The sequence below is a fragment of the Streptomyces speibonae genome (assembly GCF_984686075.1).
On sequence record NZ_OZ480260.1, the window covers coordinates 1468796 to 1526466 of the forward strand.

Genomic DNA, 57671 nt, shown 5'->3' on the forward strand with positions numbered 1-57671 from the left:
TGGCCTGGGACGCCCCCGCCGACGCCGTACGCCACCACGAGCTGCACCGGGTGCTGCCCGACGGTACCCGGCGCTTCCTCGGCGGCACCTGCCAGCGCGCGTTCTTCGTGAGCGGCCAGCGGCCCGAGCAGGGCGAGCGCACCGCACGGTTCGAACTGCGCGCCGTGGGGGAGCTGTACTCCTCGTCGGCACCCGCCATCGCCGGCCACCCCTGGTAATCACCCGGGTCATCCCTGGTAACCACCCGCGACAACGACGGAGAGTCCTTCCGATGCATGACGACCGCAGCCTGGTCGAGGGCCGCCTCAAGCGCGTCCTCGACGAGCGCATCCGCCCGGCCGTGTACCCCGAGTCCGTGCCCCTGGACGTCGCGGTGTGGCACGCCCCCGGCGAGCCCGTCCCGGTCGCGGAGGGGCTCTCCGCCGAGCCGGAGCCGATCCGGGTGGGCGCCCGCTGGGGCGCCCCCTGGGGCACCAGCTGGTTCCGCGTCACCGGCACCGTCCCCGAGGAGTGGGCGGGCCGCACCGTCGAGGCGCTCCTCGACCTCGGCTTCGACGAGAACATGCCCGGCTTCCAGTGCGAGGGTCTGGTGTACCGCCCCGACGGCACCCCCGTGAAGGGCCTCAACCCGCGCAACCAGTGGGTCCGGATCGCCGCGCCCGCCGCCGGCGGCGAGGAGGTCCGGCTGCACGTCGAGGCCGCCTCCAACCCGGTCATCCTCGACTACCACCCCTTCCTGCCGACCCGGCTCGGCGACAAGGAGACCGCGGGCAGCGAACCCCAGTACACCCTCACCCGCATGGACCTCGCCGTCTTCGACGAGACCGTGTGGCAGCTCGTGCTGGACCTGGAGGTGCTGGGCGAGCTGATGGCGGAGCTGCCGGCGGACTCCGCCCGCCGCTACGACATCCTGCGGGCCGTGGAGCGGGCCCTGGACGCCGTCGACCTCCAGGACGTGGGCGGCACCGCGGCGGCGGCCCGCGCCTGTCTGACGGACGTCCTCGCCGCGCCCGCCGTGCCCTCCGCGCACCGGATCAGCGCGGTCGGGCACGCGCACATCGACTCGGCGTGGCTGTGGCCGCTGCGCGAGACGGTCCGCAAGGTCGCCCGCACCACCTCCAACATGACGGCCCTGCTGGAGGACGAGCCCGACTTCGTGTTCGCCATGTCCCAGGCCCAGCAGTGGGCGTGGGTCCGCGACCACCGGCCCGAGGTGTGGGCTCGGGTGAAGAAGGCGGTGGCCGACGGACGGTTCGTGCCCACCGGCGGCATGTGGGTGGAGTCGGACACCAACATGCCGGGCTCGGAGGCGATGGCCCGGCAGTTCGTGCACGGCAAGCGGTTCTTCCTCGACGAGTTCGGTATCGAGAACGACGAGGCGTGGCTGCCCGACACCTTCGGCTTCGCCGCGGGGCTGCCCCAGATCATCCGCGCGGCCGGCTCGACCCGGCTGCTGACGCAGAAGATCTCCTGGTCGCAGACGAACAAGTTCCCCCACCACACGTTCCGCTGGGAGGGCATCGACGGCACCCGCATCTTCACCCACTTCCCGCCCGTCGACACCTACAACTGCTCCATGCGCGGCAGCGAGATCGCGCACGCGGCACGCAACTTCAAGGACAAGGGGGTCGCCCGGCACTCCCTGGCCCCCACCGGCTGGGGCGACGGGGGCGGCGGCACGACCCGCGAGATGGTCGCCAAGGCGGCCCGGATGCGCGACCTCGAGGGCTCCGCCAGGGTCACCTGGGAGACCCCGAGCGCGTTCTTCGACAAGGCCGAGGCGGAGTACCCCGAGCCGCCGGTCTGGGTGGGCGAGCTGTACCTGGAACTCCACCGGGCCACGCTCACCAGCCAGGCGAAGACCAAGCAGGGCAACCGCCGCAGCGAACACCTTCTGCGGGAGGCGGAGTTGTGGGCGGCCACCGCCGCGGTGCGCGCCGGGTTCCCCTACCCGTACGAGGACCTGGACCGCATCTGGAAGACGGTGCTGCTGCACCAGTTCCACGACATCCTGCCCGGCTCGTCCATCGCCTGGGTGCACCGTGAGGCCCGCGCCACCTACGACCGTGTCGCCGCCGAACTGACCGCCGTCATCGACGCCGCCCAGCGGGCCCTCGCGGGCGAGGGCACCACGCCGCTGCTGTTCAACACCGCGCCCCACGCCCGCCACGGGGTGCCGGCGGGCGGCGCCGGCACCCCGGCCGTGGACGGGAGCACCCGTATCACCCCGCGCGACGGGGGCGGGCACGTCCTCGACAACGGGGTGCTCCGCGTGGAGATCGACGACCGCGGTCTCGTGGTGTCCGCGTACGACATCGCCGCCGACCGGGAGTCGATCGCCCCGGACCGCGACGCCAACCTGCTCCAGATCCACCCCGACTTCCCCAACATGTGGGACGCCTGGGACGTCGACGAGTTCTACCGCAACACGGTCACCGACCTCGTCGGCCTCGACGAGCTCGCCCCGGGCGAGGACGGGCAGTCGGTGCGGCTCGTACGGTCCTTCGGCGACTCGCGCGTCACCCAGGTGCTGTCCCTGCCGCCGGGGGAACGGACCCTCCTCGTGGACACCGAGGTGGACTGGCACGAGACGGAAAAGTTCCTCAAGCTCGCCTTCCCGCTCGACGTGCACGCCGAACGGTACGCGTCCGAGACGCAGTTCGGGCACTTCTTCCGGCCCACGCACACCAACACCAGTTGGGAGGCGGCCAAGTTCGAGGCCTGCAACCACCGGTTCGTGCACGTCGGCGAGCCGGGCTGGGGCGTGGCCGTCGTCAACGACTCGACGTACGGGCACGATGTGACCCGGGCGGTGCGCACCGACGGCGACCGGGGCACCACCACCACGGTCCGGGTGTCGCTGCTGCGGGCACCGCGTTTCCCCGACCCCGAGACGGACCAGGGAGTCCACCGCTTCCGGCACGCCCTCGTCCCGGGCGCCGGGATCGGCGACGCCGTGCGCGAGGGCTGGCGGATCAACGTGCCGGAGCGGACGCTGACCGGGGGCGGCGAGGTGGCCCCGCTGGTCACGGTGGACCGCGAGGAGGTCGTCCTCACCGCGCTGAAGCTCGCCGACGACGGCAGCGGCGACGTCGTGGTCCGCTTCCACGAGGCGCACGGCGGGCGCACCCGGGTGACGCTGACGGCGGGCTTCGAGGTGGCGGACGCCGTGGCGACGGACCTGCTGGAACGCCCGCTGGCGGACGCCGCCCCGCCCGAGCGGGACGGAGCGTCGGTGTCCCTGCGCCTGCGCCCCTTCGAGCTGGTGACACTGCGTCTGCGCCGGTCCTGACGGTTGCGGCGCACGAGGGGTGCGGACCGTGCGGTCCGCACCCCTCGTGCCGGTCAGGAGCGCCCTGCGCTCATGCCCTCATGCCCTCATGCCCTCATGCCCTCATGCGCTCATGCCCTCACGTGCCGGACCCCGCGTTCATGGCGTCCACCAGGCTCTTGGGGCGCATGTCCGTCCAGGTCCGCTCGATGAAATCGAGGCACGCCGCCCGCGCGGCCTCCCCGAAGACCGTCTCCCATCCGTCGGGCACGTCCACGAAGGTCGGCCAGAGCGAGAACTGGCCTTCCGCGTTCCTCAGCACGAGGTAGAGGGCATTCTCGTCCTCGAAGGGGTTCGTCATCCTTCACTCCTGTCGGTCGTCGTTCGGTGATGTCCGGGAGAGCCAGTCGGCGAAGGCGTCCCAGAGCAGGGCGAGCATGGGGGGATCGGCCATGTCGTCGTGGGAGCAGGGCAGCCGGGCCTCGGTGATGGCGCCGGAGGTGTAGGGCTGCCACATGGCGCGTCCCCACCCGTCCTCGAGCTCGTCCGAGGAGAGGAAGAGGACGTCACCGTGGAAGGTGCGGGGCTGGTGGCCCACGTAGATCCGGGTGTTGTTGGCGATGATCCGCGCCCGCGTCTCGGCCTCCGCTTCCGAGATCTCACTGCGGAAGTGGTGCGGCAGTCCGGCGAGGTCACTCAGGGACGGCGCCTCGTCGAGTGCGTCCGAGGCGATCAGGTCGCCCTCGCCGCCGCGGCCCGCGCGTTCCAGCATCGCCCGGCGGAGGGCCTCGGCGGCCTCCCGGCCGGAGCCGTCCGGATCGAGGCTCTCCGTCGGTGCGGGTGCGTAGCCGCCCATGATGACGAGCGCCACCTGATGGCCGCTCTCCTGGAGCTGCACGGCCATCTCGTGCGCCACCCGGCCTCCCATCGACCACCCCAGCAGGTGGTACGGGCCCGTAGGCCGCACGGTGCGCAGTTCCGCGACGTACTCGGCCGCCATCTCCCGGATGGACGCGGGCAGCGTCCCCGCCGCGTCGACGTCCCGCGCCTGTAGGCCGTACAGGGGGGTGTCGGCGTCGGCCAGCGCGGCGAGCGGGGCGAAGCACCAGCTCAGTCCGGAGCGCGGGTGGACGCAGAAGAGAGGCGGCCGGCTGCCTTGGGGCCTGATGGGCAGCAGCGTGCGGAGGGACTCGCTCGTCGCGGGGAGGCCGATCCGACGGGCGAGTCCCGCGACGCTGGGCGCCTCCATCAGGGTTTGGAGGGACACCTCGACCCCCATGACGGTACGGATGCGGCGCACCAGCCTGACCGCGAGGAGGGAGTGGCCGCCGTGTTCGAAGAAGTTGTCGTCGACACCGATGGTCGGCACGTTCAGCTCTTCGGCGAAGATCCGGCACAGGACCTCCTCCTGGACCGAGGCAGGTTCCCTGCCCGGCGCGGAGGCGGTCAGGTCGGGTGCGGGGAGCCTGCGTCGGTCCAGTTTTCCGCTGGCCGTCTGCGGCAGGTCCGCCAGGAAGACGAGGGCGGACGGCACCATGTGCTCCGGCACCATGGCACTGAGGTGGGTGCGCAGGGCCGTGGTGTCGGCACCGCCCATGTGGCCGGCGGCGGGGACGACGTAGCCGACCAGGCGCCGGTCGCCGGGGCGGTCCTCCCGCACGGTCACCGCCGCATGGGCCACGGACGGATGAGCCGTCAGCGCGGCCTCGATCTCGCCCAGCTCGATCCGGAACCCGCGCACCTTCACCTGGTCGTCCGTACGGCCCAGGTACTCCAGCTGTCCTGTCGTGGTCCAGCGGGCCAGGTCGCCGGTGCGGTACATCCGCTCCCCCGGCGTGAACGGGTCGGCGACGAACCGCTGTGCGGTCAGTGCGGGCCGGGCGTGGTAGCCGCGGGCCAGCTGGGCGCCGGACACGTACAGCTCACCCGCGACACCCACCGGCACCGGCCGCAGGGCCGCGTCCAGGACATAGGCGCGGGTGTTCCCCACCGGGCGGCCGATGGGGGCACCGCCCATGGGCCACGCCTCCTGGTCCGCCGGCAGGGTGTATGCGGTGACCACATGTGTCTCGGACGGGCCGTAGTGGTTGTGCAGCACCGTCCCGGACGCCCGGCACAGGTCACGCACCCGGTGGCCGAGCACGAGCGCCTCGCCCGCCTGCGCGACATGGCGCAGCTCCGGCAGGTCCGTACCCTGCTCCGCCAGGGCCTCGCCGAGGGCGTCCAGCATCATGGTGGGCGCGTACAGCTCCGTGATCCGCTGGTGCTTCAGCCAGGTCACGAACGCTTCCGGGTCCCGCCGGGTCTTGTCGTCCGGCACCACAAGTGTCTTGCCGTCCAGGAGGGCGGAGAGGATCTCCTGGGCCGAGACGTCGAAGCTGACCGCCGTGAACTGGGCGACCCGTGAGCCGGCTTCGGCGGGGACGGCGGAAGCGTGCCAGGACACCAGGTTGACCAGCGCGCCGCAGGACATCACCACCCCCTTGGGCCGGCCGGTCGAACCCGAGGTGTAGATCAGGTACGCGGGGTGCTGCGGCAGGAGCGGGGCGGTGCGCTCCGCGTCGTCGGGGGCGTCGTCCGGCAGAGCGTCGAGTTCGGCGGCCACCGCGGGGTCGTCCAGCAGCAGCACGGGCCCGGTGTCCATGAGCCCGGCGGCCTCCCGGGTGGTCAGCGTCAGCGAGGGGCGCGCGTCGGCGAGCATGAAGGCGATCCGCTCGGCCGGGTACTCCGGGTCGACGGGCAGGTAGCCGGCGCCCGCCTTGAGTACCGCGAGCAGGCCGACGACCAGGTCCGCCGAGCGGGACAGGGCCAGCGCGACGATGGTCTCGGGACCGGCGCCGCGGCGGATCAGGGCCCGGGCCAGGCGGTTCGCCCGCGCGTCGAGCTCCGCGTAGGTCAGCTCGACATCACCGAAGACGACCGCGACCGCATCGGGCGTCCAGGTGGCCTGTGCCTGGAACAGCTCCGGCAGGGTGGCCCTGGGCACCTCACGGGCGGTGTCGTTCCACTCGGCCAGGACCCGGTGGCGTTCCGCCGCAGACAGCACCTCCACGGCGCTGATCCGCTGGTGCGGCTGCCTGGTCACGCTGTCCAGAACGCGGACGAACCGGTCGGCCAGGGCCTGCACGGTCGCGTGGTCGAAGAGGTCGAGCGCGTAGTCGACGCCTCCGTGCAGGCCCGCGGCGCGGTGACCGGTCGAGGTGCCGGTGCCGGTGCCGGTGTCGAAGGTCTCGCTCAGGCTGAAGAACAGGTCGAACTTCGCGGGCGGTTCGCCGGTGGGGAAGGGTTCGGCGTGGATGCCGGGCAGGTCGAGGCCTGCCGGGGCGGTGTTCGCCAGGGCGAGCATGACCTGGAAGAGGGGGTGGCGGGCAAGCGACCGGGTCGGTGCGAGGTCCTCCACCAGCCGCTCGAAGGGGACGTCCTGGTGCGCGAACGCCTGCAGTCCGTTCTCCCGCACCTGCGCCAGCACCGCAGTGAAGGTCGGATCGCCCGACAGGTCCGTGCGCATCACCAGCGTGTTGACGAAGAACCCCACCAAGTCGTCCAGCGCCTCATCGGTACGCCCGGCCACCGGCGTCCCCACCGGAACATCGGTCCCCGCACCCACCCGGGACAACAGCACCGCCAACGCGGCCTGCAACACCATGTACACCGTCACACCCTCGGCACGCGCCAACTCCACCACCCGCGCATGCACCACCGCCGGCACCCGGATCTCCACCCGGCCACCCCGATACGACGCCACCGCCGGACGCGGCCGGTCGAACGGCAACACCAACTCCTCCGGAACCCCCGCCAACACCCCCCGCCAATACACCAACTGCTCACTCAGCACACTGCCCGCATCACCCTCGTCACCCAGCACCGCACGCTGCCACACCGCGTAATCCGCGTACTGCACCCCCAACGGCACCCACTCCGGCACCCGCCCCACCACACGCGCCCGATACGCCACCGACACATCCCGCGCCAACGGACCCATCGACCACCCGTCACCCGCGATGTGATGCACCACCAGAACCAGCACATGCTGGTCGGGAGCAGTCCGGAGCAACCACGCCCGTACGGGTGTCTCCTCCGCCAAGTCGAAGGGGAGCGACGCCAGTTCGGCCACGCTGTGTGCCACGTCGTCGCACTCCACGTCGACGACCGGCAGATCGAAGGAGGCGGGCGGAGGGAGCACCCGCTGGTACGGAGTGCCCTCGTCGGCGGTGAACACCGTCCGCAGCACCTCGTGCCGGCCCACCAGATCGCCCAGCGCCGACCGCAGCGCCTCGACGTCCAGGTCACCGGTCAGCCGCAGCGCCACCGGGATGTTGTAGGTCGCCGAAGGGCCCTCCAACTCCGCGAGGAACCAGAGCCGTTGCTGGGCGAACGAGACCGGGAGCGCCTCGGGTCGTGCCATCGGTACCAGCGCCGGGCGCGTCGCACCGGAGTCCGTGAGGCGCTGGGCGAGTTCTGCGACGGTCGGTGCCTCGAAGAGCGTCCGCACCGCTACTTCCGCACCCAGAGCGGACCGGATCCTGTTGGTCAGCCGTACCGCGAGCAGGGAGTGGCCGCCCAGCTCGAAGAAGTTGTCGTGCACGCCGACCGTGGGCAGGTCCAGCACCTCGGCGAACACGGAGCAGAGGATCTCCTCCTGCGCCGTCACCGGTGCGCGGCCCTCACCGGTCCGCCCGTAGTCCGGAGCGGGGAGGGCCTTGCGGTCCAGCTTGCCGTTCACCGTCAACGGCAACGCGTCCAGCACCACCAGCGCCGACGGCACCATGTAGTCCGGCAACACACCCTGCACCTGCGCACGCACGGCAGTGAGGTCGACGTCGTCGAGACCGTCCGCCGGGACCACATAACCGACCAGGCGCCGGTCCCCTGGACGGTCCTCCCGCACCACCACGGCAGCGTGGGCGACGGACGGATGCGCCCCCAGCACCGCCTCCACCTCGCCCGGCTCGATCCGGAAGCCCCGGACCTTCACCTGGTCGTCCGTACGGCCCAGGAAGTCCAGGACGCCGTCCGGTCGCCACCGCGCGAGGTCGCCCGTGCGGTACATCCGCTCGCCCGGGGCGAAGGGGCAGGCGACGAAGCGTTCGGCCGTCAGCCCCGGCCGGCCGAGGTAGCCGCGCGCCAGACCCGCACCGGCGAGGTACAACTCCCCTGCCACACCCGGCGGGACCGGCCGCAGCGCCGCGTCCAGCACGTACACCCGGGTGTTGGTGACGGGGGTGCCGATGGGCGGGGTGTCGTGGCCATCCGCGGGCAGGGGCGCGCTGACGGTCGCGCAGACCGTGGACTCCGTCGGGCCGTAGGCGTTGACGAGACGACGGCCGTTCGACCACTCGGCGGCCAGGCTGCGGTTGAGGGCCTCCCCGGCGGTGACGAGAGTCGTGATCGTCGGCAGGCTCTCCGGTGCGAGCAGCGCCAGCGCGGCGGGGGGCAAGGTGGCGTGCGTGACCGCGCGGTCCGCGACCAGGCGGACCAGCGCGGGGCCCGGGAGGAGGTCGTACGACGGGGCCGAGACGAGACAGGCCCCGCTGCACAGCGCCATCACCGTTTCCCAGACCGCCGCGTCGAAACTCGCCGAGGCGAACTGCAGCACCCGGCTGCCGGTGCCGAGGGTGAGGTGCTCCGCCTGCGCCGCGGCCAGGCTCGGCAGACCCTGGTGGGTGACGGCCACGCCCTTCGGCCGTCCCGTGGAGCCGGAGGTGTGGATGACGTAGGCGGTGTGGGCGGGCGACAACGGGACTCGGCGCTCGGTGTCGGTGAGGTCGGTGTCCTCGGCGTCTGCGAGTGCGGCGAGGGTCCGTGGGTCGTCGACCACCAGGTGCGGCGCCTCTTTCCCGGTGGGACGGGAGGACAGTTCCGTGCTGGTGAGCGCCAGAACGGGCCGGGCGTCGGTGAGGACGTAGGCGATCCGCTCGGCCGGGTAGTCCGGATCGACGGGCAGGTAGGCCCCGCCCGCCTTCGTCACCGCGAGGAGGGCGACGACGAGGTCGACGGAGCGGTCCAGCATGACCGCGACGACCGATTCGGGACCCACACCCCGGCCGACCAGCAAACGGCCGAGGCGGTTGGCACGGGAGTTCAGCTCCGCGTAGGTGAGCTCCACGTCCCCGAAAACGACCGCGGTCGCCTCAGGTGTCCGGGCGACCTGCGCCTGGAACAGCTCCGGCAGGGTGACCGCGGGCACCTCGCGGGCGGTGTCGTTCCACTCGGCCAGGACCCGGTGCCGTACCGCGACGTCGAGGACGTCCACCGTGCTGATCCGCTGGTGCGGTGCCGCCTCCAGCGCGGTGACGACACCCTCCGTGGCGGTGTGGACCATGGAGCACAGGAAGGCGCCCGGGACGGGTTCGGCGACCTGCACGGTGAACGCGAATCCATCGCCGGTGTCGTCGACGCTCAGAGCGATCGGGTAGTTGGTGCGCTCCCGCTCGTCCAGCACCTCGACGCCGTCGAGGCCGCCGTCCGTGCCCGCCGCACCGGCACTCCTGGAGTGCCGGTAGTTGAACAGGGAGGTGAACAGCGGGGCGTCCGACGCGATGCCGCTCGCCTGTCGGGCGAGTTTCAGGGGGGCGTGCTCGTGGAGCAGCAGGTCCGCCAGCTGATCCTGTACCGAGCGGACCGTGTCCAGCACCCGCGCACCCTGGGTCCTGACCCGCACCGGCAGGGAGTTAATGAACAGACCCAGCACCCGGTCGGCCCCGCTGCCCGCGCCCATGCGGCCGAAGAGGACCGTGCCGAAGACGACGTCGTCCCGGCCCGAGGTGGCGGCCAGCACCCGCGCCCAGACGACGTGCAGGAGCGTGGCGGGGCTGACGCCCAGCCGTCGTGACTGGTCCCGCAGCCGCCGTGCGAGGCCCGTGTCCATCACGCGTCGGGACTCCGTGACTCCGGTGCCGTCACCGCGGACGTCGAGCAGGCCGAACGGCGCGGTCGGCTCGGTGACGTCGCCCAGCAGGGTGGCGAAGTACCGCTCGTGTTCCTCCTGCGCCACGCGCAGACGGGCCTGGGCGACGAAGTTCCGGAACGGCAGGGGCGCGGGCAGGGTGTCCTCGCGTCCGGCGGTGAACGCGCGCACCTCCTCCAGCAGCACGTCCAGGGTGGTGTGGTCGGCGATCAGGTGATGGGCCTGCACGAGTACGAGCCACCGGCCGTCGACCGGGGTGGCCGTCGTGTACACGCGGACCAGGGGTGCCCGGCCGATGTCCATCGACCCGGGGCACGCGGCGGACATCCGGGCGGCCGCCTCGTCGTCGGGGCCGTCGGGCAGGTCGACGCTCTCCACCGGGATGGCGGCGCGGCGCACCACCACCTGGACGGGTTCGCGCAGCCCTTCCCACAGGACGGCGGTGCGCAGGATGTCGTGCCGGTCGACGACCTTCTGCAGTGCGGCCATGAACCCGTCCCGCCGCTGCGGGGAGTCGAACGCCAGCAGCACCGGCAGCACGTACACATCGGTGCCGTCGGCCGGGTCACCCATCAGGTGGTGGAAGAGGATGCCTTCCTGCAACGGGGCCAGCGGGTAGACGTCCGCCACGTTGGCCGCCCCGCCGGGGACGCGGGCCACCATGCGGTCGATCTCGCCGGGGGTCAGGTCGACCAGGGGCAGCATGTCGGGAGAGAGGGCCGGGGCTCCCTCCGGGATGCGGTTCTCCGGTACCACCACCTCGGCCCGGCCGCCCGAGGCCGCCAGTGCGGCGACGGTGGGCGCCGCGAACAGGGACCGTACGTCGATCGACATTCCCCGGGCGCGCAGCAGTTCGACCACCCGCACCGCGAGCAGGGAGTGGCCGCCCAGTTCGAAGAAGTTGTCGTCCACGCCGACCGTGGGGAGGTCCAGCACGTCGGCGAAGACGGAGCACAGGAGTTCCTCCTGCACCGTCGCCGGCGGACGGTGCCCTTCGGCCGTGCGGTGCTCGGGAGCGGGCAGCGCCTTGCGGTCCAGCTTGCCGTTCGTCGTCAGCGGCAGCGCGTCCAGCACCACCAGCGCGGACGGCACCATGTACTCCGGGAGCAGCGTGCCGACGTGGGCGCGCAGGGCCGTGGTGTCGACTGCGTGCCTGGGACCGGTGCCAAGAACGACATAGCCGACCAGGCGCTGGTCACCGGGCCGGTCCTCGCGCACCACCGCGGCGGCGTGCGCCACGGACGGATGCGCGGCCAACGCGGCCTCGACCTCGCCGAGTTCGATGCGGAAGCCCCGGACCTTCACCTGGTCGTCCGTACGGCCCAGGTACTCGACCTGCCCGGCGGTGTTCCACCGCGCGAGGTCGCCGGTGCGGTACATCCGCTCGCCCGGGGTGAAGGGGCAGGCGACGAAGCGTTCGGCCGTCAGCCCCGGCCGGCCGAGATAGCCACGGGCCAGGCCCGCACCGGCGAGGTACAACTCCCCCGCCACACCCGGCGGGACCGGCCGCAGCGCCGCGTCCAGCACGTACACCCGGGTGTTGGGGACGGGCGTGCCGATGGGCGGGGTGGTGGCCGCGTCCGCGGAGAGGGGTCCTGCGGTGGTGGCGCAGACCGTGGACTCCGTGGGGCCGTAGGCGTTGACGAGACGACGGCCGTCGGACCAGTCGGCGACGAGGTGCCGGCTGAGGGCCTCACCGCCGCTGACGAGCGTCGTGATCGACGGCAGGCTGCCGGGACCGAGCGACGCCAGCGCGGCAGGCGGCAGGAGGGCATGCGTGACCGCACGCTCCGCGACCAGGCGGACCAGCGCCGGGCCCGGGAGGAGGTCGTGCGAGGGTGCCGAGACGAGACAGGCCCCGTTGCACAGGGCCATCACCGTCTCCCAGACCGACGCGTCGAAACTCGCCGAGGCGAACTGCAGCACCCGGCTGCCGGTCGTGATGCCCAGGTCGGCCGCCTGCGCGACCGTCAGACTCGGCAGGCCCTGGTGGGTGACGGCCACACCCTTCGGCCGTCCCGTGGAACCGGAGGTGTGGATGACGTAGGCGGTGTGGGCGGGCAGCAGGGCGGTACGGCGGTCGCCGTCCGTGAGGTCGGTGGCGGCGAGCGGCGCGAGCGCGGCTCCGGTCAGGGGGTCGTCGACGGCCAGGTGGGGCGGGTGGTCGTCGGGGAGGCGGGACGTCAAGTCTGTGCTGGTGAGCACCAGGGCGGGCCGGGCATCGGTGAGGACGTAGGCGATCCGCTCGGCCGGGTAGTCCGGATCGACGGGCAGATGGGCCCCGCCCGCCTTCGCCACCGCGAGGAACGCGACGACCCGTTCGACGGAGCGGTCCAGCATGACCGCGACCACCGACTCGGGCCCCACACCCCGGTCGACCAGCAAGCGGGCCAGGCGATTGGCACGGGAGTTCAGCTCCGCGTAACTCAGCTCCACGTCCCCGAACACAACCGCGGTCGCATCCGGCGTACGGGCGGCCTGCGCCTGGAAAAGCTCCGGCAGGGTGGCCCCGGGCACCTCACGCGCGGAGTCGTTCCACTCGACCAGGATGCGCTTCCGCTCCGCCGGGTCCAGAACGTCGATGGCGTGGACGCGTTGGCGGGGGTGGGCGGTCACGCTGTCCAGGACGCGCACGAACCGGTCGGCCAGGGCCTGCACCGTCGCGTGGTCGAACAGCTCGACGGCGAAGTCGACAGCGCCCTTCAGCCCTGCGGGCCGGCCACCGACGTCATCGGCGTCGGTGTCGAAGGTCTCGGCCAGGACGAAGGAGAGGTCGAACTTCGCCACCGGCTCGCCGACCATGAGTGGTTCGGCATCGATGCCGGGCAGATCGAGCCTCGCCGGGGCCGTGTTCTCCAAGGCGAGCATGACCTGGAACAGCGGGTGACGCGCCATCGACCGGGTCGGTGCGAGATCCTCCACCAGCCGCTCGAAGGGGACGTCCTGGTGCGCGAACGCCTGCAGTCCGTTCTCCCGCACCTGCGCCAGCACCGCAGTGAAGGTCGGATCGCCCGACAGGTCCGTGCGCATCACCAGCGTGTTGACGAAGAACCCCACCAAGTCGTCCAGCGCCTCATCGGTACGCCCGGCCACCGGCGTCCCCACCGGAACATCGGTCCCCGCACCCACCCGGGACAACAGCACCGCCAACGCGGCCTGCAACACCATGTACACCGTCACACCCTCGGCACGCGCCAACTCCACCACCCGCGCATGCACCACCGCCGGCACCCGGATCTCCACCCGGCCACCCCGATACGACGCCACCGCCGGACGCGGCCGGTCGAACGGCAACACCAACTCCTCCGGAACCCCCGCCAACACCCCCCGCCAATACACCAACTGCTCACTCAGCACACTGCCCGCATCACCCTCGTCACCCAGCACCGCACGCTGCCACACCGCGTAATCCGCGTACTGCACCCCCAACGGCACCCACTCCGGCACCCGCCCCACCACACGCGCCCGATACGCCACCGACACATCCCGCGCCAACGGACCCATCGACCACCCGTCACCCGCGATGTGATGCACCACCAGAACCAGCACATGCTGGCTGGGAGCAGTCCGGAACAACCGCGCCCGCACCGGGATGTCGGCGGCGAGGTCGAAGCAGTGACCGGCAGTCTCCGCGATCGCGGAGCCGAGGTCGGCCACCTGCTCGACCTCCAGGGGCAGCGACACCTCGTCACTGGGCAGGACGCGCTGGTACGGCTGCCCGTCCACCGTGGCGAACACCGTCCGCAGCACCTCGTGCCGGCCCACCAGATCGTCCAGCGCCGACCGCAGCGCCTCGACGTCCAGGTCACCGGTCAGCCGCAGCGCCACCGGGATGTTGTAGGTCGCCGAGGGACCCTCCAACTCGGCAAGGAACCAGAGCCGTTGCTGGGCGAACGACAGCGGCACCCGGTCCGCCCGTTCGGCCGGCGCCAGTGGCCTGCGCCTCGCGGCGGAGGCGGACAGCCGGCCCGCGAGGGCGGCCGGAGTGGGTGCCTCGAACAGCGCCCGGATCGGCACCTCCGCTCCGAGCACCGACCGGATACGGCTCACCAGACGCGTCGCGAGCAGCGAGTGACCGCCCAGCTCGAAGAAGTTGTCCTCCACACCCACCGAGGGCGCGCCCAGCACCTCGGCGAACACCGAGCACAGCAGCTCCTCCTGCGCCGTGGCCGGCCCCCGGCCGCCCTCACCGGTCCGCTCGTACTCCGGGGCGGGGAGGGCCTTGCGGTCCAGCTTGCCGTTCACCGTCAGCGGCAGCGCGTCCAGCACCACCAGCGCCGACGGCACCATGTAGTCCGGCAGCACCCCCTGCGCCTGCGCACGCACCGCAGCGAGGTCCATGTCGACGGAACCACCCGCCGGAACCACGTAACCCACCAGGCGCTTGTCGCCCGGACGGTCCTCCCGCACCACCACCGCGCACCCGGCAACGGACGGATGCGCCCCCAGCACCGCCTCCACCTCGCCCGGCTCGATCCGGAAGCCCCGGACCTTCACCTGGTCGTCCGTACGGCCCAGGTACTCCAGCCGCCCGTCGGCGTTCCAGCGGGCCAGGTCGCCGGTGCGGTACATCCGCTCGCCGGGCCCGCCGTAGGGGTTGGCGACGAACCGCTCCGCCGTCAGCCCCGGCCGGCCGAGGTACCCGCGGGCCAGTTGGGCTCCGGCGAGGTACAACTCCCCTGCCACGCCGGGCGGGACCGGCCGCAGCACCGCGTCCAGCACGAAGAGGCGTGTGTGGGGTGCGGGGCGGCCGATGGGGACGCTTCCCGGTGCGTGGGGGTCGCCGGGGCGGACGGTGAACGTGACGCATCCGACGGCCGCCTCGGTGGGGCCGTACTCGTTGGTGACCCGGACGTCGTCGTGTGCGGAGCGCCACCGGGCGAGCTGGTCGCCGGTGAGGTTCTCGCCTCCGACGACGAGGTCTCCCCCTCGTCCGAAGGAGCCGGTGGGCCCTTCGGAGAGGAGGTCCAGGTGGCTCGGTGTCACCTTCAGGAAGGTCGGCGCCGGTCCGTCGGCGCGGAGTGCTTCCCGGACGTCGGCGAGGTGCAGGGTGCCGCCCGAGAGGAGCGTGCCGTACAGCGGCGTCACGGTCAGGTCGAACGCGACCGACGAGTGCAGCACGGTCCGGCCGCCGAGGCCGGGGTAGGCGTCGATGGCCCAGTCGAGGTAGTGGACGACCGCCGCGTGGCTCACCTCGACGCCCTTGGGGCGTCCCGTGGAGCCGGAGGTGTAGATCACGTAGGCGGGGTGGTCGGGCAGGAGTGCCGCGCCGCGCTCGTGGGGTGCGAGGTCGTCCCCGGCCTGGGTGGACAGGGCCGCCTCGGTCTCCGGGGCGTGCATGTCGACGTGCGGGACACCGGCCGTCCCCGCGTCCGGTGTGGCCCGGTGGGTGACCAGCAGGGTGACCCGGGCGTCGGCGAGCATGTGGGCGATGCGGTCGGCCGGGTGGGCGGGGTCGACGGGGACGTACGCGGCTCCGGTCTTGAGTACCGCGAGGAGGGCGACGACGAGGTCGTTGGAGCGGTCCGCCGTTACCGCGACGCGGCGTTCGGGCCGGGCGCCCCGGTCCACGAGGACGCGGGCCAGCCGGTTGGCCCGCGCGTTCACCTCCGCGTAGGTCACCTGGGTGCCGTCGCACACCACGGCTGTGGCGTCGGGGGTGCGCGCGGCCTGTTCCTCGAACCGGGCGACGAGGGTGGTCCGTCGTACCTCCCGGGCGGGGCCGTTCCCGTCGGACAGGATCCGCTCGCGCTCCGCGGCGTCCAGGACGTCGATGCGGCCGACCGGCACCGCGGGGTCGGCGGTCACTGCTTCCAGGACCGTGCGGAAGCGCCGGGCGAGTGCCTCGGCGCTCGCGGGGTCGAACAGGTCGGTGGAGTGGACGAGCAGCCCGGTCAGTCCGGCCGGGGCGCCGTCGTCGGTGGTCCGCTCGGTGAGCTGGAGGTCCAGGTCGAACTTGGCGGGCAGGGCGCCGGCGGGGCGTGCCTCGACGTCCAGTCCGGGCAGGTCGAAGGTGAGGGGCGTGGTGTTCTGCAGGGTGAGCATGACCTGGAACAGCGGGTGCCGGGCCATGGACCGGGCCGGTGCCAGGTCCTCCACCAGCCGTTCGAACGGCACGTCCTGATGGGCGTAGGCGGCGAGGTCCGACTCCCGTGTGCGGTCGAGCAGTTGGCGGAAGGTCGGGTCGCCGGAGAGGTCCGAGCGCAGCACGAGGGTGTTGACGAAGAAGCCCACCAGGTCGTCCAGTGCCTCGTCGGTGCGGCCCGCGACCGGGGTGCCGACGGGGATGTCGTCCCCGGCGCCGAGCCGGTGCAGCAGCACGGCCAGCGCCGCCTGCACGACCATGAACAGGGTCACGCCCTGCGCCCGGGCCAGCTCGGCCAGGGCCTGGTGGAGTTCGGTGTCGATGGTCAGCTCGACCTGTCCGCCCCGGTGCGAGGAGACCGCCGGGCGTGGCCGGTCGAACGGCAGCGGCAGTTCGTCCGGCAGGCCGGCGAGTGCGCCGCGCCAGTGGGCGAGTTGCCGGGAGAGCACGCTGTCCGGGTCGTCCTCCTCGCCCAGCAGCCGGCGCTGCCACACGCTGTAGTCGGCATACTGCACTGACAACGTTGCCCATGAGGGCGTACGGCCGGTGGAACGTGCCGTGTAAGCGGCCGACAGATCGCGTGCCAGCGGGACGAGGGACCATCCGTCACCGGCGATGTGATGCACCACCAGGACCAGGACGTGCTGGTCGGGAGCGGTCCGGAACAGCCGGGCGCGCAGCGGGATGTCGGCGGCGAGGTCGAAGCGGTGACCGGCAGTCTCCGCGATCGCGGAGCCGAGGTCGGCCACCTGCTCGGCCTCCAGGGGCAGCGACACCTCGTCGCTCGGCAGGACGCGCTGGTACGGCTGCCCGTCCACCGTGGCGAACACCGTCCGCAGCACCTCGTGCCGGCCCACGACGTCGTGCAGGGCCGCTGCGAGGGCGGCGACATTCAGGGTTCCCGTCAGCCGGAGTTCGACGGGGATGTTGTAGGTCGCCGAGGGGCCTTCCAACTCGCCAAGGAACCAGAGCCGTTGCTGGGCGAACGACAGCGGGACGCGGTCCGCCCGCGCTTCCCTCACCAGCGGCAGGCGCCGCTCACCGGACGTGGACAGCAGGCCCGCGAGGGCGGCCGGTGCGGGCGCGTCGAACAGCGCCCGGATCGGCACCTCCGCCCCGAACACCGACCGGATACGGCTCACCAGACGCGTCGCGAGCAGCGAATGACCGCCCAGCTCGAAGAAGTTGTCCTCCACGCCCACCGAGGGGACGCCCAGCACCTCGGCGAACACCGAGCACAGCAGCTCCTCCTGCGCCGTGGCCGGCCCCCGGCCGCCCTCACCGGTCCGCTCGTACTCCGGGACGGGCAGGGCCTTGCGGTCCAGCTTGCCGTTCACCGTCAACGGCAGCGCGTCCAGCACCACCAGCGCCGACGGCACCATGTAATCCGGCAACAGGTCGCTCAGGTACCGGCCGACGGCGGCGTTGTCGGCACGCCCCGGACCGGCCTCCGGGACGAGGTAGCCGACCAGGCGCTGGTCGCCGGGACGGTCCTCCCGCACCACGACCGCCGCCTGGGCCACGGACGGATGCGTGCACAGGGCGGCCTCGATCTCTCCCAGCTCGATCCTGACGCCCCGGACCTTCACCTGGTCGTCCGTCCGGCCGAGGTACTCGACCTCCCCGTCGGCGTTCCACCGGGCCAGGTCGCCGGTGCGGTACATCCGCTCCCCCGGCACGAACGGATCGGCGACGAACCGCTCCGCCGTCAGCCCCGGCCGCTCGAAGTAGCCGCGGGCCAGCTGGACGCCGGCCAGGTACAGCTCACCGGCGGCACCCACCGGTACCGGACGCAGCGCCGCGTCCAGCACGTAGACCCGGGTGTTCCAGACCGGGCGCCCGATGGGGACACCGCCCGCCTCGGCGTCGGCGTCGCACGTCCACGCGGTGACCTCGACCGACGCCTCGGTGGGACCGTAGAGGTTGTGCAGCGGGACGCCCAGGACGTCCCGGGACTGCGCGACGACGTCAGCGGGGAGCGCCTCGCCGCTGCAGAACACGGCGCGCAGGTCCGTGCAGGCGGTGGCGGACGGTTCGCGGAGGAAGACCTGGAGCAGGGACGGGACGAAGTGCGCGATCGTGACCCGCTCGCGCCGGATCAGCCCGGCCAGATATCCGGGGTCACGGTGGCCGGCGGGCCTGGCGACCACCATGGTCGCGCCCTGGAGCAGCGGCCAGAAGAACTCCCGTACCGACACGTCGAATCCGAAGGGTGTCTTCTGCAGCACCCGGTCCGCCGCGGTGAGCCCGTAGGTGCCCTGCATCCAGGAGAGCCAGTTGACGACGCCCTCGTGCGGTACGGCCACGCCCTTGGGCCGTCCGGTGGAGCCGGAGGTGTAGATGACGTAGACGGGGTGGGCGGGCAGCAGGGCGGCGCGGCGCTCGGTGTCGGTGAGTTCGCCGTCCTCGAAGGCCTGGAGCGCGGTGGTCGTGCGGGGGTCGTCGACGGCCAGGTGCGGCACCTGTGCACCGGTGGGGGCCAGTTCCGTGCGGGTGAGCAGCAGGAGCGGCCGGGCGTCGGCGAGCAGGTACGCGACACGGTCGGCGGGGTGATCGGGGTCGACGGGCACGTAGGCGCCGCCGGCCTTGACCACGGCGAGGAGGGCGACCACCAGGTCGACGGAGCGGTGCAGCATCACCGCGACCCGCGTCTCGGGACCCACGCCCCGGTCGATCAGGAGCCGGGCGAGGCGGTTGGCACGCGCGTGGAGGCCGGCGTACGTCACCTCGGTGCCCTCGAAGACCACGGCGACCGCGTCCGCGTCCGGAGTGCGGGCGGCCGGAGTCCGCAGCAGCTCCGGGAGCGTGGCGGCGGGCACCTCGCGGGCGGTGTCGTTCCACTCGTGGAGGACTTGGTGCCGCTCGGAGCGGCTCATCAGCGTCAGCCGGTGGACGCGGTCCTCCGGGGCGGCCCCGGCCAGCCAGGTCAGCACGTCGAGGAAGTGCGCGGCGTGCCGGCGCACGGCCTCCTGGCTGTACAGCTCCGGATTGCCCTCCACGACCACGGAGACGCTTCCGTCGAACGACCTGTCGTACACGGATACCGACAGGTCGGGGAAGTTGATGCCGCCGAGGCCGTGGGCACGGCCGGGCGCGTCGCCGAACCTCAGGTCGTAGTCGAAGGAGACGATGTTGACCAGCAGGGGGTAGAGGGCGTTGCGGCCGACGAGTTTCAGGTCCCTGAGGATGTCCTCGTAGCGGTACCGCTGATGTTTCAGGGCGTCGCGCACGCTGCGGGAGACCTGCTTCACGAGCTCCCGTACGGTGGCTTTCGGTTCCACGGTGAGGCGGAGGGGAACGATGTTCGCCGTCATTCCGGGGACGTCGCGTAACGCGGTCTTCCGGCCCATCACGGGGACGCCGAGAACGAGGTCCTGCTGTCCCGTGGCGTGGTGCAGATAGGCGGCGCTCGCCGCCATGGAGAGGCCCGGCAGGCTCGTTCCCAGCCGGCGGGCGGAGTGCTTGAGACCGCCGGCGGTGTCCGGGGGGATGTGCAGTGTGTGCCGGGTCAGGGACTCGGGAGTGGCGGAGGGTGTCCGGCCGCTGAGGCTGACCACCGGGGGGAGGTCGGTGAGGCGCTCGGTCCAGTACGCCCGGTCCGCCTCGAAGTCCTCGGACGCCCGGTATGCGGCATCGGCGTCCAGCAGGAGGGAGCAGGAGCGGGGAGCGCCGGCCGGGACGGGTTCGCCGGCCGACAGGGCCGTGTAGATCTCGGCCAGCCGGGCGGCTATCCGGGGGCCCGCGAGTCCGTCCGCGAGGATGTGGTGGATGCGCTGGTACCAGTAGCAGCGGTCCTCTCCCACGGTGATGAGGGCCTGGGTGAAGAGGTCGCCGCCGCAGAGGTCCACCGGACGCCGCATGTCCGCGAGCATCCAGCTCATCGCGCTCGCGCCCGGGTCGTCCTCGGCGCTGACGTCGATTAGGTGGAACGGCCAGTCGCCGGGCGATTCGGCGAGCTGCCGGGGAACTCCGTCCGCGTCCTGGATGAAGCGGAGGGAGAAGCAGTCGGTCTCCGCGACGACCCTGCGTACGGCCGACTCGAACAAGCGCGCGTCGACCCGTCCGTGGATCTCGAGGTATTCACCCATGTTGTACAGGGGACTGTCCGGGTCCAGCTGCTGCGCGTGCCACACTCCGAGCTGTCCGGCCATCAATGCGCGATGCCCGCCCTGCGCTTCGGGCATGCCCTCGCTTCGGTCGACGCTCATGTTGTCCTCTCCCGCCTTCCGCCCGTCCGGAACAGGTCTTGTTCCGCCGGGCTCACTTCGGCGATGCCGGTCCGGATCGTCAGGGCCTCGCTTGCGCACTCATGCGTCGCGTCTTCTCCGCGACACACGGCGCCCCCGGTCACCGCAGAGGCGGCCGGGGGCGGTTCGGATCACACCGTGAGCTTGACCGCTTCGATCCACAGGTTGTTGTCGTGGGTGCCGACGTAGGTGAAGGCGAGCCCGGCTCCGGGTTCGTCGCAGGCCAGGTTGAGCCAGGAGTCGTCGTGGACGTAGGAGGTCTGGCAGACGGAGCGGGCGCCGCGGTCGACGCTGACGATGAACCCGAGCATGTGCGGGGCGTCCCGCTTGGTGCTGCCCACGTAGTTGTCGATGCCGTCCTTGGCATCCGTCCAGGGCCCGAACTCCCCTTCGCCGTCGGTCGATCCGGGATCGTGGACGAGGGAGCGGCTGGTCGTGCCGTTGGTTCCGGACACGGCGACGTTGACGGCTGTGATCGGCTTCCCCGACCCCGGGTTGCCCGCCTCTTCGCCGTCGCACCTGGCGTCGGACCAGCCCTGGTCCGCCACATGGACCCGGTAGCAGATGTGCTTTCCGCCCGGGTCGTCCGCGGCGAGCTGTTGGACGGCGGTCGCGGCGGTCCTCTCCGGGGCCTTGGTCTCCTTCTCCTGCTCGGAACCGCCACCGCCGCCACCGCCGGCCCCGTCTCCGCCGCCCGACGGTTCCTTGGACGCGCCCGGGGGCGTCGTGGCGTCGGCGGTCGGGGCCTTCAGTGGCTCGGGGGGCGCCGAGGAAGCGGGCGGCAGCGTGCTGACGCCGGCCTCCTGGAGCTGTTCGGTGGCGGCGCTGCGGACCTGGGGCTTGTAGGCGATCCACAGCATCACGAACGTGACCGCCAGCGCCGCGGTGACGCTGAGGAAGACCGCCAGCCAGCGCGGCAGGAAGCCCCGCTGCACGTATGTACCCTCCACGTCCAGCGGCCTCTCACCCGACCGCCGCACCGCCAGGGTGTAGGGCCGCTGCTCCGCCGACCCGAACCAGATCTTCTGCCGCGGCTTCAGCGTCGTCTCCACGAACGCCGCCCGGCCGGGCTCGATCTGCACATTGCTCGGCCGGATCTCGTACGACAGCTGGTCCCCGTTGTCGCTGCCGCTCACCGACGCCGTCAGCTTCGTGTTGCCGAGGTTGTCCACGGCCAGCCGCGGACGGCCGCGGAAACGGCCCTTCACCGTGGACGGCACCAGTTCCGCCCGCATCTCCGTGAACGGGGTGACGGTGAGGTTCCCCTCCGGGACCGTCGTCGCCTCCGGGTGCTCCGTCGGTGTGATCCGCACGGCGTACGGGTTCGGCCCCGCGGTCGCGTCCGGGGTACGCGGCGGGGAGAACGTCAGCTCCACGGATCCCGTCGTTCCCGGGTACAGCCGCAGCGACTGCGGCTCCACGACGGCCCATGGCGCGGGTGAGCCCACTACCTCGAAGCGGTACTCGTCCACCACGTCGCCGGTGTTGCGAAGACGCAGGCGTACTGTCGTACTACTGCCCGGGTCCACGGTGGCGGAGGCGGGCTCGAGGGAAGTCCAGAGGCTCACTCCTGAAAGCTAAACGTGGCAATGGCGCCGAGTCAGGAAGCCATGGGGCACGAAGTCTGCCCGAAAAGACGGAACCCGCGGCCCCTCACGGGTGCGGCCGTCCGCGCTCCGCTCACAGCGCGGTCGGCGCGTCCAGACCGGTCAGGGCGCCGACGGGATCCGGGTCGGGGGTGCCGCGGGGCCACCAGTCGTCGTGGCCCGGTTCGGACTCGTACGCGTACCAGAGGTGGTCGCGGCCGAGGCGGAGCTGGACGTGGCCCCGGGGGTGGGTGAGGTGGTTGCGCCAGGGGCGGAAGGCGGGGAGGTCCGCGGCGAGGAGGAGGGGGCGGGCGCGGTCGAAGCGGCCGGCCGGCGGGTCCCAGGGTTCCTCGAGGACGGCGAGGCCGGCCGGGCCGCCCTGGCGCCAGGCGGCGACCGCGCGCGCCAGGTCGGCGGGGGTGCGGCCGGCGGCCCGGGCGAGCGAGGCATACAGGGCGCGGGTTCCGGCGGTCAGGCCGGAGCCGGGGCGGGCGGCCGCGAGACGCACCGCGTCGTGCCACAGGGTGAGCCCGCCGACCGGGTCACGGCCGGTGGTGAGCAGGGCGTGCGCGCGGGCGGCCGCGTCGGTCGCCAGCTGGTCCAGCGCGAACGGGTCCGCGCCGCCGGGCGCCGCGGGGTAGACGGGTGGCTGCTCCGGGTGCGGCGGCGCGGGCAACGGTGCGGGCAGCGGCGGGAGTTGGCCGCGCCGGGCGACGGCGTCGGCCGCGCGTACGCCGGGCAGGGGTTCCGGTTCCCGCTCCTGGGCGGCGCGGGCCGCGCGGGCGGCGCTCCGCCGGGACAGCGCGTCGATCACCGCGCGTTCGCCGCGTCCGCGGAGCAGGAGCAGCACGAACGGGTCGGCGTCGAGCAGGCGCGCGGTCTGGTAGCACAGGGCCGCCGCGTGCTTGCAGGGGTGGCCGGAGTCGGGGCAGCTGCATCGCGGGGCGAGGTCGCCCGGAGCGGGCAGCAGCGGGACGCCGCAGTCGGCGAGGGACTGGGGCATCTCCCCGTCGAGCAGCGCCGCGATGTGGCCGGGCCGCTCGGCGGCGGCGTCCAGGAACCGCTCCCAGTCGGCGTCCTCGAACGTCCGCAGCCGCACCTGCACGCGGTACGGCCGCGGGCGGCTGCCCCGTACGTACGCCAGGACCAGTCCGGGCGTCACCGTGATGGCGTCGACATGCCCCTGCTCGGCGTATCCGCGTCCGCGCGCGAGCCGCGCGGGGTCCAGTGCGCCGCCCTCCAGCGCGGTGACCCACGCCCTCCCCCACCAGGTCCCGGCGAAGCCCTCACCGTCGTCGGAGGCGCGGGGCGGGAACGCGGGAAAGGTACGGCGCAGATCGCCGTCCCGGGCGGGGGCGGCCATGGACCGGGGCGCGGGGTGGTGCGGGGCGGCGTGTGACGACGCCGGTGGCGGCACGGGGCCAGGCGGGGTGTTCCGACCCTGGGCGGGGCTGCCTCCGGGCGGTACGGGGCCGGGCGGGGTGGTCCGGTCCTCCTGTGCCGGGGCTCCGCCGGAGGCATCCGGACGGTGATCGTCCGTCTCTTCGGGCATGCGGAAGGCGTCGGCAAGCGCCGCGCGCACCTCGCGGGCCCGCTCGTCGGCGGCACGGTCGCCGCGCGTGGTGCGGGGGACGCGGGGCGCGCCGCGTCGCCGCCCGGCCGTGCTCCGCCCGGGGCGGGCGCCCTCGGCCGAGGCACGGGCCCGCTCCGCCTCCGCGCGGGCGGAGCGCAGGGCCTCGCGCGCGATGTCCCCGGGACGACGGGCCGCTCCCGTGGGTCCGCCGTCCTGCGGGGTGTCGGCCTGGGGGCCGCTCTCAGCGGGGAGTTCGTCCGGAGACGGGGAGCCCACCGCACCGTCCCGGGCACCCTCGGATGCCATGGCCGCCTGCCCCGCCGCGTCGCCGCCGGACACCACGGAACCCCGCCCGACCGGGGTCCCGGGCCCACGCGACGAAGCCCCCCGGTCCTCACCGGCGCCGGACGCCACCCCCCGACCCGCCGCGTCGTCACCGGACGCCAACGGGCCGCGCCCGGCGTGCGTGTGCGAGGAGGGCTCCGGGGTGTCCCCGGCACCCGCCGACGTCACCGACTGCCCCGCGGCGTCGTCACCTGACGTCATGGCGCTTTCAGCGGACGCCGCCCGACCCTCCCCGACACCGCCCGGCGCCACCACCGGCCCCGCCGCGTCCTCGCCAGACACCACGGAACCCCGCCCGACCGGAGTCCCGGGCCCACGCGACGAAGCCCCCCGGTCCTCACCGGCGCCGGACGCCACCCCCCGACCCGCCGCGTCGTCACCGGACGCCAACGGGCCGCGCCCGGCGTGCGTGTGCGCGGGGGGCTCCGGGGTGGCCCCGGGCGTTGTCTCAGTCGGCGGGGTGGATGCGTCGGTGGGGGTTCGGCGGGCGCGGGCGGCGCGGCGGAGGGCCTCGCGAGCGGCGTCGGCCGGGCGGTCGGCCGGAGGGCGGTCCGTGGCGGCCGGGGGGTTCTGCGGGTCGCGGGGCGTCCTGGCGCGGGCGGCCCGCAGGGCCTCGCGTGCCTTGTCGGACGGGCGGGATGTCATGCCGGCCTCCGCAGGGACACCAGGTCGGACAGGTCGCGGTCGGACAGCTCGGTCAGGGCCGCTTCGCCGGAGCCGAGGATCGCGTCGGCGAGGGCCCGTTTGTGCTCGAGCATCTCGGCGATCCGGTCCTCGACCGTGCCCTCGGTGACGAGGCGGTGGACCTGGACGGGCTGGGTCTGCCCGATGCGGTAGGCGCGGTCGGTGGCCTGCTCCTCGACCGCCGGGTTCCACCAGCGGTCGACGTGGACGACATGGCCCGCGCGGGTGAGGTTCAGGCCGGTGCCGGCGGCCTTCAGGGACAGGACGAGCACCGGGGTGGCGCCGCTCTGGAAGCGGTCCACCATGCGCTCCCGCTCGGGCACCGGTGTACCGCCGTGGAGGAGGTCGACGGGGACGGCGCGCTCGGCGAGGTGACCGGTGATCAGGCGGGCCATCCCGACGTACTGGGTGAACACGAGGGCCGAGCCGTCCTCGGCGAGCACCGTGTCCAACAGTTCGTCCAGGAGGGCGAGTTTGCCCGACCGGGCGGCGAGCCGGTCGCCTCCGGCGGACGTGTGCTGCTCCTTGAGGTACAGCGCGGGGTGGTCGCAGATCTGCTTCAGCGCGGTCAGCAGCTTCAGCACCAGTCCGCGGCGGCCCATGCCCTGCGCGGTCCCGATGGCGGTCATCGACTCGCGCACCACCGCCTCGTACAGCGCGGCCTGCTCGCGGGTGAGGGGGACGGGGTGGTCGGTCTCGGTCTTGGGCGGCAGTTCGGGGACGATGCCGGGGTCGGACTTCCTGCGCCGCAGCAGGAAGGGCCGGACCAGACGGGCGAGCCGCTCCGCCGCCTCCTCGTCCTCCCCGGTCTCCACCGCCCGCGCGTGCCGGGCGCGGAAGGACTTCAGCGGGCCGAGCAGGCCCGGAGTGGTCCAGTCGAGCAGGGCCCACAGCTCGGAGAGGTTGTTCTCCACGGGCGTGCCGGTGAGCGCCACGCGCGCGGGCGCCGGGATCGTGCGCAGCGCCTTCGCCGTCGCGGAGTGGGGGTTCTTGATGTGCTGTGCCTCGTCGGCGACGACCATGCCCCAGCGGTGTCCGGCCAGGACCGGCGCGGCGGAGCGCATGGTGCCGTAGGTGGTGAGGACGAAGCCGCCGTCCGCGTCCTCGAGGGTGCGGTCGGTGCCGTGGTAGCGGCGCACGGGGACGCCGGGCGCGAAGCGGGTGATCTCGCGCTGCCAGTTGCCGAGCAGGGAGGCCGGGCACACCACCAGGGTGGGCTCGTCGCGGGCCCGTTTCAGGTGCAGCGCGATGAGGGTGACGGTCTTGCCGAGGCCCATGTCGTCGGCGAGGCAGCCGCCGAGGCCGAGAGAGGTCATGAGGTCGAGCCAGGCAAGGCCGCGCAGCTGGTAGTCGCGCAGGGTGGCGTGCAGCCCGGGTGGCGGCGCGGCGGGCCGTGCGCCGGCGGTCAGGCGGTCGCGGAGGGCGGCGAGCGCTCCCGTCGGGACCGCCTCGACGGTCTCCCCGTCGACCTCCGCGTGGCCGGTGAGGGCCACGGACAGCGCGTCGACGGGGTCGAGCAGTCCCAGGTCGCGTTTGCGGGCCTTGCGGACGAGCGCGGGGTCGACCAGCACCCACTGGTCGCGCAGGCGGACGACGGGGCGGTGGGCCTCGGCCAGGGCGTCCATCTCGGCCTCGGTGAGCGGGTCGCCGGCGAGGGCGAGCTGCCAGCCGAACCGCAGGAGGTCCTCGCTCTCGAAGAAGCCCGTGCCGTCGGTGGCCGAGCCGGGTGCCGGGCGGACCACCGCCGTGGCGGTCAGGTCCTGGGCGAGGTCCCGGGGCCAGTGCACGGCGACGCCGGCCGCGGCGAGCCGGGTGGCCGCCACGCCGAGCAGGTCGCCCAGTTCGTCCTCGGACAGGGCCAGCACATCGGGCACGTCCTGCCCGGAGAGCCGGTCCAGCGGCGCCCAGACACGCGCCGCGCGGCGCACGGCGAGGGCGGCGTCGACGCGCGCGCGGGGGCCGAACGCGCTGTCCGCCTCGCCCGCCCACAGGGCCGCCGCGTCGGCGACCAGGGTGGGGTCGGAGAGGCTGTGCACCTGCACGATCGCGGCGCCGGCGGCACGCGCACCGCCCCCGTCGGCTCCCTCGCCCGCGCCCGCGTCGAACAGGTCGTACGCGGACAGGTCGAGGCGCAGCGAGATCCGCACCCCGGCGTCCATGCCGGCGGCGACCTCGGCGGCCCAGTCGTGGGCGTCGGGCAGCCGCTGGGCCTCGCGGGCGGCGAACGGCAGCCCGGAGGCGTACGGCGCGGCCGGGGTGCGGGGCAGGGTGTCGGCGACCGCGTCGAGGAAGGCCCGGACGAGGGCCTCGGGCGTGGGCAGCCGGAGCGGGCCGGGGCCGGGGAGGGGCACGGCGTGGCCCTCGTGGGGCAGGGCGGCGGCCACCGCGCGCAGATGCGCCACGTCGTCCGGTTCGAGCGGGCCGGCGCGCCAGGCGTCGTGGCCCGCGGCGGTCAGTCCCGGGAGCAGCCGGCCGCGGGCGGTGAGCCGCAGCGCGTGCAGGGCGGCGGCGCCCCAGCAGGCGGTGGCGGGGTGGGCCGCGGGGTCGTGCCGGGCGCGGACGAGCAGCGGCAGGGCGGCGTCGACGGGGAGGGTGAGGGCGGGGACCTCGCGCCGCCGGACTCCGCTGCCGTGCGGGCGGACGACGGTGAGGTCGGTGCGCCGCGCGGGCGCGGAGGCGTCGGGCCACCCCTCGGGGCCGTCGGGGTGGCCGGGGTCGTAGAAGGCGATCCGTCCGTCGCGCGGGAGGGGCGCGGGCAGGAAGACGGCCGCGAGCCGGGCGGGGAGGCCGGCGGCGGGCGCGGGGCCGCCGGGCGTGGTCGTGTCCCGCGCGGCCGTCACGGCGGGCCCGGACTCCCTCATACGCCTGGTCACCTCCTCCCCCGCGTGCCGGATCGGTCGTCTTCGACTCTACGGGCGGGGTCCGACAGTCGGCCCCCGGCCGCCGGAGCGCGGGGGCCGGGGGCGCGGGAGGTCAGGGCACGGTGCGGGAGACGACGTACACCCTCGGGTAGCCGGGTTTGTCGTGGTTGACGACGACCTCGTGCGTGGGCGCCGGGTCCTTCTGCTCGTGGACCAGGCCCGACCAGGTGCCGGGCCCGTCGAAGGTCCAGCCGGTGATCTCCCGGTCGCGCTCGTTGATCGTGAGGTCGTTCCGCTCGAGCTCGCTCTCCTGGACGCCCATGCCGGCGAGGAAGGCGCTCAGTCCGGCGTCGGTGGTCTCGAACTCGACGTACAGGCGGCTGGTCTTCCAGTTGTTGGTCTCGTACGAGGCCACCCACCAGGCCGGGTGCGGTACCGGCACCTGGTAGATGCGGCGCTGGAGCTTGGACGGCCAGCCCTCGGTGAGGCCGGTCGCGGAGTACCTGGCCTCCTTGTCCTTGCCGCTGGCCCGGCTCTGGGCCGCCGAGATCACCAGGTAACCGGCGGGGATGCCGATGAGCAGCACGATGATCAGCAGGGTGAGCGCCCTGCGGCGGATCATGTGCCGCCGGTCCTCGGCCGGGCGGGGCTCGTCGGTGACGCCGGTCTGCTGGGGGAACTCGCCGGTCACAACGACTCCCGGGCGGTTCGGCGGGCCTCCGCGTACCGCTCGTAGCGCTCGTAGCGCTCGACCCGGCGGCGCTTGGCCCGGCGGAAGCGGCGGGCGACGAGACGGGCGAGGTCGGCGGCGCCGACCATCCCGGCCTCGGGGCCGAGCTGGGCGCGGACGATGCGGGCCTCGGGGCGGTAGCCGCGGCCGGTGAGGTGGCGCTTGAACGCGTCCCGCGCGGGCCCGATCAGCAGGTCGTCGGCGGCCGAGACACCGCCGCCGACGACGAAGCAGGAGGGGTCGAGGGCGGCGGCGAGGTTGGCGATGCCGACGCCGAGCCACTGGCCGATGTCCTGGAGCAGCTCGATGCACATGGCGTCGCCGTCACGGGCCAGCTCGGTGATCATCGGGCCGCTGATGTCCGCGATGTTCCCTTTGACGTGCTCGATGATCCCGTAGGCGACGGGCGAGTCGGCGGCGGCCAGCTCGCGCGCCTCGCGGACCAGCGCGTTGCCGGAGCTGTACTGCTCCCAGCAGCCGCGGTTGCCGCAGGGGCAGCGGTGGCCGCCCGGGACGACCTGCATGTGGCCGAACTCGCCGGCCACGCCGTACTTGCCGCGCTTGACCTGCCCGTCCTCGAGGATCGCGCCGCCGATGCCGGTGCCCAGGGTGATCATCACGAGGTGGTCCTCGCCGCGTCCGGCGCCGAAGCGCCACTCGGCCCACGCGGCGGAGTTGGCGTCGTTGTCGACGAGGACCGGGACGGCGAGACGGCCGGCGAGACGGTCGCGCAGCGGCTCGTTGCGCCAGGACAGGTGGGGGGCGAACAGCACGCGGTTGCGGTCGGCGTCGACCCAGCCCGCGGCGCCGATGCCGACGGCGTGCACGTCGTGCCGGTCGGAGAGGTCCAGTACCAGTTCGACGATGGTGTCCTCGACGACCTTCGGGCTCTTGGACTTGTCCGGGGTCTCCGTGCGCAGCCGCTCCAGGATGTTGCCGTCGGCGTCCACGACGCCCGCCATGACCTTGGTGCCGCCGATGTCGATGCCCACCGTGGGGACCCGGGGTGCCGTCAGGTGGGAGCGGCGCTCCCGGGTGCCGACGGTTCTCAGGACCGGGGCGCGGCGGGAGCCGATGGGGGCGGTGAAGTCGCGGTAGGTGCTCATCGTGTGCGATTCTGCCGCACCGGTGGGCCGATTGCGGTAAGGGGCAGGTGACGGCCCTGGGGGCACGGTCCGGCCCGGTTCCGGTGCCCTCGTCGCGCGGGCCGGGCGCTCAGGGGCGTACGAGCAGCTGGAACTCGAAGGAGTAGCGCGAGGGCCGGTAGGTGTGGGTGCCGAACTCCACCGCGCGGCCCGTGTCGTCGAACGTGACGCGCTGCATGGTGAGCAGCGGGGCGCCGGTCCGCTCCCCGAGCCGTTCGGCCTCGTCGGCGGTGGCGGCGCGGGCGCCGATGGTCTGGCGGGCGCTGTGCAGGGTGATCCCGGCGGCGCGCATCAGCCGGTACAGGCCGGTGGCCTCGAGCTGTCCGGTGTCCAGGTCGAGCAGCTGGGGCGGCAGGTAGTTGCACAGGTACGCCATCGGCTCCCCGTGGGCGAGCCGCAGCCGTTCGATCCGGTGCACCTCGCTGTCCTCGGGCACGCCGAGCGCCGCGGCCACCTCGGCGGACGCGGTGACGACGGTGTTGACCAGCACGTTGGTGGCGGGGCGCTGGCCGGCCGCCTCCAGGTCGTCGTAGAGGCTGCTGAGTTCCAGCGGACGTTTGACCTGGCTGTGCACCACCTGCGTGCCGACCCCGCGGCGGCGGACCAGCAGGCCCTTGTCGACGAGCGACTGGATGGCCTGGCGGACGGTGGGCCGGGACAGGCCGAGCCGCGCGGCGAGCTCGATCTCGTTGCCCAGCAGGGTGCCGGGGGTCAGTCTGCCGTGCTCGATGGCGGACTCCAGCTGCTGGGACAGCTGGAAGTACAACGGCACAGGGGAACCGCGGTCGACGCTCAGGTCCAGTTGTACGGTCGGGTCCACTTCTGGTTTCGGCACGGGCCGAGCGTAGCTCCGTGCGCTGTTGACGGGAAGTTGTGTAGTTCGGTTGTCCGGACATACGGATTGACAGGGAGCGACGCGGGGCCCACTTTGTTTCCATGCGCATCGGGGTCATCGGTACCGGCCGTATCGGCACTATTCACGCCCTCACACTCAGCAGGCACCGCGATGTCGGTTCCTTGATCCTCACGGACATGGATCCGGCGCGGGCGCAGGCCCTCGCCCACCGGCTGGGCGAGACGGCGGCACCGGGGGTGGACGAGATCTACACGTGGGGCGTGGACGCCGTGGTGATCACGGCGGCCACGTCCGCCCACGCCGATCTGATCGGCCGCGCGGCCCGCGCGGGGCTGCCGGTGTTCTGCGAGAAGCCCATAGCCCTGGACCTGGCCGGGACGTTACAGGCGATCACGGAGGTGGAGTCCGCCGGAACCGTGCTGCAGATGGGCTTCCAGCGCCGCTTCGACACCGGGTACGCGGGGGCGCGCGAGGCGGTGCGCTCGGGGCGGCTCGGACGGCTGCACACCGTACGGGCGATGACCAGCGACGCGGAGCCGCCGCCGGCCGGGTATCTGCCGCGGTTCGGCGGCCTGTACCGGGACACCCTGATCCACGACTTCGACATCCTGCGCTGGGTGACCGGCCGGGAGATCATGGAGGTCTACGCGGCCGGGTCCGACGCCGGCCCGGCGATGTTCCGGGCAGCGGGCGACGTCGACACCGGCGCGGCGGTCCTCACCCTCGAGGGCGGAATCCTCGCCACGGTCACCGCGACCCGGCTGAACGGCGCCGGCTACGACGTGCGCATGGAGCTCGCCGGGGAGCGGGACCAGATCGTCGTCGGCCTGGACGACCGCACGCCGATCGCGTCCACCGAGCCGAGCGGCCCACCGGCCGCCTCCAAGCCGTGGACGGGCTTCCTGGAGCGCTTCGGCCCCGCGTACGAGACCGAGCTGATCGCGTTCGTCGAGGTGGTCCGGGGCGAACGGGCCAACCCCTGCGACGGTCGCGAGGCCCTCCAGGCCCTGCTGATCGCGGAGGCCTGCGAACTCTCCCGCCGCGAACACAGACCGGTCCGCCCGACGGAACTACTGAGCGGCACGGCGACGGCACCGGCGTGACGGGCAGGCCCCGTCAGGGCCGCACCTGACACGCGGGCCCGGCCGGGGCCGTGCGTGACTGGCGGACCCGGGTCACGGCGACACCCGGACGCACGCCCCGGCCAGGGCCACGCCTGCCGGCCGGGCCCCGGCCCGGGCGACACCTGACACGAGGACCGGAACAGGACGGCACCCGACGCACGGCCCGGCCGAGGCGCCACCCGGCGCGTACGCCCGGCCACGGCGACCGACGCAGGAACGGGTCGGGTCGACCGCCGACGCAACGGCCCTGCCGCACCACACCCGACGCGCAAGCCCGCTCATGGCGACCCCCAGCACACGCGCCCCACGACAGCGGCTGGCCCACGGACCGGTCAGTGCGACACCGACGCACGGGCCCTGCCGGAATCACGCCCGACGCACGGCCCGGCCGAGGCGCCACCCGGCGCGTACGCCCGGCCACGGCGACCGACGCAGGAACGGGTCGGGTCGACCGCCGACGCAACGGCCCTGCCGCACCACACCCGACGCGCAAGCCCGCTCATGGCGACCCCCAGCACACGCGCCCCACGACAGCGGCTGGCCCACGGACCGGTCAGTGCGACACCGACGCACGGGCCCTGCCGGAATCACGCCCGACGCACGGCCCGGCCGAGGCGCCACCCGGCGCGTACGCCCGGCCACGGCGACCGACGCAGGAACGGGTCGGGTCGACCGCCGACGCAACGGCCCTGCCGCACCACACCCGGCGCACCGACCGGAACAGGGCGACACCCGACGCGCAAGCCCGCTCATGGCGACCCCCGGCACACGCGCCCCACCACAGCGGCCGACGCACACGCCGGCCCGGCCACGGCCCGGCGTGTGGGCGGTCGTCACGGTGATGCCACCGGTAGGACCGTGCCCTGGGCGACCGCGCACAGGGTTTCCGTGCCGTCGGTGTCGAGGGTGAGCAGGTCGCAGTGGACCACGGCCTGGCGTCGGCCGGCGTGGACGACCTCCGCGCGGGCGCGCAGGGTGCGGCCGACTGCCGGGCGCAGGTACTGGACGGAGAAGCCGCCGGTCAGCACGTGCGGGCCGAGCACGGCACCGGCGGCGAAGGTGAGGGCGTTGTCGGCCGCGTAGGAGAGCACGCCGCCGTGCAGGAAACCGTTCTGCTGGTGGAGCTCCTCGCGGATGCCGATCTCCAGCGTCGCGCCGCCGTCCCCGAAGGCCGTCAGCCGGGCGCCGAGGAGTCTGCTGAAGGGCTGGCTGTCCAGGGCCTGCCGGGCGGTGTCGAGGTCGAGTGCGGGGGACGGGGGCGACGGGGGCATGCGGCGTGGGCTCCTCGGGGTGGCGGGTGGGTGACCGGGCAGGGGGGAGTCAGGGTTCAAGGGCCGTCCGTCTCCTCCAGCAGGCCGGCGTCGTGGGCGAGCAGGGCGATCTGTACGCGGTTGTTGAGGTCGAGCTTGGCGAGGATCCGGGAGACGTGGGCCTTCACCGTGGCCACGCTCATGTAGAGCTCCGCGGCGATCCCGGCGTTGGCCAGACCCCGGCCGACCGCGACGGCGACCTCGCGTTCGCGGTCGTTGAGGCTCTCCATGCGCGCACGCGCGCGCGTGCGCCGCGTGTCGGTCCCGGTGCCGGCGGCGTGGGCCATCAACTGCCGGGTGACGGCGGGCGAGAGTACCGGGTCACCGGCCGCGACCCGGCGCACCGCGGCGAGTATCTCGGCCGGCGGGGTGTCCTTGAGCACGAAGCCGGCGGCTCCCGCGCGGAGCGCCCGCAGCACCTGCTCGTCCGCGTGGAACGTGGTGAGCACCACGACCTGCGGCGCGTCCTCCCGCCGGCGCAGCACCTCCGTCGCGGTGAGCCCGTCGACCGTCGGCATCCGGATGTCCATGAGGACGACGTCCGGGCGGGTCCGGTCGACGAGTGCCTCCACCTCGCCGCCGTCGGCCGCCTCCCCGACGATCTCGATGTCGTCCGCGCCGCCCATCATGAAGGACAGCCCGGCCCGGACCAGCGGGTCGTCGTCGACGAGGAGCACTCTGATGGCAGTCATGGGCGGTACGTAATCATGGCCGGGCGGGCGGCGACACACGGCGGTTCACGTCCACGGCAGCCGGGCCCGTACCTCGAACCCGCCGTCGGGGGCGCGACCGTGCTCCAGGGTGCCGCCCGCGAGCGTGGCACGCTCGGTGAGCCCGATCAGGCCCTGTCCGGCGCCGGGCACATGCGGTACGCGGCCCTGCGGGGCGGCGTTGCGGACGCTCACGGCGAGCCCCTCCCCCGGCCCGCCGGCGGCCGTCACGGTGACCTCCGTGCCGGGGGCGTGCTTGCGGGCGTTGGTCAGGCACTCCTGGACGATCCGGTAGGCGGTGCGGCCGACGGAGGCGGGGACGGCGGCCGGTTCGGTGACCCGCTGGTCCAAGGTGATCTTCATACCGGCCTGCCGTGACTCGGCGACCAGGGTGTCGAGGGCCGAGAGCGTCGGCTGCGGCCGGCCCGCGTCGTCGGACTCGCCGGCCCGCAGCACACCGATGATCTCCCGCAGGTCCTGGAGCGCCTCGTGCGCGCTCTCCCGGATCACCCCGGCCGCCCGTGCGATCTCCTCGCGCGGTGCGTCGGGCCGGAACTCCAGCGCGCCCGCGTGCACGCTCAGCAGCGTCAGCCGGTGGGCGAGCACGTCGTGCATCTCCCGTGCGATGGCCTCCCGCGCCAGCCGCTGGGCCTGCTCGGCCCGCAGCCTGGCCTCCGTCTCGGCCCGCCGGGCCCGGTCCCTCAGGCTCAGCATGAGCTGCCGCTTGGACCGGACGAACATGCCCCAGCCGACGACGGCGGCCGTCAGCACCAGGAAGAGAATGAGCGCGGCGAGGTACGGCAGGTCCGGGTCGGGACGCCACCAGAGGTACAACGGCACCAACACCACGTGGGCGCCGGCCACCCAGGCCACGTACCGGAAGGGCCGGTGCACGGCGAGCGTGAAGAGAGCGATCAGCGCGACCCCGCCGGAGGTCTCCGAGACGAAACTGACCGGAACCATGGCCGCGGCCAGTCCGAACGGCCATCGCCGGCGCAGCCAGACCGCGGCGCAGGAGAGCGCACCGATCACCTGGTCGGCCGCGGCCAGGGACTCCGGAACGGAGGAGTCGCGGGAGACGGTGTCGGCAGCCGCCAGACCCACCAGGACGGCCAGCAGGAAGCAGGCGAAGTCGACGACCCAGTCGCGCGCGGTGCGGCGGGGCCGCCGCCCGGAGCGTGTCGCGTCGGGGTCGAGCTCGTGGATGAGAGCGGACGGGAAGTACCACCGGCGCCCCGTGAACACCGGGGCGGTCTGCTCCGCCTTGTCACCTGTCACGATCGACAAATCTACGCAGCGGTCCTCCGGCGCATCGAGTCGTGGAAGGGATCGGCTACTCACGTCGCGGCAACGCAGACTTTCGGCGCTTCGGCCGGCGGGGATCGCGGACTTCCGGCGGACCGGGCCGCGCCCCTCGGCCGATGCGGGCGGGCGGTGCGCGGGGCGAGGGTCGGTGGCATGAAGCAGCTGCTGGAAGTGCTGGGGTTCGTCGCCGGGTTGCAGGGTGTGGCGGGGCTGGTGAGCGAGTTCACCGACTGGGACTGGGGGGTCGTCCACCGGTTCGGGTTCCTCGACGGTTACGAACTCTTCGCGAGCCTCGCCCTGCTGGTGCTGAGCGGCGCCCTGTTCGCGGCCGCGGAGAGCGGCAAGGCCGGCTGACGGCCGTACCCCGCGCCTCTCAGTCCCGCTCGCCCGTTCCCCGTACCACCGCGACCGGGCAGTGCGCGTGGTGCAGCAGGGCCTGGCTGACCGAGCCCAGGAGGAGCCCGGCGAAGCCGCCCCGGCCCCGCGCGCCGACCACGACGAGCTGGGCGGACCGGCTCGCCTCGATCAGCTCCTCGCGGGCGCCGCCGCGTACCGACCTCTGCTCGACCGCCACGTCCGGATGGCGTTCCCGGTGGCCGGCCAGGGCCTCGGAGAGCAGCCGTTCCTCCTCCTCGGCCAGCGCTCCCGGCTTGTTCGCGTACGGTTCGGACGGGTCGGGCGGCGGGGGCAGCGGCGCGTTCCACGGGGTCCAGGTGTGCAGGGCCAGCAGAGGCGCCTTGCGCAGGGCGGCCTCCTCGAACGCGAAGTCCACGGCCTTGCGTCCGGCCGCCGAGCCGTCGACGCCCAGCACGATGGGACCGTCGGGTGCCGGCTGCTCGCGCACCACCAGCACGGGACAGCGGCCGTGCGACGCCAGATGCACCGCCGTCGACCCCACCAGCAGTCCGACGAACCCGCCCATGCCCCGGGATCCCACCACCACCAGCTCGGCGCCGCGCGACTGCGCCTCCAGCACCGTCAACGGCTCACCGGTCACCACGACCTGGTCGATCTCCACCTCGGGGGCCGCCGCCCGGGCCCGCTCGGCGGCCTCGGCCACGAAGCGGTCCGCCATGTTGCGCAGCCCGCCGTCCGGCGGCCCGATCGTCGACGCACCCACGGGTACATGCATCGCGGGCCAGAGGAACGCGTGCACCACCCGCAGTCCCGCTCCCCGCAACGCCGCCTCCCGCGCGGCGACCTCCGCCGCGGCGAGCCCCGATGCCGAACCGTCCACGCCCACGATCACGAGACCGTTCACCATGCCTCCTCATACGGATGCGTCCGTGAGTCCGTTTCCCACGTCCAGCATCTCCCGGTCGCTTCCGCCTGTCCTGGGGCGTTCGGGCCGGGGTGAGGGCCGAAGGGCCCGGTTCGCGGGGTGGGCCGGGCGGTCCCGGAGGTAGACGTCCGTTCGCCGCCGGCGGCGGGCATGCCCGGGCGCTGTGATGGACGCATGACGACTCACACATCCGTGAACGCATCAGTGAACGCTTCGGAGACGACCCTGCTCGGCGAGTCCGCCCTGGTCACCGGCGGCAGCCGGGGGATCGGTGCGGCGACGGCGCTGCGGCTCGCGCGGGAGGGCGCGGACGTCGCGGTGACCTATGTGAACGGCAAGGAGGCGGCCGAGGAACTCGTACGGGCCGTGGAGGCCCTGGGGCGCCGCGCGGTGGCCCTGCGCGCGGACGCCGGTGACCCGGAGGAGGCCGCAGGAGCGGTGACCGCCGCCGCGCGGGAGCTGGGCCGGCTCGACGTCCTGGTGAACAACGCGGGCGTCGGCGTGCTCGGGCCGATGGAGACGCTGTCCCTGGACGAGGTCGACCGGGTGCTCGCGGTCAATGTGCGCGGAGTGTTCCTGGCCTCCCGTGCGGCGGCCGCCGTCATGCCGCGCGGCGGGCGGATCATCACCGTCGGTACGTGCATGACCCAGCGTGTGCCGGGGCCCGGGGGGACGCTGTACGCGATGAGCAAGTCGGCGCTGGTGGGGCTGACGAAGGCGTTGGCGCGGGAGCTGGGTGAGCGGGGGATCACCGCGAACATCGTTCATCCGGGGCCGATCGACACGGAGATGAATCCCGCGGACGGGCCGGGGGCGGCAGGTCAGGCGGGGATGACGGCGTTGGGGCGGTTCGGGTTGGCGGAGGAGGTGGCGTCGACGATCGCGCATCTGGCGGGGGCGGGGTACGTGACGGGGGCGGAGGTCGCGGTGGATGGGGGGCATGCGGCGTGACTGCCGGCCGCGGCGGACGTTCGCGGCACCCTGGTGTACGGCGGCCGGTGTCCTGGCCGCCGTACGGGGTCGCTCTGCCGGCGGTTGCCGGGTGCCTCCCCCGCTCTCGGCTTCGCTCGAGCGGGAGGTACCCCCACCGCCCACCCGTGCCGCAGCTATGCCGTCAGCGAGCCGTGGAGGCGGAGGCGGGAGATGCCGCCGTCCGGGTGGATGTCGATGCGGGCGTGGGTGCCGGTGGCCGGGGTCGGGAGGATGAAGCGGTGGTTGGTGTCGGGCTGGAGGCGGGTGCGGGGCAGGATCTCCTGCCAGTCGCCGTCGTCCCCGTCCTTCACCGACACCGACGCCCAGCCGGCGCTGTTGCCCTTGAGGCAGGCCGTGTCGATCTCCAGGGCGCTGATCCGCGCCCGCCCCGCCAGCCGGTAGCGGATCCAGTCGTGGCCCCGGTCGCGGCGGCGCCGGGTCTCCCAGCCGTCGTCCATCTTGCGGGAGCGGCCGGGCTGGATGGTGTGGGTGGCCGGTGAGTAGAAGCGGTCGGAGGCGTCCTCGACCCGGCCGCCGTTCTCCAGGGCGACGACGTCGAAGGTGCCGAGCGCGGCCAGCCACGCCGGGTCCGGGACGACCTCGCCGTACACGCGCAGCCGGGCGATGCCGCCGTCGGGGTGCTGCTTGAGGCGCAGGTGGGTGAAGCACTCCGCGGACGTCACGGCGAACCCGTTGGCCGCGTGGCCGCCGACCGGGGTGCGCGGGACCAGCGTCGTCCACTTCACGTCGTCCGCGAGCAGTTCCTCCGGTGACGGGGCGCCCTCCACGCAGGTGCCCTCGACGGTCACGGCCTGCGGGTGGTTGCCGCGGAAGTGGGCGGTGTCCACGACGATGCCGCGGACGACGCCGGGCGCGCCGAGGCGGATCAGCGCCCAGTCGTGGTCATCGGCCCCCGGCCAGGGGTCCTCGGCGGAGGTGCCGCGGCGACGCCGGGTCTCCCAGCCGTCCATGATCTTGCCCTTGTGCCCGAAGTGCTCGGGGTCGAACTCGGCGCGCCCGGGCAGCAGGAGGTTCTCACGCTGGGCGAAGAACTCGTCGTTGGCGGCGATGACACCGGCGCCGAGCCGGCGGTCGGCGAGGTCGGCGTGGTGGGTGAAGGGGAAGTCGGCGGTGCGGTAGTCCGCGTACGGGTCGCCGCCGCCGTAGGGCTGTGCGTCGCCGGTGAAGGTCTCGATCGCCGTCACGGTGATCAGGTCCTGCCTTTCGGGTGTCGGTGTCAGTGGGCGCGGGTGAGCAGTCGGCCCTTCGGTTCGGTGAACTCGCCGTCGGCCAGGACGCGCCGGCCGCGCAGCCAGGTGGAGCGGACGACCCCGTGGAGGGTCCGGCCCGCGTACGCGGTCACGCGGTTGCGGTGCTGGAGCGCCGCCGGGTCGACGGTGAAGGTCTCGTCGGGGGCGAACACGGCGAAGTCGGCGTCGTGGCCGGGCGCGATGGCGCCCTTGCGGGCGTCGAGACCGGCCAGCCGGGCCGGGTGCGTCGACATCCAGCGCACCACGTCCTCCAGGCCGTGGCCGCGTCCGCGGGCCTCGGTCCAGACGGCCGGCAGGCTGAGCTGGAGGCCGGAGATGCCGCCCCAGGCGGTGGCGAAGTCGTCCGTCTTGAGGTCGGCGGTGGACGGGGAGTGGTCGGTGACGACGCAGTCGACGGTGCCGTCCGCCAGGGCCTGCCAGAGCAGGTCCCGGTTGGCGGCCTCGCGGATGGGCGGACAGCACTTGAACTCGCTGGCGCCGTCCGGGACCTCCTCCGCGGTGAGGGTGAGGTAGTGGGGGCAGGTCTCGACCGTGACCCGGACGCCGTCGGCCCTGGCCGCGGCGATCACGGGCAGCGCGTCGCTGGAGGAGAGGTGCAGGATGTGGACACGCGCGTCCAGTCGCTTCGCCTCCTGGACGAGGTGGGCGATGGCCGAGTCCTCGGCGTCGCGCGGGCGGGAGGCGAGGAAGTCGGCGTAGCGCGGGCCGCCGTGCTGCGGGGCGGCGGCGAGGTGGCGGGGGTCCTCCGCGTGGACGATCAGCAGACCGTCGAAGGCGGCGATCTCGGCGAGGGCGCGGGCCAGTTGCTCCGGGCCGAGGTGCGGGAACTCGTCGACGCCGGAGGGTGACAGGAAGGCCTTGAAGCCGAAGACGCCGGCCTCGTGCAGCGGGCGCAGGTCCTGGGTGTTGTCGGGCAGGGTGCCGCCCCAGAAGCCGACGTCGACGTGGGCCCGGTCGGCGGCGGCGCGCTGTTTGGTGCGCAGGTGGCCGACGGTGGTGGTCGGCGGGAGGGAGTTGAGCGGCATGTCGATGAGGGTGGTGATGCCGCCGGCGGCCGCCGCGCGGGTGGCGGTCCAGAAGCCCTCCCATTCGGTGCGGCCGGGCTCGTTGACGTGTACGTGGGTGTCGACGAGGCCGGGCAGCAGGACGTCGTCGCCGAGGTCCTCCAGGCGGGCGCCGTCGGGGACGGGTGCCTGGTGGGGCAGTACGGCCGTGATCGTGCTGTCGGTGACCGCGACGGAGGCGGCGCGCGTTCCCCCGGGGGTGATGACGCGCGTCGAGCGCAGCACCAGTTCGGCGTCGGACACCGGGACCCTCCTCGGCTTCCGCCTGACGAGATTCAACGTTCTGTTGAAGGAGTCTTCCCCTCCGCCCTCCACCCGTCAAGGGCACACTGACGGGGAGGACCGGATCGAGGGGCCGCTCTGGACGATTCCATAAAGCGGAATTATACTTTCGGTAAGCAGAAATTAGCTCCGCACAAGCGGGGAGTCAACCGCCTGCCGGGTAGGCTTCTGCCCGCCTGTCAGCCCCGAAAGGAACGCGCCCGTGCCGACGTCCAGCGCCAGCACCACCGGCTCCGCCCGGCCCGCCGCCAGCGGCGGTGTGCAGTCCCTCGAGCGCGCCTTCGATCTGCTCGAACGGATGGCGGACGCGGGGGGCGAGGTCGGCCTGAGCGAGCTGTCCGCGAGCAGCGGACTGCCGCTGCCGACGATCCACCGGCTGATGCGCACGCTCGTCGCGTGCGGCTACGTGCGCCAGCAGCCCAACCGCCGGTACGCGCTCGGCCCCCGCCTGATCCGGCTCGGCGAGTCCGCCTCCCGGCTGCTGGGCACCTGGGCCCGGCCGTATCTGGCGCGCCTGGTGGAGGAGACCGGCGAGACGGCGAACATGGCGCTGCTCGACGGGGACGAGATCGTGTACGTGGCGCAGGTTCCGTCCAAGCACTCCATGCGGATGTTCACCGAGGTCGGGCGGCGCGTCCTGCCGCACTCGACCGGCGTGGGCAAGGCCCTGCTGTCCGGCTTCCCGCCGGAGGAGGTACGGGCGCTGCTGGGCCGCACCGGCATGCCGGCCGCGACGGACAAGACCATCACCACCCCGGAGGGCTTCCTCGCGGCGCTGGAGGAGGTGCGCCGCCAGGGCTACGCGATCGACGACAACGAGCAGGAGATCGGTGTGCGCTGCCTCGCGGTCCCGGTGCCGGACTCCCCCACGGCGGCGGCGATCTCGATCTCGGGCCCCGCGGGCCGGGTCACGGAGTCGGCGACCCAGAAGATCGTCCCGGTGCTTCAGCAGACCGCGGCGGAGCTTTCCCGGGCGCTCACCACTCCCACGACCGCCCCGGGCGCCTGACCGCCCGGCGCCGTGCCCGCGCGGGCCGTACGGATGTACGTCAACCGCGCGGTGACTTGCCCAGCAGGTCCACCGCCTCGCGCAGTTCGCGCACGCCCGGCCCCAGGGCGCTCACCGAGCCGATGGCGCCCGCGATCAGCAGCAGGGAGCGGTGCAGGCGAGGGAGGTCGGGACAGTCGGCGGCGACCAGTCCGGCCAGCGTGGCGAGTTCCTCCTCCGCGATGCTCCGGTCCCGGAACTCCACGGGATGGGCGGCCAGTTGGCGGCGTAACCGAGCCACGGCGGCGCGCAGCTCCGCCACCCGCGGGTCCACCTGACTGCCGGGCACACGCCTCTGCTCAACGCTCCGCAACACAGTCCTCCCCCTGGCACGTCGCTGTGCACCGCACCGGCCGACCCCAGCACCCCGACGGCCGGTGCGCGCCAGTAAACGCCACCCCGGGGCCTTTGCGCCAGTCCGCTGCGTCATCGACTTGCTCCACAGCGTGACACCGTGGCCCGAGGCACCCATGTTCCGCCGCTCCGCGCCACCCCGGCACCGCGCGGCGCGTGCGGTATGCAGGAGCCATGACGGACGACGAAGGTCAGATCGCGGGACTGCTGCTGGCGGCGGGCGGCGGGCGCCGTCTCGGCGGGCGGCCCAAGGCGCTGCTCACCCACCGGGGGCGCCCGCTGGTGGAGCACGCGGCGGCGGTGCTCCGCGCGGGCGGCTGTACGCGCGTGCACGTGGTGCTCGGCGCGCGGGCGGACGAGGTGCGCGCCCGGGCCGTACTGCCGCACTGTGTGCTCGTCGACAACCCGGCGTGGGAGCAGGGCATGGGCACCTCGCTGCGGGCGGGACTCGACTCGCTGGCCGGCACGGGCGCGCGGGCGGCCCTGGTCGGCCTGGTCGACCAGCCCGGGATCGGGCCGGAGGCGGTCGCCCGGGTGCTCGGCGCGTACCGCTCCCCCGCATCGCTGGCGGCGGCCGCCTACGACGGCGTGCGCGGCCATCCCGTGCTGTTCGGAGCCGCCCACTGGGCGGGGATCGCCGCGACTGCGACCGGCGACCGGGGGGCACGCGCCTATCTGAAGGAGCACGCGGAGCGGATCGCGCTCGTCGAGTGCGGCGACGTGGCCGAGGCGTACGACATCGACACCGAGGCCGACCTGGAACACCTGGAGTGAGCGGGGTGGCACCCTGCGCCACGTTCCCTCGACCCGGAGATTCTCGACATCAACAAAACATTGAACTTCCACCATGAGGAAACTAGTATCCACTGATCAGAAGCGCCCGGCGTTCATACGGGCGTCAACAGCCGTATCCGGGCCGACCGGCACCCGGTGCCATGCACGCCGAAGGAAGTGACAGCTGATGTCCGCACCAGCGCCGTCCCCGCTGGCCGTCGTCGACGCCGAGCCCCTGCCCCGGCAGGAGGAGGTCCTCACCGAGCCGGCGCTCGCCTTCGTGGCCGCGCTCCACCGGCGGTTCACGCCCCGGCGGGACGAGCTCCTCGCCCGCCGCGCGGAGCGCCGCGCCGAGATCGCCCGCACCTGCGCGCTCGACTTCCTCCCGGAGACGGCCGCGGTCCGCGCGGACGACTCCTGGAAGGTGGCACCGGCACCCGCGGCCCTGGAGGACCGCCGGGTCGAGATCACCGGCCCCACCGACCGCAAGATGACCATCAACGCGCTCAACTCCGGCGCCCGGGTCTGGCTCGCGGACTTCGAGGACGCCTCGGCGCCCACCTGGGAGAACGTGGTCACCGGTCAGCTCAACCTGATCGACGCCTACACCCGGAACATCGACTTCACCGACCCGGTGTCCGGCAAGTCCTACGCCCTGCGCCCGAACGAGGAGCTGGCCACGGTCGTCATGCGCCCGCGCGGCTGGCATCTGGACGAGCGTCACCTCACCGACGCCGACGGCACCCCTGTCCCCGGCGCACTCGTCGACTTCGGCCTGTACTTCTTCCACAACGCCACACGGCTGATGGACCTCGGCAAGGGCCCGTACTTCTACCTCCCCAAGACGGAGTCCCACCTCGAGGCCCGGCTGTGGAACGAGGTGTTCGTCTTCGCGCAGGACTACCTGGGCGTCCCCCGGGGCACCGTGCGCGCCACCGTGCTGATCGAGACGATCACGGCCGCGTACGAGATGGAGGAGATCCTCTACGAACTGCGCGACCACGCCTCCGGGCTGAACGCCGGCCGCTGGGACTACCTCTTCTCCATCGTCAAGAACTTCCGTGACGGCGGGCCGAAGTTCGTGCTGCCGGACCGCAACGCGGTCACCATGACGGCACCGTTCATGCGCGCGTACACCGAACTCCTCGTGCGCACCTGCCACAAGCGCGGCGCGCACGCGATCGGCGGCATGGCGGCGTTCATCCCCTCCCGCCGGGACGCGGAGGTCAACAAGGTGGCCTTCGAGAAGGTCCGCGCCGACAAGGACCGCGAGGCGGACGACGGCTTCGACGGCTCCTGGGTCGCCCACCCCGACCTGGTGCCGATCGCCATGGACTCCTTCGACCGCGTGCTCGGCGACCGGCCGCACCAGAAGGACCGCCTGCGCGAGGACGTCGACGTCAAGGCCGGGGACCTGATCGCCGTCGACTCCCTGGACGCCAAACCGACCCACGCGGGCCTGGTCAACGCCGTGCAGGTGGGCATCCGCTACATCGAGGCCTGGCTGCGCGGGCTCGGCGCGGTCGCCATCTTCAACCTGATGGAGGACGCGGCCACCGCCGAGATCTCCCGCTCGCAGATCTGGCAGTGGATCAACGCCGGGGTGGTCCTAGACAACGGCGAGCGGGTCACCGCCGAGCTGGCCCGCGAGGTCGCCGCCGAGGAGCTGGAGAGCATCCGCGCGGAGCTCGGCGAGGAGGCGTTCGCGGCGGGCAACTGGCAGCAGGCCCACGACCTGCTGCTGAAGGTCTCCCTCGACGAGGACTACGCCGACTTCCTCACCCTGCCGGCGTACGAGCAGCTCAAGGGCTGACGCCCCGGGTGACGGCCGGGCGCACCCGGGGGCCGCCCGGCCGTCACCTCGGATGCGCCGACCAGTCCTGTTCCGCGGCCGGCTTTCCGTGCAGGTTCGGGACGCGCTTGAGCCAGTCCGGACGGCCGCGCCGCGTCCGGGCCGTCCGCCGGGCGTTCTCCTCGTCGAGCGCCTCGGCGGAGGGGAAGTCGGTGGGCAGCCAGGACCGCGACGAGCGCACGCGCGCGTACAGGTGCGCGACATAGGCCTCCCGGACCTCGTCGGGCGTGGCGAACCCGGAGTCGACCGCCAGCCAGTCGTCCGGCACCTCCGCGGCGATGGACCGCAGCAGCTCCTCGGTCACCTTCGGCGCCAGTTCGGCGTCGGCCGCGCGCACATCGGGCCCGTACTGCCCGAGGGCGTGGTGCCGGAAGTCGTACGCCTTGGCCGGGTCGGAGCCCTCCCAGCGGTGGTGGAACACCAGGGCCGCCCCGTGGTCGATGAGCCACAGCCGCGGCGGTGCGACACCGAGCGTCGGCCAGAGGACCAGGTTGGAGCTGTGGACGGTCCGGTCCACGTTCACCGTCAGGGCGTCGAGCCAGACGATCCGCCCGGCCTCCAGCGGATCGACATCGAAGACCTGGGCGACCTCCGGGGTGAAGTCCCGCGCGCCCGGCAGATGGTCCATGCCGAGGTTGACCCCGGCGCTGGCGGCGTGCAGGTCCCGCACCTCCTGGTGCGGCTCGTCGGCCGCCACGGCGGGATCGAAGTGCACCAGCACCAGCTCCGGGAACCGCAGCCCGAGCGCCCGCGCCAGCTCCCCCACGATCACCTCGGCGACCAGGGCCTTGCGCCCCTGCGCGGACCCGGTGAACTTGACGACGTAGGTCCCGAGGTCGTCGGCCTCGACGACGGCCGGGACGGAGCCGCCCGACGTCAGGGGTGCGACGTAGCGGGCCGCGGTGACCTCTTTCAGCATCCTGCGTTGCGCCCCTTGCGTCCGGCCGTCGGCGTGAAACCCGAAAGGGCATCGTAACCCGGCGGGAACGACGGGAAAGAGCCTCGGCCAGCCCCGCGCAATACAGGACCGGCGCAATACAGGACCGACGCATTCTCCCGAATTCGGCGACGAGGCGGGTCGACAGCCTTCCGGGCCGTCCACTACTCGATCGAGCAGTGGCCACTACCCACCTTGGAGTCCTGGTGGTGTTGCTGCGACGGAGGACGGATGGCGATGATACCGAGGGAAGACGGACGGCCTTCCGCCTACGCGCTCGAACCTACCTTCCGACAGGTGAATGATCGCATGTGGAGTAATGTAGAGGCCAGGGCAACGAAAAACAACTCCGCCGACGACGTAATTCCAGCGCAAAAGGTACCGATCTCCTCACTGCTTCCCGCCGATTCCCCCCGGCTCACCGGAGAGAACCCCGAACACGTGGAATTACTGGCCGCTGCGCGGAATCTGCCGCCGATTCTCGTGCAGCGCAGCACGATGCGGGTGATCGACGGAATGCACCGGGTGCGGGCAGCGCTGCTGCGGGGCGAGAAGACGATCGCCGTCACCTTTTTCGCGGGGGACGACGGCGAAGCCTTTCTCCGCGCCGTCGACGCCAACATCAAGCACGGACTGCCGCTCTCCCTGGCGGACCGGGAGGCCGCGGCCCGCCGGATCCTCGCGAACCACCCGCAGTGGTCGGACCGCACCGTCGCGACCGCCACCGGTCTGTCGCACACGACGGTGGGGGCGATCCGGCGCCGCTCCGGTCTCCCGGCCGCGCGGAACGGCAGCCGGGTCGGAAGGGACGGTCGGGCCCGCCCCGTGGACGCCGCGGCGGGCAGGCGGCGGGCGAGCGAGTTCATCGCCAGGCAGCCCGACGCACCGTTGCGGACCATCGCCAAGGAGGCCGGCATCTCGGTGGGGACGGCCCGGGACGTGCGGCAACGGGTGCGGGCCGGTCGGGACCCGGTCCCGGACTCGCAGCGCCGCCCCGCCCGGGAGCCCGTCCCGTCCGCCGTCGGCCCGGCGGTGCCGGCGCCGCACGGCGCCGGCGGTGGCCGCCGGGGCCCGGACCGGCGCTCGGTGGTGGGCAGTCTGAGCAGGGACCCCGCGGTGCGCTACGCGCAGAACGGCCGGGCGTTCGTCCGGTGGGTCGACGGCCATGTGATCGAACCCGTCGAATGGGGCGAACTCATCGACGCCGTACCGCCGCACTGGCAGAACTCCGTGGCCGAACTGGCCCGGTCCTGCGCCGGGGCATGGCTGGAATTCGCGCAGGAGCTCGAACAGAGGGCACGGACGACATCCGAGCCGGGAGCGGCGTGAGCGGGTCCCGGCGGATACCGGACGGTGGGCCCGGCGAGGGGGAGAGCGTGAGCACTGCCGGCAACCGTCCGCACCTGACGCTGACACGCGCGGGGCACGACCGCCGTCGGCCGGAGCGTCCGGACCGCGGGCGGGCCACCACCCCCGACCACGTCGCGCAGCCAACCGTCGCCTGGCGCATCCTCGTCGTGGACAGCGACACGGCGAGTGCGGACGCCCTGGTGACGGGCCTGCTACGGCAGGGGCACGAGGCGGAACGGGTCGCCACGGGCAGGGCCGCCCTGGAGGCGTACGGGGACGCCCACATGGTCCTGATGGACCTCGATCTGCCCGACCTCGACGGCCTCGAGGTCTGCCGGCGCATCCGCGCCGGCAGCGGCGTCCCCGTCATCGCCGTCACCGCACGCGGCAGCGAACTGGACCGAGTCCTCGGCCTGCAGGCCGGAGCCGACGACTACCTCGTCAAGCCCTACGGTTTCCGCGAACTCGTGGCGCGCATCGAAGCGGTGATGCGCCGCTGCCAGGGCCGCGCGCCGACGGCGGATCCGTCGGTGATAGCGCACGGACCTCTCCTCATCGACGTGTCCGCACGCCGGGTCAGCCTGGACGGCAGGCCCATCGACCTCACGCGCAAGGAGTTCGACCTGGTGCGCCTTCTCGCCTCTCGGCCCGATGCCGTCCTGTCGAGGCAGCGGATCATGCGGGAGGTGTGGGGGGACGCGTGGTCGCGCCGGACCATCGACACGCACATCAGCAAGATCCGCAGCAAACTCGGCTCCCCGGAGTGGATCGTGACCGTGCGCGGCGTCGGCTTCCGACTGGGCCGGCAGCAGAGCGCGTACGGCGCCCCGGAGTCCGGCGCCGCACCGGAGGTCTGAGGCCCGCCGCCTCCCGGCGGAGGCGGCGCGGCCAGGCTCTAGGGAAGGACGGCGACCGTCGCCGCGTAGCACAGGCCCGCCCCGTAGCCCACGAGCAGGGCGAGGTCGCCGCTCCGGGCCTGTCCCGAGGACAGCACCGCGTCCAGGGCCAGCGGAACGGAGGCGCCGGAGGTGTTGCCCGCCGTCACGATGTCCTTGGCGACGACGGTGGACTCCGGCAGTCCGACCCGCCGCGCGATGGTGTCGATGATCCGGACGTTCGCCTGGTGCGGGATGAAGACGTCGACGTCGGAGGCCGTGATCCCCGCGGCGGCCAGGGCCCGCTCGGCGACGTCCGCCATCTCGTAGGCGGCCCAGCGGAAGACGCGCTGGCCTTCCTGTCTCAGATACGGGAAGGGGTCCTCGCCGATGCCGTCCCGCAGCGCGTCCCACGGCAGGCTCTGCTCGATGGCGTCCGCCTGGGACCCGTCCGCGCCCCAGACCGCCGGCCCGAATCCGGGGTGCGTGGCAGGGCCGATCACCACGGCCCCGGCACCGTCCCCGAAGATGCAGGCCGTGGAGCGGTCCCGCAGGTTCAGCAGATCGGTCATCCGCTCCACGCCCACGACCAGGACATGGCCGCCGCGGCTGCGGACGGAGTCGGCCGCGAGCACGACCCCGTGGACGAAACCGGCGCAGCCCGCCGACACGTCGAAGGCGGCGGCCCGCGCGGCGTCGATCCGGTGGGCTATCTCGGTCGCGATGGCGGGCGTCTGCTTGAGATGGGTGAAGGTGGCGGCGATGACGCAGGTGATGTCCGCCGTGCCGAGGCCCGCGGCCGCGACGGCCTTGAGGGCGGCCTGCTCCGCCATCACGCCCAGGGTCTCGTCCGGGCCCGCCCACCGACGTGTGACGATTCCGGTGCGGGAACGCACCCAGTCGTCCGAGGAATCGATGAGCCGGCATGCCTCCTCGTTGTCGACGATGCGACGCGGGCGATACGAACCCACTCCCATGATCTTCGCGTACCGGGCGCCTTCGGGTGCGTCGAGTTCTGGTTTCACCGTGCTCCTCCCCGAACTTTTTCTGCGTCATTTCTTCGCGGGCCGGTTTCTTCGACGATTCTCTTTCACGGGTACGGCCCCGAAAAGAGTCGCGCATTCAACTCGAGGTCAGGAAATGTCAATTTCGTGCGCACTGCCGGCGGGGTTTCCGGGAAATGTCAGAGAAGCGTCAATTCCGGGGAACGCCGTACCCGCCCGGCCCGGGTGCGCCGGCCGGTGGGCCCGCAGCGCCGTCCGCAGTGCGGCCGCGACCTGTTCGGCCTGGCACATGGTGAGCTCGGCGTGCATGGGGAGGGCGAGATTGCGCCGGAACAGATCCGTCGCGACGGGGCAGGCGTGCTTCGACGCGCCGAACGCGGGCAGCAGATGGGAGGCCCACGCGCCGTGTCCGCATCCGATGCCCCGCGCCCGCAGATCGGCGGCGACCGCGGCGCGGTCCACCCCCGGGTCCAGCGTCACCACGTAGGACTGCCACGCGTGGCAACGGTTCTGCGGCACATGCGGCAGCGACAGCAGTTCCTCGTCCGCGAGCAGGGCCGCGTACCGGGCGGCCACGGCACGCCGGCGCCGCAGCAGCTCGTCCGTCCGGGCCAGCCGCACCCGCAGGGCGGCGGCGACGTCGGACGGCCCGCGGTCGCGGGTGAGGTCGCCGGGGCCCGGGGCCGGGAGGGCCGCCTCATCGGCGGCGCCGGTGCGGGCTGCCGACAGGCGGGCCCGGGCGGCGGCCCCGACGACGGAATCGCGGGTCAGCAGCGCGGCGCCCTCGCCCCGCACGGCCCCCTGGTGCCCGTGGGGCGAGAGGCAGGCGACCGGTGCGAGGGCGCCCGCCCGGCGTCCCTTGTAGCTCGCGCCCGCCGCGCAGGTGGCGTCCTCGACGAGGAACAGGCCGTGGTGGTCGGTGATCCACCTCAGTTCCGTGTAGTCGGCCGGCAGGCCGACGGTGTCCACCGCGATCACGCCCACGGTCCGGGGGCCGATCAGGTCCGCGACCGCCCACGGGTCGACGGTCCCCGTGTCGGCGCGCACGTCGGCGAGGACGGGTACGGCACCGACGTGGCGCACCGCGTGGGCGGGGGCCGGGAGTCCGTAGTCGGCGACGATCACCTCGTCGCCCGGCTCGACGCCGAGCCCCAGCAGGGCCAGCCGGAGGGCCTCGGCGCCGTCGCTCACCACGAGCGCGCCTGCGGCCCCGTAGCGGCCGGTCAACTCCGCCTCCAGCTCCCCCGCCGGCCGGCCGGCCGGCCCTTCGGTGCCGAACACCTCGGCCACGGCGGCCAGTTCGCGCTCGACCGGGCTTCTGTGCACCAGTGGAATCACCGTCGTCACCCCGTTCCCTTGGCCCACGCCTCGATGAGCTCGGTGGCCTGGTCCGCGTTGAGTCTCGGATCGCAGAGGGTGGTGTAGTGCCGCACCAGTCCGTCCTCGTGCTCCACGGGCCCGCCGATGCACTCGGTCACGTCGTCGGCCGCGACCTCTATGTGGAGGCCGGCGGCGTGCTGCCGCAGCCTCTCGACGATGTCGCGGAACCGCAGCGCCTCCGCGATCACATGGGACAGGTGGCGTGTCTTGAGGCCGAGACCGGATTTCACGGTGTTGCCGTGCATGGGGTCGCTCAGCCACACCACCGGGTGTCCGGCGTTGGCCACCGCCCGGACGAGGGGCGGCAGGGCCTGCTCGATCCGGTGATGGCCCATCCTCGGTATCAGGACGAGGCGGCCGGGTTCGCGCCGCGGGTCGAGCACCTCGCACACACGCAGGACCTCGTCGGCCGTCGCGGTCGGTCCGATCTTGCACCCCACCGGGTTGACCACGGCGGAGAGCAGGGCGACATGGGCCTGGTCCGGCCGGCGGGTCCGCTCCCCCACCCACGGCAGGTGGGTGGAGCCCAGGTACAGCCGGTCCGTCTCGGGGTCGCGGCGCACCAGCCGGGACTCGTAGTCCACCACCAGGGCCTCGTGGCTCGACCACGGCCCGTCCGCGGCCGGCGGCCGCCCTTCTCCCCGGCGGTGCGTCCGCATCGCCCGCTGCACGGCGGAGGCGGCCTCGTACGCCCACACCATGCGCCGGGGGTCGGGCTGCCGGGTCTGCGGCACGGCGAGTTCGGAATTGATCATGTGCCCCCGGAACGAGGGGATCACCAGCGCGCCGTGGGTCTCGGTCGACTGCGACCTGGGTTTGGCGAACTGCCCTCCCATGCGGCCGACGCGCAGGACGCGCCGGCCGGTGAGTTCGCCGAACCGGCTCGCCAGCCGGTCGACGACCTGGAGTTTCTGAGCCGTGTGCCGGGGGGTGCACTCGTAGAGGCTCTCCGCGCAGTCGCCCAGCTGGAGCAGGAGCGCGTCGGTCGTCAGCAGGTCCGCCAGCGACCACCGCAGTTGCTGGATCTCCGCGGCCGTCACCAGGGGCGGAGCCGACTCCAGGAAGCGGCACGACGCCTCGTGGGCGGCGTGCTCCCGCCACTGTGGCTGCTGCGCCGCCGGTCTGCCCTCCCACGGCCGGCTGTGGTTGACGTCCGCCGTAACGCCTGATGGCTGCATGTGTGCTCCTGTCGAGGATCAGCACCGCCCAGTGGAGGAGTGCGGATGGTGTGTCCGGTCACCCGGCGCCCCTGACCCGCCGGATCACGGCGGCCGGGTCCGGGTGCGGCCTGTTCCCGCGCCAGGCCACGTGGTGGTCGGGCCGCAGGAGGACGAGGTCCCGTTCCCAGACCTGCCGGGCGCCGGCATCGGTGACCACGGTGTGGGCGACCGGGAGTCCCTGGGCGGCCGCCGCGTCGAGGAGCGGCTCCGCCCGGCCGTCGCCGGCGAAGTCGACCAGGGTGAAGGAGTGCGCGTAGCGGTCGAGGATCGGGGTGCCGCCGTCCAGGAGATAGCCGGGCGGGCGGCTTCCGGGCCAGGTGGTCGGCGTGTACTCCCGGGGGCTCCACGGGGGTTCGGGGCCGTTCTCGTGGCAGACGACGGGCGAGTCGCGGTAGCGCTGGCCGAGCTCGATCCCCCGGTACTCGTTCTCGCCGCGCTCGGCGTCGAGGTAGGAGGCGAGGGCGGCCGGCGGGGCGCCCTCACGCAGCAGCTCCCCCGCCCTGAGGTGCACACCGAGGTGCCGGTGCGAGGTGTGCAGGGTGCGCAGACCCACCGGGTGGCGTTCGGCCTGGTAGCTGTCGAGCAGGGCCGGGCCGCCGAAGCCCTTGACGAGAGCGGCGGTCTTCCAGGCGGCGTCGACCGCGTCGCCGATGCCGGTGTTCATCCCGTAGGCGCCGGTCGGGAACATGCGGTGGGCCGAGTCGCCGGCGAGGAGGACCCGTCCGGCGCGGTAACGGTCCGCGATCATGAATCCGGGGCGCCAGCGCGACGTCAGCAGCACCTTGTCGATCTTGAGCTCGGTGCGCATCGTCTCCAGCAGGAACGCCGCCGGGTCGGCCGGCGGCGTGTCGAACTCGTCCGGCCGCGCGCCGTTGACGTGGGCCGTCCAGGTGTCGGCCTCGTCCTGGGCGATGATGACGTAGCGGAAGGCGAAGTAGTGCCAGAACCGGCCGTGCCGGTGCAGGGTGTCCAGGTCCCGGCTCTTGAAGTGCACCATGAAGGCACCGGGCAGCGCGGGCACGTCGAAGCCCTGCTCGCCGATGCCGGTGACCTCGCGGACCCGGCTCGACGCACCGTCGCAGCCGATGACGTAGCGGGACCGGAGCCGGACCTCCTCGTCGGTCATGACGTCGACCAGCCGGCTGGTCACCCCCTCGTCGTCCTGCGTGAGGGTGTCGAACCGCAGGCCGCAGCGCAGGTCGACCAGTGGTTCGCGCCGGCAGTGCGCGCGCAGCACCGGCTCCAGTTCGATCTGGGAGACGCGCTGGCCCGGCTCGGCGGGCTGGGTGCCGTCGTTTTGTTCCGCGATGCGCCGCCGTTCCTCGTCCACCGAGGGAAGCCGCCAGGTGGTGATCGGCTCGCCGGCGAGGCCCGTCGACCAGATCACGTCGGCCCGGTGCCCGGGAGCGACGCCGGCCGCACGGATGTCGTCGGCGAGGCCGAGCCGGCGGAAGAATTCCATGCTGCGGCTGTTGACGTAGTCCAGCTTGGGATGGACGGAGGTCTCGAGGCCCTGGTCGGCGAGCACACAGGGGACGCCCTGCCGGGCGAGCGCCAGGGCGGCGGCCATCCCGACCGGGCCCGCGCCCACGACCAGTACCGGTACCGGCTCCACGATTGCCTCCAAGCGCGACGGGTCGGTCCGACCGCTCCACGCGGTCCGTGGTCGGTCGGTGTGCTGTGCCGGGTGTTCCTGTTCGGCCGGACCGCCCCGTGATCACGCTCCCGGCGGGCGGGCGCGGCGGTCAGTAGGCAGTCTCGGATCGGCGCTCCGCGCGGGCATGACCCATTCACGGGATTTCCGCCGGCCGGTGCAGGCATGGCGCGCCACGCGTCCGAACGGCGTGAACGTGTGATGGTCCGAAGCGGCGGACGGCATCGATGGTGACGGCATGATGTCGTTGCCTCAGACCGAGTCAGTGCCCCGGACCGAAGTGTGGACGTACGACGACTTCACGAGCCCGGAGCTCGACCCCGCCCGCTGGACGATCATGTCGGTCACCGGGGCCGACGGCGCGCGGCACGCGTACCGGGACCGCAATGCCCGGGTGAGCACCGGAGACGGACGGTTCGAGCTGACCGTGCACCCGTTCACCCGCTTCCACGACACGGACCCGCGGCAGAACAACGCCAAGCAGATGTACCGGTCGGCGCGGCGGTTCGCCGTGCCGGGTTCCGGCGAGCTGACGTTCGAGGTCGAGATGGGGGTGCGGACCTACGGCCAGGTCCCCCACGACCTGCTCGACGCCTTCGGCACCGTGAACGTCTTCGACCTGGAGAGCGGTGTCGTTCTGAACGCCGCCGCAACGAACGACACCGTGTACGCGGTGATCGAACGGCTGGCGCTGCCGGGCGTCGCCGAGCCGCACGAACACTTCATCCACCGGGTGGTGCTGGACGTGCCGACGGAGCCGGGGCAGCGGCACCGGTACGCGATCGGCTACCGGGCCGGCACGTCGGAGGCGGAGTTCCACGTCGACGGCCGGCTCGCCTACTGGGCACGGCTTCCGGTGCCGGTGACGGGCTTCCACGCCGGTATGGCCCTGTTCTCGGCCCGTGATCTGACGCGCCACACGCGCGCGGAGCGGGAGCACGGACAGGGCGCGACCGGCCGGTGGGGTCCCTGGCGTGTGTCGTCCGGCGTCAGATGAGCACTTCGCCGCCGTCGATGTTCAGGTTGACGCCGTTGATCGCGCGGTTCTCCAGCAGGAACCGGATCGCGTGGGTGCAGTCCTCCATCGTCACCGGGCGCTTGGTGAGCGCGCCCGCCGCGGCGGCCTCGCGTGCGGCGGGCTTGTCGCTCCAGAACGGCGTGTCCGAGACGATGCTCGGGTGCAGGGCGCTGACCCGGATCGGGGAGAGTTCCACCGCCAGCGTCCGCACCAGCGCGCCGATGCCGCCGTTGGCGGTCGTCACGGACGTGGAGCCGGGGTAGGGCCGGTGACTGGCCAGGCCACCGATCAGGACGGCGGCGCTGTCGTCGGTCATCCGCGGGGCGAGGGTGTGCACCACCTCCGTGTAGCCGGTGAGCTTCACCGTGAGCAGCCGGACAGCGTCGGCCGGCCGGTACGCGCGCACCGTGTTGTGGTCCCGGTCGAGTGCCGCGAGCACGAGTCGGTCGACGCGTCCCACGTCGGCGAGCGCGGCCGCGATCCGCTCCGGGTCGGCCAGTTCCAGGGCGAGTCCGCGGGTGCGCCCGCCGATCTCGTGGGCGACGCCCTTGGTCCGCTCCTCCGAACGGCCGGTGATGATCACGTCGTCGCCCCGCTCGGCGCAGGACTGGGCGAAGTGCCGCCCGATTCCCGACGTTCCGCCGATGACGACGACATGGGTGCGCTCGGACATGGACGTGTACCTCCGTGGATGGGTGTGGTTCGGGCGGCGGACGCGGCGGGTGCGGTTCGGGCCCCGAGCCCGGCCAGCGTGTCGGCCGTGGTCAGCGGCACGGCGCAGCGGTCCGCGGCATAGCGCAGTGCCATGAGGTGGTCGTCGAGCGAGAGGTCGGCCAGGGCGTCCGCCACGAGGAAGGGCTGGATGTCGCGGCTGTACGCGTCGCAGGCGGTGATCAGGCAGCCCATGTGCGCGTAGACACCGCAGACGACCAGCTGGTCCCGTCCGGACCGCCGCAGCCGTTCCTCCAGGTCGCTGCGGAAGAACGCGCTGTAGCGCCACTTCGTGAGCACCGTGTCGCCCGGCTCCGGGGCGACGTCGTCGACGATGCCCCGGTCGGTCTCCTCGGCGGACATTCCGGGGCCCCAGAAGTCGTTCAGCAGCCCGCGGTCCTTGCGGCTCATTCCGCCCGGCTGCGCCGTGTACATCACCGGCACCCGGGCGGTGCGCGCCGCGGCGAGCAGTTCGGTGACGTTGCCGAGGAGGTCGGTCAGCGGCGACCGCCCGGCCGGGAAGGCGCGCAGGAAGTACCGCTGCATGTCGTGCACCAGGACGACCGCGCGCTCCGGATCGGGCCGCCAGCTCACCGCCGCGGCGGGCAGGTCGCTCCGGCCTGGCATGCGGTACGGCGCGATCGGGTTCATGGCCATGGTCCGTCTCCTGAAGTCCGTCGGGCGTGTCACACGTGCGGGGCGGTGTCACACGTGCAGGGCGGCGCCGCCGTCCACGTAGAGGTCGTGCATCGTCACGTGACCGGCCTGGTCGGACACGAGGTACGCGACGGCGTCGGCCACGTCCTGCGGCCGGGCCAGCTTCCGCAGCGGGATGCCGACGCGGTACGCGCTCGGCGACCCCTCGATCACCTGCCGGGGGTCCCCGCCCTCGCCGAGCATGGCGCGCAGCATGGGGGTGTCCGTGGAGCCCGGCGAGACGACGTTGCAGCGGATGCCGTAGTCGGCGAGCTCCAGGCCCAGGCACCGGGTGAACTGGGCCGACGCCGCCTTGGACGCGGCGTACGCGGACATCTCGGTGCGCGGCACACCGGCGGCGTTGGACGCCACGGTCACGATCGCTCCGCCGCGGCGGACCATCATGCGCCGGGCCACCGCGCGGGACACGTGGAACACCCCTGAGGCGTTGACCGAGAAGATGTCGTTCCACTGCTGGTCCGACAGCTCGACCGCCCGGCCGGTGTGCAGCACGCCGGCCGCGTTCACGAGGATGCCGATCGGGCCCAGTTCGTCCTCGACGCGCCGTACCAGCGCCTCCACCGGCTCGCTGTCGCTCACGTCCGCGGGGCAGGCGCGGACGGAGGCGCCCTCGGCCTCGAGTTTGGCCACCACGGTGGCGAGCGTCCCGGCGTCGCGGTCCACGGCGGCGACATGCGCTCCCGCGCCCGCCAGCGTGCCCACCACGGCGGCACCGATGCCCCGCGCCGCCCCGGTGACCAGGGCGACCCTGGATTCGATTCCGGTCAGTTCCATCATCAACTCCTGCTGCTCGTGGCGGCCTGTTCGGCGTCGTATCCGAACAGCCACTCGTGCCGATCCAGACCCGAGGTGGCCTGCACGGAAGCGTCGCGACGGCGTTGCTCGGCTCCGTCGGCGAGGTGGAAGGTCGTCGCGTTGGCGCGGGACTGCTGCTGGATGCGGGTGGTACGGGGCAGGCGGATCCGTTCGTAGCGGCGCAGGGCCGCGCCGAGGCCGTCCGGGCCCGGGCCGGCGAGGCAGGACGCGAGGACGACGGCGTCCTCGATCGCCTGGTTGGCGCCCTGTGCCTGGAAGGGCAGCATCGGATGGGCGGCGTCCCCGATGACGGTCACCCGTCCGGTGCTCAGCCGGCCGAGGCTGTCGCGGTCGTGCAGGGCCCACCGGCCGACCGCGTCCGCCGCCGCGATCAGCCGGGTGACGTCCGGGTGCCAGCCCGTGTACGCGGCCGCGAGTTCGGCGTGGTCGCCCGGTGCCGACCAGGACTCCTCCCGCCAGTGCGAGGAGGAGACGGTGGCGCCGAAACTGATCTGGCGGCCGGAGGACACGGGATAGCACACGCAGTGCTGGTCCGGTCCGAACCACAGCCGCACCCGGGGGTCGGCGGTGAGGTGGGGCACCCGGTCCGCGGGCACCAGGCCCCGGTAGATCGTCTGCCCGGAGTAGCGCGGCCGGTCGGCGGCGATCTGCTCGCGGGTCACGGAGCGGATGCCGTCCGCGCCGACGACCAGGTCCGCCGCCACCGCCGTACCGTCGGACAGGTGCAGCCGCGCTTCGCCGGCGTCCTGCGTCACCGCGACGAGGCGGGCACCGAGGTGCACCCGGTCGGGCGGGACGCGGGAGAGCAGGGCGTCGTGCAGATGGGCGCGGTGCACGGTGTAGTACGGCGCCCCGAAGCGCCGGCGGCACATACCGCCCAGCTCCGTGCGCTGGAGGAGGTTCCCGTCGTCCCAGCGCCGCATCTCGATCGCCCGCGGCGTCACCGCGACGGCTGTCAGCGCGTCGTTCAGCCCCAGCCGGTGCAGCAGCCGGGTGGCGTTGGGCGTGAGCTGCACACCGGCGCCCGCCTCGGTCAGCCGTTCCGCCTGCTCGTAGAGGTGGCAGTCGATTCCGGCCCGGCGCAGGGCGAGGGCGAAGGTGAGGCCGGCGATTCCGGCCCCGGCCACGGCCACCCGTATCTGCGGCATGTCGTCCGCCTCAGTAGTAGAGGAGCGCTTTGCCCCAGTCCTCGTCGGGTCCGAACAGGCTGCGCGGCTTGACCACGTCGGGCATGGCTGTCAGCGCGTCGTGGGGGATCAGGGTGCCCGGGGGCAGGCCGGTGACCTCGCTGTCCACTCCGAAGGCGGTCCGTACCGAGGCCGTCAGTCCGGCCACGGCGGCCCCGCGGTGCTCCTCGGCCACCTCGATCTCGATGCGCAGGGCCGACGGCTGCGCCCGCGCCCGCCAGAACAGCACGCCGTGGGAGTCCGGGAGGGAGAAGACGAGTTCCTCCAGCCGGTGCTGGGTGACGGTCGCGTCGCCGACCCGGTAGCCGAAGGCGGCCCTGCCGAGCACCTGGACGGTGGGCAGGTTCCAGCCGCAGTCGCAGTCGTCGTAGGAGACCCGCACGTTGTCCTCGAGGTTGTAGCGCAGCAGGGGCATCGCCTCCCGGAACAGCGGCGTGACCACGAGCTGGCCCTCGCCCTCCGCACCGACCCTGCCGGTCGCCGGGTCGTACACCTCGAACAGCGCGCGGTCCGCCCACAGGTGCATCCGGCCGTGCGGGCACTCGCCGGCGAGGCTGCCGGTCTCCGTGGAGCCGTACTCCTCGATCACCGGCACCCCCCACAGCCGGCTGATGCGCCGGCGGCGGGCGGTGGTGAGCGGCTCCCCGCCGACGAACAGCGCGCGCAGCGCGGGGAAGTCGGCGTCCGGCCGGTGGCCGGCGGCGTTCGCCGCGACGGCCCAGATGAGGCACTCGGTCGGCACCGACCAGGTGAGGGTGACCCCGAGGTCGTGCAGGGTGCGCACGACACGGGCGTACGGCATGGCCAGCGACCGGTTGTCGCCCGGCACCACCGTGGCCCCGGACAGCCGGCCGGCGGCGTGCGCGAGATGCCCGGTCAGCAGCAGTGCGTAGGGGGTGCGCACCAGGAAGACGTCGTCCTCGGACATCCCGATCCACTTGCGGGCGAAGCGCTCGGCCAGGTCGGTCCAGTCCTCCGCCGTGTAGTACGAGGGCGTGGGCCGTCCGGCGGTGCCGCTCGACTCGTGGTAGGTGGCCAGCCGCTGCTTGGGGACGGCGAGCATCCCGAAGGGGTGGTTCTCGCGCAGGTCCTGTTTGGTCGTCAGCGGCAGGCCGGCGAGATCGGCGGCGGTGGCGGGCAGGGCCGCGGCGTCCAGCGTCTTGC

36 protein-coding genes (2 of these 36 running past the window's edge) are annotated in these 57671 nt (G+C 73.2%); 11 read left to right on the top strand and 25 right to left on the bottom strand.

Annotation, left to right across the window (positions count from 1 at the left end):
* Together AC5L3C_RS06530 and AC5L3C_RS06535 are read left to right on the top strand one after the other, a co-directional pair.
* Positions 1-218 carry the final stretch of an endo-beta-N-acetylglucosaminidase gene (locus tag AC5L3C_RS06530; RefSeq protein WP_493647526.1) on the top strand. Its footprint begins 1804 nt before the window's first position, so 218 of the gene's 2022 nt are visible here — the last part of the coding sequence; its start codon lies off the left edge, out of view; its stop codon occupies positions 216-218.
* Positions 219-271: 53 nt separating this feature from the next.
* A complete protein-coding gene (locus tag AC5L3C_RS06535) occupies positions 272-3292 on the top strand; it encodes an alpha-mannosidase (protein ID WP_493647528.1) in 3021 nt (1006 codons plus the stop codon).
* Between the two features lie 118 nt (positions 3293-3410).
* Here AC5L3C_RS06535 and AC5L3C_RS06540 read toward each other — a convergent pair whose 3' ends face one another.
* The 8 genes from AC5L3C_RS06540 to AC5L3C_RS06575 all read right to left on the bottom strand — a co-directional run bounded on the left by AC5L3C_RS06540 (position 3411) and on the right by AC5L3C_RS06575 (position 30254).
* On the bottom strand, positions 3411-3632 hold the full coding sequence (locus AC5L3C_RS06540) for an MbtH family protein (protein ID WP_493647530.1): 222 nt from the start codon (positions 3630-3632) through the stop codon (positions 3411-3413).
* 3 nt (positions 3633-3635) lie between these two features.
* A complete protein-coding gene (locus tag AC5L3C_RS06545; RefSeq protein ID WP_493647532.1) occupies positions 3636-20471 on the bottom strand; it encodes an amino acid adenylation domain-containing protein in 16836 nt (5611 codons plus the stop codon).
* 170 nt (positions 20472-20641) lie between these two features.
* A complete protein-coding gene (locus AC5L3C_RS06550; protein WP_493647533.1) occupies positions 20642-22078 on the bottom strand; it encodes a hydrolase in 1437 nt (478 codons plus the stop codon).
* 112 nt (positions 22079-22190) lie between these two features.
* A complete protein-coding gene (locus tag AC5L3C_RS06555) occupies positions 22191-23975 on the bottom strand; it encodes an SWIM zinc finger family protein (protein ID WP_493647534.1) in 1785 nt (594 codons plus the stop codon).
* Between the two features lie 680 nt (positions 23976-24655).
* Positions 24656-27559 carry an SCO1167/SCO6262 family helicase gene (locus AC5L3C_RS06560; RefSeq protein WP_493647536.1) on the bottom strand — a complete coding sequence of 968 codons (2904 nt, stop codon included), beginning with the start codon at positions 27557-27559 and terminating at the stop codon, positions 24656-24658.
* A gap of 112 nt (positions 27560-27671) precedes the next feature.
* Positions 27672-28250 (bottom strand): sugar kinase, encoded by a 579-nt coding sequence (locus AC5L3C_RS06565; RefSeq protein WP_493647537.1) that lies wholly within the window; start codon positions 28248-28250, stop codon positions 27672-27674.
* On the bottom strand, positions 28247-29395 hold the full coding sequence (locus AC5L3C_RS06570; protein WP_493647539.1) for an ROK family glucokinase: 1149 nt from the start codon (positions 29393-29395) through the stop codon (positions 28247-28249). The genes AC5L3C_RS06565 and AC5L3C_RS06570 overlap by 4 nt, the downstream gene beginning before the upstream one ends.
* A 109-nt stretch (positions 29396-29504) precedes the next feature.
* Positions 29505-30254 carry a GntR family transcriptional regulator gene (locus AC5L3C_RS06575; RefSeq protein WP_493653756.1) on the bottom strand — a complete coding sequence of 250 codons (750 nt, stop codon included), beginning with the start codon at positions 30252-30254 and terminating at the stop codon, positions 29505-29507.
* Between the two features lie 116 nt (positions 30255-30370).
* On the opposite strand from AC5L3C_RS06575, the gene AC5L3C_RS06580 reads away from it, so the two are divergent.
* Positions 30371-31393: a Gfo/Idh/MocA family protein gene (locus tag AC5L3C_RS06580; RefSeq protein ID WP_493647540.1), complete on the top strand. Its 1023-nt coding sequence runs from the start codon at positions 30371-30373 to the stop codon at positions 31391-31393.
* An 854-nt stretch (positions 31394-32247) separates the two neighbouring features.
* Here AC5L3C_RS06580 and AC5L3C_RS06585 read toward each other — a convergent pair.
* Genes AC5L3C_RS06585 through AC5L3C_RS06595 form a run of 3 tightly spaced genes read right to left on the bottom strand, consistent with a single transcriptional unit; the run spans position 32248 to position 34712 of the window.
* Entirely contained in the window at positions 32248-32685 is a 438-nt protein-coding gene (locus AC5L3C_RS06585) for a PaaI family thioesterase (protein ID WP_493647542.1), read from the bottom strand.
* A gap of 56 nt (positions 32686-32741) precedes the next feature.
* Positions 32742-33416 (bottom strand): response regulator transcription factor, encoded by a 675-nt coding sequence (locus AC5L3C_RS06590; protein ID WP_493647544.1) that lies wholly within the window; start codon positions 33414-33416, stop codon positions 32742-32744.
* A 45-nt stretch (positions 33417-33461) separates the two neighbouring features.
* Positions 33462-34712, bottom strand: a complete 1251-nt coding sequence (locus AC5L3C_RS06595) for a sensor histidine kinase (protein WP_493647546.1) — start codon at positions 34710-34712, stop codon at positions 33462-33464.
* 180 nt (positions 34713-34892) lie between these two features.
* On the opposite strand from AC5L3C_RS06595, the gene AC5L3C_RS06600 reads away from it, so the two are divergent.
* A complete protein-coding gene (locus tag AC5L3C_RS06600; RefSeq protein WP_493647548.1) occupies positions 34893-35093 on the top strand; it encodes a hypothetical protein in 201 nt (66 codons plus the stop codon).
* A 19-nt stretch (positions 35094-35112) separates the two neighbouring features.
* Here the strand turns inward: AC5L3C_RS06600 and AC5L3C_RS06605 are convergent, their stop codons facing one another.
* Positions 35113-36003 (bottom strand): universal stress protein, encoded by an 891-nt coding sequence (locus AC5L3C_RS06605; RefSeq protein WP_493647550.1) that lies wholly within the window; start codon positions 36001-36003, stop codon positions 35113-35115.
* 192 nt (positions 36004-36195) lie between these two features.
* On the opposite strand from AC5L3C_RS06605, the gene AC5L3C_RS06610 reads away from it, so the two are divergent.
* On the top strand, positions 36196-36972 hold the full coding sequence (locus AC5L3C_RS06610; protein WP_493647552.1) for an SDR family oxidoreductase: 777 nt from the start codon (positions 36196-36198) through the stop codon (positions 36970-36972).
* Positions 36973-37127: 155 nt separating this feature from the next.
* Here AC5L3C_RS06610 and alc read toward each other — a convergent pair whose 3' ends face one another.
* Together alc and allB are read right to left on the bottom strand one after the other, a co-directional pair.
* The gene (gene alc / locus AC5L3C_RS06615; RefSeq protein WP_493647554.1) at positions 37128-38198 is read right to left on the bottom strand and encodes an allantoicase; all 1071 of its coding nucleotides are present in this window, start codon (positions 38196-38198) and stop codon (positions 37128-37130) included.
* A gap of 32 nt (positions 38199-38230) precedes the next feature.
* Positions 38231-39571, bottom strand: a complete 1341-nt coding sequence (allB, locus tag AC5L3C_RS06620; protein ID WP_493647555.1) for an allantoinase AllB — start codon at positions 39569-39571, stop codon at positions 38231-38233.
* 241 nt (positions 39572-39812) lie between these two features.
* On the opposite strand from allB, the gene AC5L3C_RS06625 reads away from it, so the two are divergent.
* Positions 39813-40619: an IclR family transcriptional regulator gene (locus AC5L3C_RS06625; RefSeq protein WP_493647557.1), complete on the top strand. Its 807-nt coding sequence runs from the start codon at positions 39813-39815 to the stop codon at positions 40617-40619.
* A gap of 40 nt (positions 40620-40659) precedes the next feature.
* Here AC5L3C_RS06625 and AC5L3C_RS06630 read toward each other — a convergent pair whose 3' ends face one another.
* Positions 40660-40947: a DUF5955 family protein gene (locus tag AC5L3C_RS06630; protein ID WP_493647559.1), complete on the bottom strand. Its 288-nt coding sequence runs from the start codon at positions 40945-40947 to the stop codon at positions 40660-40662.
* A gap of 239 nt (positions 40948-41186) precedes the next feature.
* Here AC5L3C_RS06630 and AC5L3C_RS06635 point away from each other — a divergent pair, with 239 nt between their 5' ends.
* Both AC5L3C_RS06635 and aceB read left to right on the top strand, forming a co-directional pair.
* Positions 41187-41786 (top strand): nucleotidyltransferase family protein, encoded by a 600-nt coding sequence (locus AC5L3C_RS06635; RefSeq protein WP_493647561.1) that lies wholly within the window; start codon positions 41187-41189, stop codon positions 41784-41786.
* Positions 41787-41973: 187 nt separating this feature from the next.
* Positions 41974-43599, top strand: a complete 1626-nt coding sequence (gene aceB / locus AC5L3C_RS06640) for a malate synthase A (RefSeq protein WP_493647563.1) — start codon at positions 41974-41976, stop codon at positions 43597-43599.
* Between the two features lie 43 nt (positions 43600-43642).
* Here aceB and AC5L3C_RS06645 read toward each other — a convergent pair whose 3' ends face one another.
* The gene (locus AC5L3C_RS06645; protein ID WP_493647565.1) at positions 43643-44557 is read right to left on the bottom strand and encodes a HipA family kinase; all 915 of its coding nucleotides are present in this window, start codon (positions 44555-44557) and stop codon (positions 43643-43645) included.
* Between the two features lie 501 nt (positions 44558-45058).
* On the opposite strand from AC5L3C_RS06645, the gene AC5L3C_RS06650 reads away from it, so the two are divergent.
* A complete protein-coding gene (locus AC5L3C_RS06650; RefSeq protein ID WP_493647567.1) occupies positions 45059-45904 on the top strand; it encodes a ParB/RepB/Spo0J family partition protein in 846 nt (281 codons plus the stop codon).
* A gap of 47 nt (positions 45905-45951) precedes the next feature.
* Positions 45952-46782, top strand: coding sequence for a response regulator transcription factor (locus AC5L3C_RS06655; RefSeq protein WP_493647569.1), 831 nt, complete (start codon positions 45952-45954; stop codon positions 46780-46782).
* A 38-nt stretch (positions 46783-46820) separates the two neighbouring features.
* On the opposite strand, the gene AC5L3C_RS06660 is transcribed toward AC5L3C_RS06655, so the two are convergent.
* The 4 genes from AC5L3C_RS06660 to AC5L3C_RS06675 form a co-directional block, all read right to left on the bottom strand.
* Positions 46821-47825 (bottom strand): beta-ketoacyl-ACP synthase 3, encoded by a 1005-nt coding sequence (locus AC5L3C_RS06660; protein ID WP_493647571.1) that lies wholly within the window; start codon positions 47823-47825, stop codon positions 46821-46823.
* Between the two features lie 108 nt (positions 47826-47933).
* Positions 47934-49130 (bottom strand): DegT/DnrJ/EryC1/StrS family aminotransferase, encoded by a 1197-nt coding sequence (locus AC5L3C_RS06665; protein ID WP_493647572.1) that lies wholly within the window; start codon positions 49128-49130, stop codon positions 47934-47936.
* Between the two features lie 17 nt (positions 49131-49147).
* Complete coding sequence (locus AC5L3C_RS06670; protein ID WP_493647574.1) at positions 49148-50362, bottom strand: 3-deoxy-7-phosphoheptulonate synthase; 1215 nt, start codon at positions 50360-50362, stop codon at positions 49148-49150.
* 58 nt (positions 50363-50420) lie between these two features.
* Entirely contained in the window at positions 50421-52019 is a 1599-nt protein-coding gene (locus AC5L3C_RS06675) for an FAD-dependent monooxygenase (RefSeq protein ID WP_493647575.1), read from the bottom strand.
* Between the two features lie 304 nt (positions 52020-52323).
* Between AC5L3C_RS06675 and AC5L3C_RS06680 the strand changes: the two genes are divergently transcribed.
* Positions 52324-53055, top strand: coding sequence for a DUF6081 family protein (locus tag AC5L3C_RS06680; protein ID WP_493647577.1), 732 nt, complete (start codon positions 52324-52326; stop codon positions 53053-53055).
* On the opposite strand, the gene AC5L3C_RS06685 is transcribed toward AC5L3C_RS06680, so the two are convergent.
* The 5 genes in view from AC5L3C_RS06685 to AC5L3C_RS06705 are tightly spaced (at most 48 nt apart) and all read right to left on the bottom strand, a layout consistent with a single transcriptional unit that may run on beyond the window.
* Positions 53048-53749, bottom strand: a complete 702-nt coding sequence (locus AC5L3C_RS06685; protein WP_493647579.1) for an SDR family NAD(P)-dependent oxidoreductase — start codon at positions 53747-53749, stop codon at positions 53048-53050. The two genes, AC5L3C_RS06680 and AC5L3C_RS06685, sit on opposite strands and share 8 nt — an antisense overlap.
* A complete protein-coding gene (locus AC5L3C_RS06690; RefSeq protein ID WP_493647581.1) occupies positions 53656-54444 on the bottom strand; it encodes an isochorismatase family protein in 789 nt (262 codons plus the stop codon). Before AC5L3C_RS06690 ends, AC5L3C_RS06685 begins: the two co-directional genes overlap by 94 nt.
* Positions 54445-54492: 48 nt before the next feature.
* Positions 54493-55278 (bottom strand): 2,3-dihydro-2,3-dihydroxybenzoate dehydrogenase, encoded by a 786-nt coding sequence (locus tag AC5L3C_RS06695; RefSeq protein WP_493647583.1) that lies wholly within the window; start codon positions 55276-55278, stop codon positions 54493-54495.
* A 2-nt stretch (positions 55279-55280) separates the two neighbouring features.
* Positions 55281-56468 carry an FAD-dependent monooxygenase gene (locus tag AC5L3C_RS06700; RefSeq protein ID WP_493647585.1) on the bottom strand — a complete coding sequence of 396 codons (1188 nt, stop codon included), beginning with the start codon at positions 56466-56468 and terminating at the stop codon, positions 55281-55283.
* A gap of 10 nt (positions 56469-56478) precedes the next feature.
* Positions 56479-57671, bottom strand: partial view of a phenylacetate--CoA ligase family protein gene (locus AC5L3C_RS06705; RefSeq protein ID WP_493647586.1) — the 3' portion only. 124 nt of this gene lie beyond the right edge of the window; only the last 1193 of its 1317 coding nucleotides appear in the window; the start codon falls outside the window, past its right edge; the stop codon is at positions 56479-56481.

Bases quoted from the DNA above. Each gene is read 5' to 3' on its own strand.
- AC5L3C_RS06535 (WP_493647528.1), top strand. From the start codon at position 272: ATGCATGACGACCGCAGCCTGGTCGAGGGCCGCCTCAAGCGCGTCCTC.
- AC5L3C_RS06540 (WP_493647530.1), bottom strand. From the start codon at position 3,632: ATGACGAACCCCTTCGAGGACGAGAATGCCCTCTACCTCGTGCTGAGG.
- AC5L3C_RS06545 (WP_493647532.1), bottom strand. From the start codon at position 20,471: ATGAGCGTCGACCGAAGCGAGGGCATGCCCGAAGCGCAGGGCGGGCAT.
- AC5L3C_RS06555 (WP_493647534.1), bottom strand. From the start codon at position 23,975: ATGGCATCCGAGGGTGCCCGGGACGGTGCGGTGGGCTCCCCGTCTCCG.
- AC5L3C_RS06560 (WP_493647536.1), bottom strand. From the start codon at position 27,559: ATGAGGGAGTCCGGGCCCGCCGTGACGGCCGCGCGGGACACGACCACG.
- AC5L3C_RS06570 (WP_493647539.1), bottom strand. From the start codon at position 29,395: ATGAGCACCTACCGCGACTTCACCGCCCCCATCGGCTCCCGCCGCGCC.
- AC5L3C_RS06580 (WP_493647540.1), top strand. From the start codon at position 30,371: ATGCGCATCGGGGTCATCGGTACCGGCCGTATCGGCACTATTCACGCC.
- AC5L3C_RS06585 (WP_493647542.1), bottom strand. From the start codon at position 32,685: ATGCCCCCGTCGCCCCCGTCCCCCGCACTCGACCTCGACACCGCCCGG.
- AC5L3C_RS06590 (WP_493647544.1), bottom strand. From the start codon at position 33,416: ATGACTGCCATCAGAGTGCTCCTCGTCGACGACGACCCGCTGGTCCGG.
- AC5L3C_RS06600 (WP_493647548.1), top strand. From the start codon at position 34,893: ATGAAGCAGCTGCTGGAAGTGCTGGGGTTCGTCGCCGGGTTGCAGGGT.
- AC5L3C_RS06605 (WP_493647550.1), bottom strand. From the start codon at position 36,003: ATGGTGAACGGTCTCGTGATCGTGGGCGTGGACGGTTCGGCATCGGGG.
- AC5L3C_RS06610 (WP_493647552.1), top strand. From the start codon at position 36,196: ATGACGACTCACACATCCGTGAACGCATCAGTGAACGCTTCGGAGACG.
- AC5L3C_RS06635 (WP_493647561.1), top strand. From the start codon at position 41,187: ATGACGGACGACGAAGGTCAGATCGCGGGACTGCTGCTGGCGGCGGGC.
- aceB (WP_493647563.1), top strand. From the start codon at position 41,974: ATGTCCGCACCAGCGCCGTCCCCGCTGGCCGTCGTCGACGCCGAGCCC.
- AC5L3C_RS06645 (WP_493647565.1), bottom strand. From the start codon at position 44,557: ATGCTGAAAGAGGTCACCGCGGCCCGCTACGTCGCACCCCTGACGTCG.
- AC5L3C_RS06670 (WP_493647574.1), bottom strand. From the start codon at position 50,362: ATGCAGCCATCAGGCGTTACGGCGGACGTCAACCACAGCCGGCCGTGG.
- AC5L3C_RS06685 (WP_493647579.1), bottom strand. From the start codon at position 53,749: ATGTCCGAGCGCACCCATGTCGTCGTCATCGGCGGAACGTCGGGAATC.
- AC5L3C_RS06690 (WP_493647581.1), bottom strand. From the start codon at position 54,444: ATGGCCATGAACCCGATCGCGCCGTACCGCATGCCAGGCCGGAGCGAC.
- AC5L3C_RS06695 (WP_493647583.1), bottom strand. From the start codon at position 55,278: ATGGAACTGACCGGAATCGAATCCAGGGTCGCCCTGGTCACCGGGGCG.
- AC5L3C_RS06700 (WP_493647585.1), bottom strand. From the start codon at position 56,468: ATGCCGCAGATACGGGTGGCCGTGGCCGGGGCCGGAATCGCCGGCCTC.